The sequence below is a fragment of the Rhizobium sp. Root708 genome (assembly GCF_001429725.1).
In the GTDB taxonomy this organism is placed as follows: Bacteria; Pseudomonadota; Alphaproteobacteria; order Rhizobiales; family Rhizobiaceae; genus Rhizobium.
Window position 1 is genome coordinate 227,457 of the sequence record NZ_LMHV01000034.1, and the last position, 56,153, is coordinate 283,609.

52 protein-coding genes and 3 tRNA genes (1 of these 55 only partly in view) are annotated in these 56,153 nt (G+C 59.5%); 29 read left to right on the forward strand and 26 right to left on the reverse strand.

Going from position 1 to position 56,153, the window contains the following annotated elements; all coding sequences use genetic code 11:
- The 9 genes from tatC to ASE04_RS18145 all read right to left on the reverse strand — a co-directional run.
- Nucleotides 1-434, reverse strand: the 5' portion of a protein-coding gene (tatC, locus tag ASE04_RS18105) for a twin-arginine translocase subunit TatC (protein ID WP_056819886.1). The gene continues 394 nt to the left of window position 1, outside the view; 434 of the gene's 828 nt are visible here — the first part of the coding sequence; it begins with the start codon at nucleotides 432-434; its stop codon lies off the left edge, out of view.
- Complete coding sequence (gene tatB, locus ASE04_RS18110) at nucleotides 431-1,078, reverse strand: Sec-independent protein translocase protein TatB (RefSeq protein ID WP_056819889.1); 648 nt, start codon at nucleotides 1,076-1,078, stop codon at nucleotides 431-433. Before tatB ends, tatC begins: the two co-directional genes overlap by 4 nt.
- 48 nt (nucleotides 1,079-1,126) lie before the next feature.
- A complete protein-coding gene (locus tag ASE04_RS18115) occupies nucleotides 1,127-1,321 on the reverse strand; it encodes a twin-arginine translocase TatA/TatE family subunit (RefSeq protein ID WP_056819891.1) in 195 nt (64 codons plus the stop codon).
- A gap of 186 nt (nucleotides 1,322-1,507) precedes the next feature.
- The gene (gene scpB / locus ASE04_RS18120; RefSeq protein WP_156408832.1) at nucleotides 1,508-2,230 is read right to left on the reverse strand and encodes an SMC-Scp complex subunit ScpB; all 723 of its coding nucleotides are present in this window, start codon (nucleotides 2,228-2,230) and stop codon (nucleotides 1,508-1,510) included.
- Nucleotides 2,227-3,087 carry a segregation and condensation protein A gene (locus tag ASE04_RS18125; RefSeq protein ID WP_056819894.1) on the reverse strand — a complete coding sequence of 287 codons (861 nt, stop codon included), beginning with the start codon at nucleotides 3,085-3,087 and terminating at the stop codon, nucleotides 2,227-2,229. The genes scpB and ASE04_RS18125 overlap by 4 nt, the downstream gene beginning before the upstream one ends.
- An 18-nt stretch (nucleotides 3,088-3,105) precedes the next feature.
- On the reverse strand, nucleotides 3,106-4,119 hold the full coding sequence (gene nagZ / locus ASE04_RS18130) for a beta-N-acetylhexosaminidase (RefSeq protein ID WP_056820445.1): 1,014 nt from the start codon (nucleotides 4,117-4,119) through the stop codon (nucleotides 3,106-3,108).
- Nucleotides 4,120-4,231: 112 nt separating this feature from the next.
- On the reverse strand, nucleotides 4,232-7,144 hold the full coding sequence (locus ASE04_RS18135) for an SPOR domain-containing protein (RefSeq protein WP_056819897.1): 2,913 nt from the start codon (nucleotides 7,142-7,144) through the stop codon (nucleotides 4,232-4,234).
- Nucleotides 7,145-7,204: 60 nt separating this feature from the next.
- On the reverse strand, nucleotides 7,205-8,962 hold the full coding sequence (gene argS / locus ASE04_RS18140; RefSeq protein ID WP_056819900.1) for an arginine--tRNA ligase: 1,758 nt from the start codon (nucleotides 8,960-8,962) through the stop codon (nucleotides 7,205-7,207).
- A 64-nt stretch (nucleotides 8,963-9,026) separates the two neighbouring features.
- Nucleotides 9,027-10,244 (reverse strand): deoxyguanosinetriphosphate triphosphohydrolase, encoded by a 1,218-nt coding sequence (locus ASE04_RS18145; protein WP_056819903.1) that lies wholly within the window; start codon nucleotides 10,242-10,244, stop codon nucleotides 9,027-9,029.
- Between the two features lie 219 nt (nucleotides 10,245-10,463).
- Between ASE04_RS18145 and erpA the strand changes: the two genes are divergently transcribed.
- Together erpA and xth are read left to right on the forward strand one after the other, a co-directional pair.
- Nucleotides 10,464-10,796, forward strand: a complete 333-nt coding sequence (gene erpA, locus ASE04_RS18150) for an iron-sulfur cluster insertion protein ErpA (protein WP_056819907.1) — start codon at nucleotides 10,464-10,466, stop codon at nucleotides 10,794-10,796.
- 116 nt (nucleotides 10,797-10,912) lie between these two features.
- Nucleotides 10,913-11,704 carry an exodeoxyribonuclease III gene (gene xth, locus ASE04_RS18155; protein WP_056819910.1) on the forward strand — a complete coding sequence of 264 codons (792 nt, stop codon included), beginning with the start codon at nucleotides 10,913-10,915 and terminating at the stop codon, nucleotides 11,702-11,704.
- Nucleotides 11,705-11,758: 54 nt separating this feature from the next.
- On the opposite strand, the gene exoR is transcribed toward xth, so the two are convergent.
- From exoR to ASE04_RS18180, 5 genes are all read right to left on the reverse strand, one after another.
- Complete coding sequence (exoR, locus tag ASE04_RS18160) at nucleotides 11,759-12,562, reverse strand: exopolysaccharide production regulator ExoR (protein WP_056819913.1); 804 nt, start codon at nucleotides 12,560-12,562, stop codon at nucleotides 11,759-11,761.
- Between the two features lie 720 nt (nucleotides 12,563-13,282).
- Complete coding sequence (locus ASE04_RS18165) at nucleotides 13,283-14,473, reverse strand: OmpP1/FadL family transporter (RefSeq protein ID WP_056819916.1); 1,191 nt, start codon at nucleotides 14,471-14,473, stop codon at nucleotides 13,283-13,285.
- 404 nt (nucleotides 14,474-14,877) lie between these two features.
- Nucleotides 14,878-17,721, reverse strand: coding sequence for a valine--tRNA ligase (locus ASE04_RS18170; RefSeq protein ID WP_056819918.1), 2,844 nt, complete (start codon nucleotides 17,719-17,721; stop codon nucleotides 14,878-14,880).
- Between the two features lie 118 nt (nucleotides 17,722-17,839).
- Nucleotides 17,840-18,718: a PopZ family protein gene (locus tag ASE04_RS18175; protein WP_056819921.1), complete on the reverse strand. Its 879-nt coding sequence runs from the start codon at nucleotides 18,716-18,718 to the stop codon at nucleotides 17,840-17,842.
- 206 nt (nucleotides 18,719-18,924) lie between these two features.
- Nucleotides 18,925-19,587: a protein-L-isoaspartate O-methyltransferase family protein gene (locus ASE04_RS18180; RefSeq protein ID WP_056819924.1), complete on the reverse strand. Its 663-nt coding sequence runs from the start codon at nucleotides 19,585-19,587 to the stop codon at nucleotides 18,925-18,927.
- Nucleotides 19,588-19,980: 393 nt separating this feature from the next.
- Here ASE04_RS18180 and ASE04_RS31225 point away from each other — a divergent pair, with 393 nt between their 5' ends.
- Nucleotides 19,981-20,127 (forward strand): hypothetical protein, encoded by a 147-nt coding sequence (locus ASE04_RS31225; protein WP_194273762.1) that lies wholly within the window; start codon nucleotides 19,981-19,983, stop codon nucleotides 20,125-20,127.
- A gap of 171 nt (nucleotides 20,128-20,298) precedes the next feature.
- Nucleotides 20,299-20,372, forward strand: a tRNA-Cys gene (locus ASE04_RS18185).
- Between the two features lie 239 nt (nucleotides 20,373-20,611).
- Here ASE04_RS18185 and ASE04_RS18190 read toward each other — a convergent pair.
- Together ASE04_RS18190 and ASE04_RS18195 are read right to left on the reverse strand one after the other, a co-directional pair.
- The gene (locus tag ASE04_RS18190) at nucleotides 20,612-20,983 is read right to left on the reverse strand and encodes a tudor domain-containing protein (RefSeq protein ID WP_244490452.1); all 372 of its coding nucleotides are present in this window, start codon (nucleotides 20,981-20,983) and stop codon (nucleotides 20,612-20,614) included.
- 563 nt (nucleotides 20,984-21,546) lie between these two features.
- Complete coding sequence (locus tag ASE04_RS18195) at nucleotides 21,547-22,008, reverse strand: BA14K family protein (protein ID WP_056819926.1); 462 nt, start codon at nucleotides 22,006-22,008, stop codon at nucleotides 21,547-21,549.
- A gap of 199 nt (nucleotides 22,009-22,207) precedes the next feature.
- Between ASE04_RS18195 and ASE04_RS18200 the strand changes: the two genes are divergently transcribed.
- Nucleotides 22,208-22,849, forward strand: coding sequence for a DUF47 domain-containing protein (locus ASE04_RS18200; RefSeq protein WP_056819931.1), 642 nt, complete (start codon nucleotides 22,208-22,210; stop codon nucleotides 22,847-22,849).
- Nucleotides 22,849-23,853: an inorganic phosphate transporter gene (locus tag ASE04_RS18205; RefSeq protein ID WP_056819934.1), complete on the forward strand. Its 1,005-nt coding sequence runs from the start codon at nucleotides 22,849-22,851 to the stop codon at nucleotides 23,851-23,853. The genes ASE04_RS18200 and ASE04_RS18205 overlap by 1 nt, the downstream gene beginning before the upstream one ends.
- On the opposite strand, the gene ASE04_RS31705 is transcribed toward ASE04_RS18205, so the two are convergent.
- Nucleotides 23,815-24,150, reverse strand: coding sequence for a hypothetical protein (locus tag ASE04_RS31705; RefSeq protein WP_082597398.1), 336 nt, complete (start codon nucleotides 24,148-24,150; stop codon nucleotides 23,815-23,817). The genes ASE04_RS18205 and ASE04_RS31705 overlap by 39 nt on opposite strands.
- A gap of 117 nt (nucleotides 24,151-24,267) precedes the next feature.
- Here ASE04_RS31705 and ASE04_RS18215 point away from each other — a divergent pair.
- Nucleotides 24,268-24,342, forward strand: a tRNA-Asn gene (locus tag ASE04_RS18215).
- A gap of 78 nt (nucleotides 24,343-24,420) precedes the next feature.
- On the opposite strand, the gene ASE04_RS18220 is transcribed toward ASE04_RS18215, so the two are convergent.
- Nucleotides 24,421-24,846 (reverse strand): hypothetical protein, encoded by a 426-nt coding sequence (locus ASE04_RS18220; protein ID WP_056819939.1) that lies wholly within the window; start codon nucleotides 24,844-24,846, stop codon nucleotides 24,421-24,423.
- 219 nt (nucleotides 24,847-25,065) lie between these two features.
- Here ASE04_RS18220 and ASE04_RS18225 point away from each other — a divergent pair, with 219 nt between their 5' ends.
- The 4 genes from ASE04_RS18225 (at nucleotide 25,066) to ASE04_RS18240 (ending at nucleotide 30,077) form a co-directional block, all read left to right on the forward strand.
- Nucleotides 25,066-26,511, forward strand: coding sequence for a cryptochrome/photolyase family protein (locus tag ASE04_RS18225; RefSeq protein WP_056819942.1), 1,446 nt, complete (start codon nucleotides 25,066-25,068; stop codon nucleotides 26,509-26,511).
- Entirely contained in the window at nucleotides 26,508-27,839 is a 1,332-nt protein-coding gene (locus ASE04_RS18230; RefSeq protein WP_056819945.1) for an NAD(P)/FAD-dependent oxidoreductase, read from the forward strand. Before ASE04_RS18225 ends, ASE04_RS18230 begins: the two co-directional genes overlap by 4 nt.
- Complete coding sequence (locus ASE04_RS18235; RefSeq protein ID WP_056819948.1) at nucleotides 27,836-28,678, forward strand: DUF1365 domain-containing protein; 843 nt, start codon at nucleotides 27,836-27,838, stop codon at nucleotides 28,676-28,678. The genes ASE04_RS18230 and ASE04_RS18235 overlap by 4 nt, the downstream gene beginning before the upstream one ends.
- Nucleotides 28,679-28,823: 145 nt before the next feature.
- Nucleotides 28,824-30,077, forward strand: a complete 1,254-nt coding sequence (locus ASE04_RS18240) for an SAM-dependent methyltransferase (protein ID WP_056819951.1) — start codon at nucleotides 28,824-28,826, stop codon at nucleotides 30,075-30,077.
- Nucleotides 30,078-30,159: 82 nt separating this feature from the next.
- On the opposite strand, the gene ASE04_RS18245 is transcribed toward ASE04_RS18240, so the two are convergent.
- Nucleotides 30,160-30,993, reverse strand: coding sequence for an SDR family NAD(P)-dependent oxidoreductase (locus ASE04_RS18245; protein ID WP_056819958.1), 834 nt, complete (start codon nucleotides 30,991-30,993; stop codon nucleotides 30,160-30,162).
- 98 nt (nucleotides 30,994-31,091) lie between these two features.
- Nucleotides 31,092-31,733 (reverse strand): ChrR family anti-sigma-E factor, encoded by a 642-nt coding sequence (locus tag ASE04_RS18250; protein ID WP_056819962.1) that lies wholly within the window; start codon nucleotides 31,731-31,733, stop codon nucleotides 31,092-31,094.
- A gap of 232 nt (nucleotides 31,734-31,965) precedes the next feature.
- On the opposite strand from ASE04_RS18250, the gene ASE04_RS18255 reads away from it, so the two are divergent.
- The 5 genes from ASE04_RS18255 (at nucleotide 31,966) to ASE04_RS18275 (ending at nucleotide 35,739) form a co-directional block, all read left to right on the forward strand.
- Nucleotides 31,966-33,003 (forward strand): cysteine synthase A, encoded by a 1,038-nt coding sequence (locus ASE04_RS18255; RefSeq protein WP_056820452.1) that lies wholly within the window; start codon nucleotides 31,966-31,968, stop codon nucleotides 33,001-33,003.
- Between the two features lie 6 nt (nucleotides 33,004-33,009).
- Nucleotides 33,010-33,747, forward strand: a complete 738-nt coding sequence (locus ASE04_RS18260) for an alanyl-tRNA editing protein (RefSeq protein ID WP_056819968.1) — start codon at nucleotides 33,010-33,012, stop codon at nucleotides 33,745-33,747.
- Nucleotides 33,748-33,761: 14 nt separating this feature from the next.
- Nucleotides 33,762-34,631, forward strand: a complete 870-nt coding sequence (gene sseA, locus ASE04_RS18265) for a 3-mercaptopyruvate sulfurtransferase (RefSeq protein WP_056819973.1) — start codon at nucleotides 33,762-33,764, stop codon at nucleotides 34,629-34,631.
- Between the two features lie 5 nt (nucleotides 34,632-34,636).
- Nucleotides 34,637-35,197 (forward strand): GNAT family N-acetyltransferase, encoded by a 561-nt coding sequence (locus tag ASE04_RS18270; RefSeq protein WP_056820455.1) that lies wholly within the window; start codon nucleotides 34,637-34,639, stop codon nucleotides 35,195-35,197.
- A gap of 71 nt (nucleotides 35,198-35,268) precedes the next feature.
- A complete protein-coding gene (locus ASE04_RS18275) occupies nucleotides 35,269-35,739 on the forward strand; it encodes a DUF1203 domain-containing protein (RefSeq protein WP_056819976.1) in 471 nt (156 codons plus the stop codon).
- A gap of 49 nt (nucleotides 35,740-35,788) precedes the next feature.
- Here the strand turns inward: ASE04_RS18275 and ald are convergent, their stop codons facing one another.
- Nucleotides 35,789-36,907, reverse strand: coding sequence for an alanine dehydrogenase (gene ald / locus ASE04_RS18280; RefSeq protein ID WP_056819980.1), 1,119 nt, complete (start codon nucleotides 36,905-36,907; stop codon nucleotides 35,789-35,791).
- 154 nt (nucleotides 36,908-37,061) lie between these two features.
- Between ald and ASE04_RS18285 the strand changes: the two genes are divergently transcribed.
- The 4 genes from ASE04_RS18285 to ASE04_RS18300 all read left to right on the forward strand — a co-directional run bounded on the left by ASE04_RS18285 (nucleotide 37,062) and on the right by ASE04_RS18300 (nucleotide 40,966).
- On the forward strand, nucleotides 37,062-37,523 hold the full coding sequence (locus ASE04_RS18285) for an Lrp/AsnC family transcriptional regulator (RefSeq protein ID WP_056819983.1): 462 nt from the start codon (nucleotides 37,062-37,064) through the stop codon (nucleotides 37,521-37,523).
- Nucleotides 37,524-37,582: 59 nt separating this feature from the next.
- Nucleotides 37,583-38,464 carry a DMT family transporter gene (locus ASE04_RS18290; RefSeq protein ID WP_056819986.1) on the forward strand — a complete coding sequence of 294 codons (882 nt, stop codon included), beginning with the start codon at nucleotides 37,583-37,585 and terminating at the stop codon, nucleotides 38,462-38,464.
- A gap of 92 nt (nucleotides 38,465-38,556) precedes the next feature.
- Nucleotides 38,557-38,889 carry a PilZ domain-containing protein gene (locus ASE04_RS18295; RefSeq protein WP_056819989.1) on the forward strand — a complete coding sequence of 111 codons (333 nt, stop codon included), beginning with the start codon at nucleotides 38,557-38,559 and terminating at the stop codon, nucleotides 38,887-38,889.
- 88 nt (nucleotides 38,890-38,977) lie between these two features.
- Nucleotides 38,978-40,966 (forward strand): bifunctional 2',3'-cyclic-nucleotide 2'-phosphodiesterase/3'-nucleotidase, encoded by a 1,989-nt coding sequence (locus ASE04_RS18300; protein WP_056819991.1) that lies wholly within the window; start codon nucleotides 38,978-38,980, stop codon nucleotides 40,964-40,966.
- Nucleotides 40,967-40,996: 30 nt separating this feature from the next.
- Here ASE04_RS18300 and ASE04_RS18305 read toward each other — a convergent pair whose 3' ends face one another.
- On the reverse strand, nucleotides 40,997-41,965 hold the full coding sequence (locus ASE04_RS18305) for a LysR family transcriptional regulator (protein WP_056820457.1): 969 nt from the start codon (nucleotides 41,963-41,965) through the stop codon (nucleotides 40,997-40,999).
- Between the two features lie 138 nt (nucleotides 41,966-42,103).
- Between ASE04_RS18305 and ASE04_RS18310 the strand changes: the two genes are divergently transcribed.
- Nucleotides 42,104-42,718: an FMN-dependent NADH-azoreductase gene (locus ASE04_RS18310; protein WP_056819993.1), complete on the forward strand. Its 615-nt coding sequence runs from the start codon at nucleotides 42,104-42,106 to the stop codon at nucleotides 42,716-42,718.
- A 68-nt stretch (nucleotides 42,719-42,786) separates the two neighbouring features.
- On the opposite strand, the gene ASE04_RS18315 is transcribed toward ASE04_RS18310, so the two are convergent.
- The 3 genes from ASE04_RS18315 to ilvA all read right to left on the reverse strand — a co-directional run bounded on the left by ASE04_RS18315 (nucleotide 42,787) and on the right by ilvA (nucleotide 45,910).
- Nucleotides 42,787-44,058 (reverse strand): GGDEF domain-containing protein, encoded by a 1,272-nt coding sequence (locus ASE04_RS18315; protein WP_056819997.1) that lies wholly within the window; start codon nucleotides 44,056-44,058, stop codon nucleotides 42,787-42,789.
- Between the two features lie 235 nt (nucleotides 44,059-44,293).
- Entirely contained in the window at nucleotides 44,294-44,623 is a 330-nt protein-coding gene (locus ASE04_RS18320) for an HlyU family transcriptional regulator (RefSeq protein ID WP_056820000.1), read from the reverse strand.
- A 36-nt stretch (nucleotides 44,624-44,659) separates the two neighbouring features.
- On the reverse strand, nucleotides 44,660-45,910 hold the full coding sequence (gene ilvA, locus ASE04_RS18325; protein WP_056820003.1) for a threonine ammonia-lyase: 1,251 nt from the start codon (nucleotides 45,908-45,910) through the stop codon (nucleotides 44,660-44,662).
- 177 nt (nucleotides 45,911-46,087) lie between these two features.
- Between ilvA and ASE04_RS18330 the strand changes: the two genes are divergently transcribed.
- Nucleotides 46,088-46,480: an antibiotic resistance protein VanZ gene (locus tag ASE04_RS18330; protein ID WP_056820007.1), complete on the forward strand. Its 393-nt coding sequence runs from the start codon at nucleotides 46,088-46,090 to the stop codon at nucleotides 46,478-46,480.
- Nucleotides 46,481-46,510: 30 nt separating this feature from the next.
- A tRNA-Leu gene (locus ASE04_RS18335) sits at nucleotides 46,511-46,596 on the forward strand.
- Between the two features lie 372 nt (nucleotides 46,597-46,968).
- On the opposite strand, the gene wrbA is transcribed toward ASE04_RS18335, so the two are convergent.
- A complete protein-coding gene (gene wrbA / locus ASE04_RS18340; RefSeq protein WP_056820460.1) occupies nucleotides 46,969-47,565 on the reverse strand; it encodes an NAD(P)H:quinone oxidoreductase type IV in 597 nt (198 codons plus the stop codon).
- A 293-nt stretch (nucleotides 47,566-47,858) separates the two neighbouring features.
- On the opposite strand from wrbA, the gene ASE04_RS18345 reads away from it, so the two are divergent.
- The 6 genes from ASE04_RS18345 to ASE04_RS18370 all read left to right on the forward strand — a co-directional run bounded on the left by ASE04_RS18345 (nucleotide 47,859) and on the right by ASE04_RS18370 (nucleotide 55,854).
- On the forward strand, nucleotides 47,859-48,632 hold the full coding sequence (locus ASE04_RS18345) for a competence/damage-inducible protein A (RefSeq protein ID WP_056820010.1): 774 nt from the start codon (nucleotides 47,859-47,861) through the stop codon (nucleotides 48,630-48,632).
- 97 nt (nucleotides 48,633-48,729) lie between these two features.
- Nucleotides 48,730-49,572 carry a universal stress protein gene (locus ASE04_RS18350; RefSeq protein ID WP_056820014.1) on the forward strand — a complete coding sequence of 281 codons (843 nt, stop codon included), beginning with the start codon at nucleotides 48,730-48,732 and terminating at the stop codon, nucleotides 49,570-49,572.
- Between the two features lie 185 nt (nucleotides 49,573-49,757).
- On the forward strand, nucleotides 49,758-50,255 hold the full coding sequence (gene gpt, locus ASE04_RS18355; RefSeq protein ID WP_056820017.1) for a xanthine phosphoribosyltransferase: 498 nt from the start codon (nucleotides 49,758-49,760) through the stop codon (nucleotides 50,253-50,255).
- Nucleotides 50,256-50,433: 178 nt separating this feature from the next.
- Nucleotides 50,434-51,015, forward strand: a complete 582-nt coding sequence (locus ASE04_RS18360) for a hypothetical protein (RefSeq protein ID WP_056820020.1) — start codon at nucleotides 50,434-50,436, stop codon at nucleotides 51,013-51,015.
- Between the two features lie 585 nt (nucleotides 51,016-51,600).
- Nucleotides 51,601-55,422 carry a vitamin B12-dependent ribonucleotide reductase gene (locus ASE04_RS18365; RefSeq protein WP_056820023.1) on the forward strand — a complete coding sequence of 1,274 codons (3,822 nt, stop codon included), beginning with the start codon at nucleotides 51,601-51,603 and terminating at the stop codon, nucleotides 55,420-55,422.
- Nucleotides 55,423-55,671: 249 nt separating this feature from the next.
- On the forward strand, nucleotides 55,672-55,854 hold the full coding sequence (locus ASE04_RS18370; RefSeq protein WP_056820028.1) for a YegP family protein: 183 nt from the start codon (nucleotides 55,672-55,674) through the stop codon (nucleotides 55,852-55,854).
- The last annotated feature ends 299 nt before the right edge of the window (nucleotides 55,855-56,153 follow it).

The following is a 56,153-nucleotide window of genomic DNA, read 5'->3' on the forward strand; positions in this document are numbered from 1 at the left end:
AACCACATGACCATCGGAGTGAAGAAGAAATAGACGAGTGCCGCGCCCATCAGGAACAGGATCGGAGAGGCGATCAGGAACGGCAGGAAGGCCGAACGTTCGTTCTTGTAGAGGCCGGGGGCCACGAACTTGTAGATCTGCGCGGCGATGATCGGAAAGGCGATCACGAGACCGCCGAACATCGCCACCTTCACCTGCGTGAAGAAGAACTCCTGCGGGGCCGTGTAGATCAGCTGCGCCTTGGAGACATCGAGATGCGCCCACTGGACGGCCCATTTGTAGGGGAAGACCAGCGCATTGAAGAGATGCTTGGCAAAAATGAAACAGACGATGAAGGCGGCAAAGAAGGCGCCGATCGACCACATGAGCCGCGTGCGCAGCTCCATCAGATGTTCGATCAACGGCTGCGGCTTGTCTTCGATCTCACCGCTCATGCCTCATCCTTCTTCTTTTTGGCTGTCGCCTTCTTTGGAGCGACTGCGGCATCGGTTTCCACGACGGAAGGCTTCTTCGCTGCCGTCTTGGCTGGTGCCCGCTTCTTCGTTCCCCCTGGAGCGACCGCTATGGCAGCAACCGCGTCAGATTTCTCCGCAGCCTTGGCACGCGGCTTGCGCACGGCTTTCGGCTTTGCGGCCTGAGGCTCGGCGCCCGGCAATGCGGCGGCCGCCATTGGCTGCGGCGTCGGTTGCGACATTTCTGGCGGCGTGGCCGGCAGGCTTACTGCGGGCTCGGGCGCCGCCATTGCCGTCGCTGGAACTTCCGTCTTGTTGTCGACTGTGGTCGCCTTCTGGAGGTCGGCCCTGATCTCATTTCCCATCTGCCGAAGAGGGTTCATGGCCTCCCGCAACGAGTTCACGGGATTGAGCTTCTGCGCATCGCTCAGAGTCTGGCGCACTTCGTCCAGATCGGCCTCGCGCAGCGCTTCATCGAACTGCGCGCGAAAGTCGCCTGCGACCTTTCTTGCACGCTGCGTCATCTTGCCGAACGCACGAAGCATCGGCGGCAGATCCTTTGGACCAACCACAACAATCAAAACGACCGCGATGACGAGCAGCTCGGTCCAGCCTATATCGAACATTCAAGGCTCCTGGGCGGGAAACGCGGGGGCTGCGTTTGCCCGGACGTGTTACTTGGTTTCGTCGGCCTTGTGATCGACGGTCTTGCTCGTGGCTTCGGGCGCGTCCTCGTCGTTCATGCCCTTCTTGAAACTCTTGATGCCCTTGGCGACGTCACCCATCAATTCCGGGATCTTGCCGCGACCGAACAACAACAGCACGATGACCAGAACGATCAACCAGTGCCACATGCTAAAAGAACCCATTACGCTAACTCCCTGTTGCGATGTCAGTCTGATGTAAGAATTCGCGACACCAAATCCAACATCAAATTCCCCGTAGATCGAAGCTTAATGTCACGGCTTTGCCCTTGGTGACAAGCCGTTTGAACTTCGAAAAATTGTGATCGACATTGTTTTCGCTACCGATGGCAAAACAAAGACCTGACGCAGCTATTCTTCAGGCCCTCCTTTGGGGGCCAGAAGGCCGAGTTCTTCGAGATCCAGCTGCGTGATTGGGTCCTCATCCTCGGTCAATTCATCGTTCATCGTCGGTGACGGAATGTTGAAGTTCGCCGGAATACGTCCGGACAGTAGACCCGCGCCCTTCAATTCTTCGATACCGGGGAGATCGCGCAATTCCTCGAGGCCGAAATGGTCGAGAAAATCCCGCGTCGTACCGAGCGTGACCGGTCGGCCCGGTGTGCGCCGACGCCCGCGAAACCGCACCCAGCCGGCCTCCATCAGCACATCCAGCGTACCGCGCGATGTCTGCACGCCTCTGATGTCCTCGATCTCGGCGCGCGTCACCGGCTGGTGATAGGCGATGATCGCAAGCACTTCGAGTGCTGCGCGCGACAGCTTCTTGGCTTCCGTTTCGTCGCGACGGATGAAGAAGGAGAGGTCCGCCGCGGTCCTGAACGCCCAGGCGTCGTCGACCTGCACCAGATTGACGCCGCGATGCGCATACTGATCCTTCAGGCGCAGCATGATGGAGTGGACGTCAACCTCGGCCGGCAGCCGCTCGGAAATGAAAGCCTCGGAGACCGGTTGCGCCGACGCAAAGACAAGCGCTTCCGCGATACGTTCCGCCTCGGCGGCTGTTTCTACTGCGTCCTCCGGCTGGCGGTCGTCGTCATTGCCGAGGTAATCGTCGTCATGCTGCACTTGGCTCAAGCCTGCTGCTCCTGTTCCACGACATGAAGTGTCGCATGCTTCGGCCCGCGACGCATGTAAATCGGCTGGAACGCCCCTTCCTGCCGTATCTCGAGCTTGCCTTCACGAACGAGCTCCAGCGAAGCGGCGAAGGCGCTGGCAATCGCCGTGACGCGATCCTCGGGCGAAGCCATGTAGCGCAGCAGGTGCTGTTCGAGCGACGTCCAATCGACGACCTCGCCGATCAGGCGTGTCAGCAGCTCACGCGCGTCCGTCAGCGACCAGACATTCCGGCGCTCGATTGTCACCTGGGTTACCGATTGCCGCTGGCGTAGCGTTGCGTAGGCAGTCAGCAACTCGTAGAGACTTGCGTCATAGGCGGACCGCTGGCGATCCGGGATGTGCTCCGGTGCACCGCGGGCAAAGACATCCCGTCCGAGCCGATTGCGATTGACGAGGCCACTGGCCGCTTCGCGCATGGCCTCGAGGCGTTTCAGCCGGAATGCCAGCGTCGCTGCCATCTCCTCGCCGGAAGGACCGTCGTCTTTCGCCTGCTGCGGAATGAGGAGGCGCGATTTGAGGTATGCGAGCCATGCGGCCATGACGAGATAGTCGGCGGCGAGCTCTATCCTGATACGGCGGGCCGACTCGACGAACTGTAGATACTGCTCAGCAAGGGCAAGCACGGAAATCCGCGACAGATCGACCTTCTGATTGCGGGCAAGATAAAGCAGAAGGTCAAGCGGACCTTCGAAGCCGGCGACGTCGATCAACAGCGCCGGATCGGTGCTGGCACGATCGGTCTCGCCATCCTGCCACAGCTTGTCCATCGGTGCGGAGGACTTCTGCCCGCGCTCTGTGTCCCTTGCCGTGCTCACATCGCGTTCCTTCCGTGGTCAGACCGATGCAAACAAAGCATCGAACTCCGCCCGGATCGCTGTCTCGTCCGAGCTATCGGCTTGCGGAAAGCCAGCTTCCACGCGTCTGGCGCGTTCGAGCGGGCGGCCCTGCAGCGGCGGCACATTGGCAACCACCTGCTGCATCTCATCCATATGCCCGTTGCAATGCAGCACAATATCGCATCCGCCTGCAATGATATTCGCAGCGCGCTCGCCAATCGTCCCGGCAAGAGCGTTCATCGAGGTATCGTCGGAAAGCAGCAGACCATCAAAACCGATCTGCTCGCGGATGATGCCGTCAATGACCTTTCGGGAGGTCGTCGCCGGATTATCCGGATCGATTGCCGAAAAGACGACATGGCAGGTCATCGCCATAAGTTCGTCCTTCATCTGGATGAAGGGCGGGAAATCATGCGCTTCCAGTTCGTGGCGGGATACATCGACGACCGGCAGCTCGTGGTGCGAGTCGGCAAAGCCGCGGCCGTGGCCGGGCATATGCTTCATGACCGGCAGCACGCCGCCGGCCTTCAGGCCTTCCGCAGCCGCCCGGCCCATCGCTGCAACGGTGACAGGATCGCCGCCATAGGCACGGTTACCGATCACGTTGCTGCTTCCCTCCACGGGTACGTCGAGAACCGGCAGGCAATCGACGTTGATGCCGAGCTTCGAAAGGTCGAACGCGTGAAGCCGCGACATCAGCCACGCCGCGCGAAGCCCGGTTGTCTTATCCTGGCGGTAGAGGTCGCCGAGCTGCTGGCCTGAGGGATAGTGCTGCAGGATCGGTGGCCTGATGCGCTGGACGCGCCCGCCTTCTTGGTCGATGAGCACCGGCGCATGCCAGCCGACGCTGTCGCGCATCTCGGCGACGAGATCGCTGATCTGCTGCGCTTCGGAGATATTGCGCCCGAAAAGAATGAAGCCCCAAGGGCGCTCGGCCTGATAGAAAGCCTTTTCTTCGGCGGTGAGGGAGTGGCCGCTAGAGCCCAGGATCATTGCTTTTGATTCGGTCATACCCGAATCATAATGGCGGCTGGCGGAATTACGAGCGACGTCAACCGACATTCACATAATAAAGCGGCGGGATCTCTCCCGCCGCTCATCAATCCAAAATGACTGGACCTCGTTACTTCGAGATCAGGCACGAACCGCCGGCTGCGCGATATTTTTCGCAGATCGCGGCCGCTTCGTCCTTGGAGCCGGCCGGGATACGCAAGCGATAGAACGTGCCCTTCCCTGCAATCTCGGCCTTCCGGACTTCATAGTTCCGGCCGTTCAGGACACCCGGGAACTTCTTCGACAGGCTCGCAAAGGTCTTCTTTGCCTCGGCTTCAGACGGAAGCGATGCAATCTGGACCCCATAACCACCGGCAACAGCCGCTGTCGGCTGCGGTGCTGCGGGCGGAACCGCGGCGACTTCCTTCGGCGCGGCTGGCGCTTCCGCAACCGGTGCCGGCGTTGCCGGTGCCTGAGCCACTGGAGCCTTCGCCGCTGGGCGACCGGCAGGAACGGGCGCCGTGTCCGACTTCGTGCTCGTTACCGTCCGTACCGGCGGCTCGACGCTTTCAGGCGTCGCGGCGGCTGCCTTGGCAAGAACATTCTCGGAGGTCTGCGCCGGAGACGGCTTTGCATTCTCGACCGGCGTGGAGCGAATATCGGCGGTAGCGACCTGACCAGATGCCGGCACGGCACCTGCTGGATCTGTACCGGGTGTGATCTTCTGCGTCTGCACCGAGGTCGGCTTCGGCAGAGCTGCCTGAGCCGGCTCCGGCGCGGCCTCTTCGCGTGCCACCAGCGTGCCGTCGGGCTTGACGATCATGGTACGAACCTTGCGAGCGGAGACCGCAGGGTTCTGACCAGACTGGCCCGCGTCATCGTCAGCTGCCGTTTCCGCGGCATCGTGATTTGGCAGCAGGCGCGGATCCTGGGTATCACCAACAGGCGTTGCCATCGACGGCAGCGGCGTATCGCTGTCGTTGTCCTCAGGCATCGTTTCCGGCGTCAGCGTCCGCTGTACGACGTCCACAGGCTGCTCGTCGCTCGAGACCAGAGCCTTTTGCTTCGGCGCCTCGGCGGCTGCGCCACCAACGCTGTCGTAGACGGCCTTGTCCTGGTTAGGAACGGTCTTCCCGCCGGGGTTCTCGGGAACCACCTTGACCGGATCCTTGTCAGCCGTGATGACCCGCGGCTCGCCGGAGACGATTCCAAGGCCGCCATCGCGAGCCAGGAACGAATAGCCGGCATAGGCGGCACCGCCGAAGACTACGATAACCGCTGCGGCGGCCAACATACGCTTCATCGACCGAGCGCGGTTCATATCCTCCGCATCGCTGGCGGACTGGATCTGAACCTCGGAGATGCTCTCGCGACGCTGCTGAACAGGCTCGTTCACGCTCCGGCGGAAGTCTTCCTCAAGCGCACGCTCAAACTCGTCAAACGTCTGCTGCTGAAGCGGCTGCTTCGAAGCGGCGGCTGCCGGAGCGGCGATCGGCGCACGCGTCCGCCAATCTTCGGCCATGGGCTTCGCAACGGTCTCCACCGCTTTGGCGGGCGTCAGCAGATTTGCGATTTCCGCATCGACGTCGAAATCGAAGTCCGATGTCGTAACGACTGGTTGGTGCTGCTCAACCGGCGGCAACGCCGGCACGTGCATCTCCTCCACAGTCTCGGGATGGTATTCAGCATCCGAAATCATGGAAAGATCGAAAGGCAGCTCATCAGCGGCATCAGCGCCATAAGCAACGATCGGTGCGGCCACGGGCGCGGGCGCGGCAACCGGTGCCGGCGCGGCAACAACCTGCTCGCGGTAAACCGGCGCGGCCGTCTGCGCTACGGGCACAAACGCCATCGGTGCGGGAGCCGGACGCTGAGCAACGGCAGCGGGCGCCGCCGGCCGTGGCTCTTCGACTTCGCGAGCAACCGTCGGCTCAACGAAATCCAGGTCGGCAAGCTCGAGCTCGATGCCTTCGAGATCAAGCTCGAAATCGTGCCCGGCAAACGGATCTTCCGCTTCAGCTTCCGTTCGTGCAGCGGGCTTCAGTTCCGGCGCGCGCTCAGGTATTGCCGCTACAGCGGCTGGCTCCGGAATGTGAATAGGCGAAGGCTCGGCCGCAGGTGCCGCAGCCTGGCGTTCCGGCACGGGATAGCTCGAAACGTCGGCGAGAAGATCGTCGATGTCGAAGGTGATATCGTCGAACTCGGGAGGCGCAGCTTCGGTCAAGGCAGCGTCGGCGTGAACCTCACCTTCCTTGGCTGCAGCGGCAAGATCGAAAGCCGAGTGATCGACCTCGATCGGCTCGATAGCAGCGACAACCTGTTCTTCTGGCTGAAACTCGACCTGCTCGTGGCGATCGATCTCGGCCGGGAAGCCTGCTGCGGCAACCGGGAATTCGGCAATAGGGAATTCTGCGACCGGCTCAACAGCGACGGCGACGGGCTCCATCACGGGGGCTGGCGTCGGGGCGACAACGGGGGCCACCGGCTGGTCGCGGCGTGCCGTATGAAAATTCGCAAGCGGCAAACGGATGCTGGCAGCCGACCACTGAGGCGCCTTCTGCGGCTGCACGGGGGCAGATGCCGGCGTTGCGCCGATCGACATCTCGAGTTCTTCGATCAGATCGCGAGCACCGTTCGAAACAGGCTCGACCGGACGAGGAACCGCCCAATCCGTAGAGGAAAGAAGCGGATGGACAGGTTGCGCCTCGACGGGCTGCGTGAACTCGACTTCCTGCTGAACATCCCATTGCGGGACAGACGGCTCTTCGTAAGCCGGCTCATCGATAGCAGCGACGGACTCTTCGAAAGCGGCGATCGGCTGCTCGATTGCTTCAGGCGAGTGTGGCGCATCGTAGCGTTCGAACTCGCGAAGCAGCTCGTCTTCAAGATTGAAAGCCGGCTCCTGACGAGGAACGTCAGGAACCGTGTTTGCGGCTACGCGAGGCTCAAAACCAACGATACGAGCGAGTTCCGCCAAGGGATCGTCGTCGGCAAAGAGATCCGTATTGTTACGCGCATCATACGCCCGCTGTTTGTCTGCCATACTCATCCCACTCGCAAATGCAAAGGTTTAGTGCCAGCGTAATGTGGGTAAATGGTGACGCTACCGCATCTCTTCCGGCGCAGCAGTCCCTGCAATAGCAAGTCCCGACTTCAAAACCGACGCAACGGCGTACACCAGCCCTAGTCTGGCTATACTCGATTCTCGGCTCTTATCGTTAATAAATCGTAAGTCTACTTGATCCTTGCCTTTATTCCAATGCGCATGGAAAGCACTGGCGAGATCATAGAGGTAGAATACAACGCGATGCGGCTCCTGCGACTGGGCCGCGGCTTCGACCAGTCTCGGGAACTCCGCGACCTTCGCAACCAGCTGTAATTCCGCGGAATCCTTAATTCCTGCGACGGCCTGAGCAAGCACCGACGGAGACACGTCGAGGTCAGGAAACGCCTCCTTTGCCTGCCGGAAGACCGACATGCAACGAGCATGCGCATACTGCACGTAGAAGACCGGATTATCCTTGGACTGCTCCGTTACTTTCGCAAAATCGAAGTCCAACGGCTCCGAACTCTTGCGATAGAGCATCATGAAACGCACCGAATCGCGTCCCACTTCCTCAACGACGTCACGCAGCGTGACGAAGTCGCCGGAACGCTTCGACATCTTTACCGGCTCACCGTCGCGGAACAGCTTGACTAGCTGGCAAAGCAGAACCGTCAGCTTGGCCTTACCTTCGGAGACACCGCGTGCGACGGCCTCGAGCCGCTTCACATAGCCGCCGTGGTCCGCTCCGAGCACATAGATCATCTCGTTGAAGCCGCGGTCGAACTTGTTCTTGAAGTAGGCAACGTCAGCCGCGAAATAGGTGTAGGAACCGTCAGACTTGATCAGCGGGCGATCCATGTCGTCGCCAACCTCGGTCGAACGGAACAAGGTCTGCTCGCGATCTTCCCAATCTTCCGGCAACTGCCCCTTCGGCGGCGGCAAGGTTCCCTTGTAGACATGCCCCTTGAAGGTCAGGTCGTTGATTGCGGTCCGGATCGCCGCCGCGCCATTGGCATGCAGCGTGCGCTCGGAGAAGAACACGTCGTGATGAACGTTGAGAGCGGCAAGATCCTCGCGGATCATGACCATCATGGCGTCGATGGTGCGATCCTTGACGATCGGCATCCACTCTTCTTCCGGCATGTTGTGCAACCTGACGCCGTAGTCGCTGGCCAGTGACTCGCCGACAGGGACGAGATAGTCGCCGGGATAAAGGCCAGATGGAATCTCACCGATCTTTTCGCCAAGCGCTTCGCGGTAACGCAAGAATACGGACCGCGCCAGGACGTCGATCTGCGAGCCGGCATCGTTGATGTAGTATTCCTTGACGACGTCGAAGCCGGCAAAGGTCAGAAGATTTGCCAGCGCGTCGCCGACAACGGCGCCGCGGCAATGGCCGACGTGCATCGGACCTGTCGGGTTTGCGGATACATATTCCACGTTGACGCGGCTACCGGTCCCGAGGGACGACCGGCCGTAGTCCGTGCCGGCCTCGATCATCGAGGCAAGCAGGCGCTGCCAATATCCGACTGAGAGCTTCAGGTTGATGAAGCCTGGTCCCGCGACCGAGACTTCGGCGATGTCAGCATCTTCCTTCAGCTTGGCCGTGATGATTTCCGCCAATGCACGCGGGTTCGTGCCGAGCGGCTTGGCAAGCACCATGGCGGCGTTCGTCGCAACTTCACCGTGGCTCGCGTCGCGTGGAGGCTCGATCGCAATGCGCCCGAAGTCCAGCTCGGATCGCTTTTCCTTGACCAGATCGATCTGTTCAAGGGCGGTTTTAATCCTGGCTTCGAAATCGGTAAAAAGGTTCATTGCACTCTTCCATGCATAGGCTGTGCCAACAGGCATTCGCTCGGTCTTTCCGGGCGACCGCTGCCTATCGCAAATCCGGAGTGCGGTCAAACAATCGCCTGTGGGCACTGATGGCGTAGGTATCCGTCATCCCGGCAAGATAATCGCCAACGTGCCTCGCCTTTGCGGCTTCCGCAAGACCGGCGATATGATCGACCCAATAGTGGCTCTGCATCTCCTTCGGGTTCGCCATATAGGCTCCGAAGAGATCCGTTACGATCTGCGCCGCACCGGCGCGAATGCGCATGATCTCGGGGTGGCGATAGATCCGCTTGAACAGCATTGCCTTGATCTGCCTGTCGGTTTCAGCCATTGCCTCGGAGAAGGTAGCGATCACCCGATCCGCCTGGCGGATGTCATCGGCGCTGCCGGGCTTCAGGAGAGAAAGGCGCTCCTGGGCAACGGAGATGACGTCCTCGACCATGCGCGTTATCTGCCGGCGCATGATCTCGTGGGTGAAGCGGCTCGGCTCCAGATTGCGATAGCGCGCCCTCACCTCGGCCATCAGTCCGGCAAGAAACGGGATCTCTTCCAGCATGTCGAATGTCAGGTAGCCCGAGCGGAGCCCATCGTCGATATCGTGAGTGTTGTAGGCAATGTCATCGGCGATTGCCGCAGTCTGTGCCTCCAGGCTCGCAAAGGTGGCAAGCTCGAGGTCGTGTATTTCGCAGTAATCGAGGATTGGTTGCGGAACGGGGCCGCGCGTGCCCGCCCCTTCCTTGGTCAACAGCGGACCATTGTGCTTCACGAGACCTTCCAGGCTTTCCCACGTCAGATTGATGCCATCGAAGTCGGCGTAGCGGCGCTCCAGCTTGGTCACGATGCGCAGCGACTGTGCATTGTGATCGAAGCCGCCATAAGGCAGCAGAGCCTCGTGAAGGGCGTCCTCGCCAGTGTGACCGAACGGCGTGTGACCGAAATCATGAACCAGCGCCACCCCTTCGGCGAGATCCTCGTCGAGCTTCAGCGCCCGCGCCAGGGCACGGGCGATCTGCGCGACCTCGATCGTATGCGTCAGGCGCGTCCGGTAATGGTCACCGTCCTGCGCGATGAAGACCTGCGTCTTGTGCTTGAGGCGGCGAAAGGCCGTGGTGTGGACGATGCGGTCGCGGTCGCGCTGAAAATCAGAGCGTGTCGGGCTGGAGTTCTCCGGATAGAGCCGTCCGCGGCTCTTCCAGGGATCCGCCGCAAAGATCGCTCTCTCGCTGTTGCCGAAACCTAAGGCACCTCTGTCAATCGTCATTCTACACCATGAATTGCAGCCATGCGGCGCCTGCCCATTGACGCCGCTTTCCGCTCTTCATACCTATAGAGAGCGTAAACGGCAAAGCAGCCCTTTCGAAGCTGCATATCAACGGATGGCCGTTCAGCAACGCTGGACATAAAATCTTTTGAAATCAGCATTTTACGCAGACGGCTATCAAGCCATTCTCTCCGGATCTTGACCCCGGCAGGAGCTGACATGACAGATACAAGTGTAACCCTTTCGGACGCCGCAGCAAAGCGAATCGCGGCAATCGTCGGTACGGAACCAGGCAAGAATGCGCTGCGTGTTTCGGTCGAAGGCGGTGGCTGTTCGGGTTTTTCCTACAAGTTCGACCTCACTGGCGACGCCACCGACGACGACGTCATCGTTGAAAAGAACGATGCCAAGGTGCTGATAGACAGCATGTCGCTGGTCTACATGGCCGGCTCGGAAATCGACTTCGTCGACAATCTGCTTGGACAGTCCTTCCAGATCAAAAATCCGAACGCCGTCGCAAGCTGCGGCTGCGGCACGAGCTTCTCGATCTGATTTCCTTTCTCCGATGTGCATTGAGCGGACAAGGATTGTCTTTGCCCGCCCTGGAGGCTTGTCGCTGACGTGCCTCGCGCGCTAGAAGGTCAGCATTGCAGCGGAGCGGATTGCCCATGAAAATTGCGACCTGGAACATCAATGGCGTCAAGGCGCGCATCGACAATCTGACGCAATGGTTGAAGGATTCCGATCCCGACATCGCCTGCCTGCAGGAAATCAAGACGGTCGACGAGGGATTTCCGCGGCTCGAAATCGAATCCATGGGCTATCATGTCGAGACGCACGGCCAGAAAGGCTTCAACGGCGTCGCTATCCTTTCGAAATCGAAGCCGGACGAGGTTACCCGCGGACTGCCGGGCGATCCGCTGGACGAACAGTCACGCTTCCTCGAAGCCGTATTCTCGCTGCCCGGCAACCGCGTTGCCCGGATCTGCTGCCTCTATCTGCCGAACGGCAATCCGATCGGCACGGAAAAGTACAGCTACAAGCTGGCGTGGATGGAACGGCTGCAGAAGTTTGCCGCACAGCGGCTCAGCTATGAAGAAGTCCTCATTCTGGCCGGCGACTACAATGTCATCCCCGAGCCGCACGATTGCTTCGACCCCAGAGTGTGGGAGAACGACGCACTGTTTTTGCCGCAGACGCGCGAAGCGTTCCGTCGATTTGAAGGGCTGGGTTTGACGGACGCGATCCGGGCGACGACCGATGCCGCGCCGCTCTATTCGTTCTGGGATTATCAGGCCGGCGCCTGGCAGAAGAACAATGGCATTCGGATCGATCATCTGATGCTGTCGCCTGAAGCAGCGGACCGCATGACATCAGCCGGCATTGAAAAGCATGTTCGCGCTTGGGAGAAGCCATCAGACCACGTGCCTGTCGTGGCCTATTTCGACTTTGCTGCCTGACTGGTGCGGGACCGACCAGCTCGGTGTGCCGAGGACAGGCGGTTCTAGGCAGGATTAGTCCGTGTTGGTCGTCGCGATCTTATGCGACAGCGAGATCGCCGTGCGGCGATCGTTTTCACTTGCCACCGAGAATGCCTGCTCCTGCAGGGATTCCATCCAGTTGCAATCCTTCGGCTTGCAGCGATCGAGCGCTGCCGTCATCAGGGCCAGGCCATTGGCAGTCTGGCCTTCCTGGAACAGGATGTTGCCGAAGACGGCCATGGCACCCGGGTGACCGCTCTTGCGGGCCTGGTTGAGCCATTTCTTTGCCTGCTGCGAACTGGTGCTGCCGCCCTCGCCCGAAAGCATCATCTGAGCGAGCTGGAACTGCGCTTCGGGCACACCGAAGGTGGATGCGACCTGGAAGTAGAGTTGGCGTGCCTGCGAGAGGTCCGTCTTGATCGGGCTGCCGGGAATGCCGTGCTTGTAGTAATTGGCAAGCGACAGGAGCGCATTGACGAAGAAACCAGTATCCTCGGAGCCCGGCTCCACACCCTGCTGTGCTATTTCGCTGTAGATCTTGAAGGCTTCGAAATCGTTCTGGGTGACGCCATCGCCATCGGCATACATGTTGGCGAGTGCCCAACGCGAACCGGTGTGGCCCTTTTCCGCGGCGTACTTGTAAGCTTCGACGGCTTCTTCCTTCTGGCCATTCTTGTAAGCCTTGAAGCCGAACTTGAAGAGATCGAAAGGACCGGACTCCTTCGAGACACCCGACTTTATGTCGAATGCGTTAGCCGGACATGCCATCGCCGCACAACAAGCGAGGGAAAGTCCTACGAGCATCGCTCTGAAAGGTCTGAACTCGGACGTCAGCATTTCACTCGGTTTCTTTCGTTTCCCTTGCGCTGAGCGGCCGACATTCGATGCCGCCGCCCAACGGGCGCAAATGCTTCGGCGAGCGATCCCGCGGTGAGCTCTAAAACTCCCTTGCCCGCGTCGCATCCAGCCATCCGCCCACATTTCAGGGCGGTCATGCCTTGCACATCGACCTCAGCTGCCCGATCAGCGGCGCCGCTTGCCATCGATGGCACAAACCTCATTTTTGCGACGCCTGCGAGAGGCCTTTCGCTATCCAAGCATAGGTAGTCACTAATTGTGACCAAACCTGAGCCGGCGTTACCAGATGCCGTTTCCGGCGCCCGCGACGCGCAAAGCAGAGAGGGAAAAGAACGGTTGTGGAGTGCTGAACCTGGGCGAAGTCTTCCGGCTGAATCGGCATGTAGCAAAGGCAAAGAGGTCCTCGCAGCGTCGCCGCTGTCACCCTTTCCGCCACGCCTGCCTGCACTCAATGAAAAACGACCCATATTACTCTTTACGCGCACCCTACGCCTGTCATTCCCTCGCCCGACTTTACCGCTGCGCTTCGTTTGTGGCGGGAAATGGACAATTTGCCGTGAACCGTATCTTACGCGAATGGCGGTAAAAAACTGTTGCTGAATCGTCACAAAACGACACGCCGGGCCAGCATACTTAACGGTCTGTACATAACGAAAAGCCCGGCTCTAGGCCGGGCTTCTAATACTGATCTTCTGATGATCAGAACTTAATCTTGATGCTGGTCGAGATAGCGGCAACTAGATCGTTGCCAAAGGAGTAAGTGACGTCATCGCCGTAGGTAATACCATCCTTCACGATCGTTCCGGACTCGCCGCTCGTCATCACGCCCAGAGCGCCGGCTAGCCGCCACTCGACATTTTCGACGGGGCTGTAGGCCGCGCCGACACCGACCATCCAGGTGTCGGTCTGCGAACCATAGCCATCGCTGGTACCACGGTCCCAGGTGAGGCTCAAAGCGCCGCTCCACTGATCGTTGAACTTGTGACCAACGCCGCCGGTGACAGTCCAGCCGTCGCGGTAGCCGAGATCCAGCGATGCCAGACCGCCGCTCGGGCAGGCACCTGTCGTCGGGCAGAATGGGACCGACTGCAGAACGCTCCAATTTGTCCATTTCACCGAGCCGAACGCCAGCCAGTCCGGAGCAATACCCGTCTGCGCCTTCAACTCGAGCGAGTCAGGCGCCTCCGCCGAACCGGCCACCGGGACAATCGTGCCACCAACATTTCGCAGATCCACCGTTCCGGTCAGGTCGTCGTATTTGACCCTGCTGTTGTAGACGAGGCTGGCCCGGAGAGCGTACTCCGGAATCTCGTAAGCAATGCCGGCGCGCCAACCCCAGGCGTTATCTTGGAGGTCGAGGCGACCGATGCTCGCGGGAGACGGCGTAATCAAGCGCTCCTTGAAGCCTTCCACTTCTTGATAGAAGGTGCCCCCGATCAGGCGAAGCTCGCCTTGGCCCACGTCAAACTTATAGGAGCAGGTCGCTCCGTAGTTGTGAGTTGTGATCTTGGTCTCGACATTGGCCTGCGCGCCTACCCAGGCAGTGCCCGGATTGATGTGCGCACCGAAGGGCTCGGAATAGTCAACCAAGCAGTCAACGTCGCCGAAGCCGCCTTTGAAACCCAGATACGGAACAGCGTAATTTTCTGTTTCATCCGCCGATGTGGACCCAGCAGGAGTTCCGTTTGAGGGGTCGACATCCCTCGCACTCTTCAGCTTGCGCTGAGGCATGACATAGATGCCACCGGCCTGCACAGAAAACTGCGACGCGTCGAACAACTGGTCGATATTATAGCCACTGCGATCTAGACCACCCGCAAGGGATGGCTGAGCCAGTGATGAAAGCAATGCAAGCGAGACCGCGCCTACTGAGACTACACGAGATGCCAAGGTGTCTCCCCCACTCAGGCAATTTACAATGGTGCGACTGTGAAGACGATCCCCGCAAATGGCAACTTGGTGAGACCATGTGATTGAAAAGTGAGCTAATGGATCATTTACGTAAGTGATTGACGGGCACGTCAAAATTTTTCGGTTTTAGAATATTTTTCCTCAACTTAGGTCTCGATCTCATTCCTGAGCACAATCGTTCCCTCTGCAAAGACTTCTGTAACCCTTAGACAACACTTTTTCTTTTCAAAAAAGGAACGGGGAAAACTCAAGAAAACCAAGCAAAACGATCCCTAATGCGTCTCCTGAGGACCGTTTCAGTGGGAATCCCAGTTCCGCAGCAACAAAAAGGGCGCCTGATTCTCATCAGGCGCCCTGAAATTTTATACTACCAAGCGTTGATTTTATGCCGCTTCGGCTACACGCGAGAGTGCAGTTCGAAGGCTTGCGATCTGACCCTGCAGTTCTTCCAGCCGCTCACGTTCGGCAGCGACGACCTCAGGGTTGGCATTGGCGACAAACTTCTCGTTCGACAGCTTTCCGTTGATGCGCGCAATCTCGCCATCGGCCTTGGAGATCGCCTTCTCGAGGCGAGCTTTCTCCGCAGTGAGATCGATCAGCGTGCCGAGCGGCAGGCAAACCGTGGCTTCCGCGACAACGATCTGAGCGGCTCCCTTGGGCGCCTCGTCAGCGAGCGAGATACCATCGACACGCGCCAGCCGCTTGATGGCCGCGTCGTGGCGAACGAGACGTTCGCGCGTCAGGCTGTTTGCGCTGACGACCACCAGCGGCGCAACCGCTGATGGCGGCACGTTCATCTCGGCACGAACAGAACGGATGCCGGAAACGAGGTCGACCAGCCAGTTGATTTCGTCCGCTGCGGCGTCGTCGGCATAGGAGGGCGCCGGCCATTCCGCATGGCAAACCATTGTATCGCGTTCGATACCCTCACCCGCCGTATGCGCCCAGAGTTCTTCCGTCATGAACGGCATGAACGGATGCAGGAGCTTGTAGATCTCCTCGAGGATATAGGCGGCGCATGCCTGCGCCTCCTTCTTGGCGCCCTCGTCCGTGCCGCTGAAGACCGGCTTCAGGAGCTCGAGGTACCAATCGCAAACCTGGTTCCAGACGAAGCGGTACAGGGCACTGGCCGCATCGTTGAAACGATAGGATTCCAGAGCTTCCGTAACGTCACGTTCCGTACGGGCAAGTTCCGTCAGAATCCAGCGGTTGATCGTCAACTCAGCGGCTTCGGGCACGAAATGCGGATCGCTCTTGGCGCCGTTCATCTCCGCAAAGCGCGTTGCGTTCCAGAGCTTGGTGCCGAAGTTGCGGTAACCGGCGATGCGAGCCGGATCCAGCTTCACGTCGCGGCCCTGAGCGGCCATGATCGCCAGCGTGAAACGCAGTGCGTCCGCACCATACTCGTCGATCAATTCCAAGGGGTCGATGACGTTGCCCTTGGACTTCGACATCTTCTGGCCGTTCTTGTCGCGAACCAGCGCGTGAACGTAGACAGTGTTGAATGGCTCGACCGGAACGCCATCCTCATCCTTCATGAAGTGTAGGCCCATCATCATCATGCGGGCGACCCAGAAGAAGATGATGTCGAATCCGGTGACCAGAACGTTGGTCGGATAATAACGCGCCAGTTCGGGCGTCTTGTCCGGCCAGCCGAGCGTGGAGAACGGCCAGAGCGCCGATGAGAACCACGTATCGAGAACGTCCTCGTCACGCGTCAGGATTTCGCCGGGCTTGAAGTTCTCCAGCAGATCCTCGACGTAGGCCTTCATCGGGCCTTCGTGCGAGAGATAGTGCTGGATCGCCGCCTGCAGGGCTTCCTCTTCGGTCTTTTCGACGAAGACCTGCCCGTCCGGGCCGTACCAGGCCGGGATCTGATGGCCCCACCAGAGCTGGCGGGAGACACACCAGGGCTGAATGTTTTCCATCCACTCGTAATAGGTCTTGTCCCAGCTGCGCGGAACGAGCTTGGTGCGGCCTTCGCGAACGGAGGCGATCGCCGGCTCGGCGAGCGTCTTGGCGTCGACGTACCACTGCTCGGTGAGGCGTGGCTCGATCGGAACGCCGCCACGGTCGCCGTGCGGAACCATGTGCTTGTGCGGCTCGATCTTGTCGAGCAGGCTCGCCTCTTCGAAGATGCGGACAATGATCTTGCGCGCCTCGAAGCGATCCTTTCCTTCGAGTTCGTCCCATGCGCCATGCAGGGCAGCGGCGTCAGGAATGCCCTCGAGGAAGTCCTCGTTGTCCTTGATCGTGATGCGGCCATCGACGGTGAGAATATTGACGACGCGCAGACCTGTGCGCTTGCCGACGTCGAAGTCGTTGAAATCGTGCGCCGGCGTCATCTTGACGGCGCCGGTGCCGGCGGTCGGATCCGGATATTCGTCGGCAACGATCGGAATACGGCGGCCAACGATCGGCAGGATGACGTGCTTGCCGACCAGCGGCGCGTATCGCTCGTCCTTCGGATTGACGGCAACGCCGGTATCGCCAAGCATGGTTTCCGGGCGGGTGGTCGCAACGACGATGTAGTCGCGCGTTTCCCATTCGGTCGCCTTGCCTTCGTCGTCGAAAGCGATCGGGTGCTGATAGGTGACGCCCGGCTCCAGAGGATAGCGGAGATACCAAAGGTTACCGTTGACCTCGTGCTGCTCAACCTCGATGTCGGAGATCGCGGTCAGAAGCTTCGGGTCCCAATTGACCAGGCGCTTATCGCGATAGATTAGACCTTCCTTGTAAAGCGTTACAAAGACTTCAAGAACGGCGGCGGAAAGGCCCTCGTCCATGGTGAAGCGCTCGCGCGACCAATCGCAGGAAGCGCCGAGACGCTTCAACTGGTTGAAGATGAGGCCGCCCGATTCAGCCTTCCATTCCCAGACCTTTTCGATGAAGGCTTCGCGACCCATGTCGCGACGGCCCGGCAGTTGCTGTTCCATCAGCTTGCGCTCGACAACCATCTGGGTAGCGATCCCGGCGTGGTCCATGCCCGGCTGCCAAAGCACGTCCTTGCCGCGCATGCGCTCGAAGCGAACCATGACGTCCTGCAGCGTATTGTTCAACGCATGACCCATGTGCAGCGAGCCGGTGACGTTCGGCGGCGGGATCACGATGGTGAAGGTCTCGGCGCCCGGCTTGGCATTGGCGCCCGCACGGAAGGCGTCCGCCTCATCCCATTTTGCAGCGATTTTCGGTTCAACGGCAGCGGAATCGTAGGTCTTGTCGAGCATTTGGGGACCAAAATCTGGAGGGACTTAGATGCGGGTTGTAAATAGGATGGCTACGGGCAAGTCAATAAAAAAGCCGCCCCGGGGACCGGAGCGGCTTTTTGAGACAAGGCGTTTCCAATCAGCGGCGCGGGCCGCGTGCCACACGTTCGATCTCTTCGCGCACGAGGCGCTCGACGAGCGTCGGCAGGTTGTCGTCCAGCCAGTCGCGCAACATCGGCCGCAGCATGTCTTCCGCGATCTCGTCGAGCGAGCGACGCTCGACACCGTCGATAGCGGCAGCAAGCTCCTCGAACGAGCGGCTGATCTGGAGCCCCGTGTCAGGCGACATCAAGGATTGCTGCGCGGAAAAGGCGACCTGCGGCAGAAGTTCGTTCGACAAGGCGGAAGCGATGGCATCGACAACCGGCTCCGCGACGGGCGCTGCAGGCGCAACCTCGACAGGCGGCCAGGATGCGGCGGCGGGCGCGATATCCTCGTAGGTTGGAACAGGCTGTTCCGAAACGGCCTGTGGAGCAGGCGCGGCGATCGGAGCGGGCGTTACGAACGGTATCGGTTCGACGACCGGCCGCTGCAATTCGACTGGCGGCTGCGGAGCTTCAAACATATGGGTCGGGATTTCCGCCTGGCGGAATGCCGGAGGTGCTTCTCGCAGCTGGGCGGTATTTCGTTCGGACGCGGCGCGGACCCGTGCGGCTACATCGGCAAGCGACATGGCACGTTCAGGCTCGTCCACCAGGGGAGCCGAGCCCGCGGAATTGGCGGCAACGAAGCGGGGATCAGGCTGTGACACCGGCTCGGGAAACTCGACAGCGGCGTAGGCCTGGTCGACCGTCAGGTGAATATCGGAGGAGCGGTCGTCTTCCTCGGCGGCATAAACCGGCGGCAAGGCGTTCGATAGCGCCCTGCCCGCACCTGGCTCATTGCTCTCGATGATCTGTCGGATCGACGCGAGAATTTCTTCCATCGACGGTTCACGCGCTACGCTTGGCTGAGCCATATTTATCCTCGTTATCAAGCAAACGACCGGATTGCGTGGATGGGCATCCGAATCACCCAGACTTTAGGATAGCGAAACGAGGAAAAAAATCAGCGCGAATCAAATGACTGCCGCCATGCACAGCTTTCTCGAAGGCTGTCGAGGACGGTCCGGAAACAAAAACGGGCGCCACCGGCGCCCGCAAAACGGCAAGAATGCAGCCGTTATCAGAATACGAATTCGCGCGCCTTGGCAAAGCCCGGCAATGGCTTCACGGAGGCGTTGAAATAGACGTTCTCCGAGATTGCCCCGCGCTCGCTTGAGAACACCGCAGCGCGTGCGGACCCTCCCTGGCCCTGCACCGTCACCAGACGTCCGCCATCCCGCAGCTGCGACAACAGCGCTGGCGGAACTTCCTCGACGGCGCCATTGACGAAAATCAGATCGTAAGGGGCGCCGGTCGTGTTGCCTGCGTTCAGTGCGCCGGTGGCGACCGAGACGTTCGGGTAGCTGGAAAGGTTTGCCTTCGCAGCGGCGGCAAGCTCTTCGTTCTGCTCCAGGGCGACAACCGAGCCCGCGAGCATGGAAAGGATCGCGGACAGATAACCGGTACCACAGCCAACCTCCAGAACGACGTCGTCCTTTCTGATCTCGGCGAGCTGAAGAAGCTTCGCCAGCGGCGACGGCTGCATCAGATAACGCGCCAGCTGTCCGTCCGCAGCAGGACAGATCTCGACGTCGCTATCCACGTAGGCGAGCGTCTTGGACTTTTCCGGGACGAACGCTTCGCGCGGGACGGTCGCAAATGCCGTCAGCACGGAATGCGAGGTGACGTCCGTCGTGCGGACCTGATTGTCGACCATGTTGGCGCGCGCTGTATCGAAATTCATATTGTCCTCTCGCTTATCGAAAGCGTTCTGTCTGCTCGTCTCTTAATCTCGGAAAACCCGCCTTTCAAGGCTTGGCGACCATCCACGACAAGAATTAGGGGATCGCATGGCAAGCATACGGCGTCGAGCCAATCGTTCGTGGCATATAGCAACGCGCTGTGATATTATTGCAACCGGAGGAAAAGGAGGAAATATCATGGCTGCGATCGCGGAACTGTTCTCGCTGTTCGATTTTCTCATCGTAACGGCGCTTGTCGGTATTTTCTGCTGCGGGTTGCTGGATAGAGAAACACGATAAGCGGGCGCACAGGACAACTGAAACGGGAACGTTCAGGTAACTGTCAGCTTCGGAGTGAATTATAGCCATTCCTAAAACGCACCAAACGGGCTGGAATGGTGAATAAATCTACTGCGATCGGCGGACTGTTCGTCTGCACATTCCTTGTCATCATTCTCCTGATTCCCCTTGTCGCCGCGACAGCGCCGCATGTCACCACCAACGGCATTTCACCTATGCCGTCACTGCAGCGTATCGACTGATTGGAAGCGACTTTCCGCCGCTGACGTCGCTTGGCGCGGCACATATCGCTCGCGGGATCGCTCTCCGCCTGACGCATTCAAAATGAGCGAGTTTTTCCACCAAGCCTCTTGCGCTCGATTTCTATTCATTCTAAATGCCGCCCAACGCTTCGGTTGCTCCGAGCGTTGTGAGGCCTCGTGGCGGAGTGGTGACGCAGAGGACTGCAAATCCTTGCACCCCGGTTCAATTCCGGGCGAGGCCTCCAAACATTTTCCACTGACTGAGACAGTGATTTGTAGCGCTAGGCGGGTGGCCGAATGCGCAGACCTTCTTGCATTCTCACTGCAGCACGTTTCCCTTGATTTCCAATGAATCCTTGGCTGCCATGCGACATGGAATGCAACATACGACGCGTCCAGTCCCCATCCCGAGTGTAGCGCAAAAATGAAAACGCCCGCCTCTGTGAACAGGGCGGGCATGGCTATATTCAGATTGGTAGCAAGCTTACTTCGTGCGGCAACGACCGGTCTTGGTGGTTTCCTTGTCGCCGTCGTCGTAGGCGATGCCGATTTTCTCGCCAGCAAGGGACGCAATTGTGCCCGGATACCAGTCACCGGCGTTCTTGAAGTTGCACTCGACCTTCATGCCGATCATCCAGTCGTATGGACGAACCTGGCTGGTGTTTACAGTTTCACGGTCACCATCGTCATAGCGAATGGTAACCTCTCCGCCACCAACCTTCTCCGCAACGCCCGGGAACCAGTATCCTGCGCCCTTGTAGTTTCCTAAAACCCAATCACCTGCCGTCTGAGCGCTGGCGAACCCGCCGCTCACGGCGAGCATGCATCCCGCAATAATCATCTTGCGCTTGATCAAAAAACTGTCTCCCAGTAGCCAGCCCGCAATTGGGCCTGTGAGCAGAATTATGATCGGGCACTTAATGGCGGATGAACGCGAGAAGCCATAGAACATCCGACCGCGCGCCATTTTTGGGGCAGTCTATCGTTTGGTTGCAGGCTGCGGAATTGAATCGGATATTTCGCGGTTATGAGCCCCTCGCTGTGGGTTTTAGTGGGTGATCAAGTCCACGTAGTCGTCCTGGATCTCTCCGATCCGCTCGCCCCTCTCGTCCACCGGTCGCCAACCATTTGGTTGCGCCTCCACGTCCTAACGTGCGAGACCAGCGGGCAGTCCATACGCACCATGAAGTGAGAAATGTCGTGAAAACTGGAGATACGCCCGAACCGGGCCGGGCAACGCGGATCATTATTCTGATCGCTATGGTTCTCTCTGCCGTGACCGCGGTTGGCGGCTTTATCGCGGTTTACCGGGCTACGTTTGTCACCCTGTGAGTGGGGTAACGGCATCTGATCCAGGCATCAGATGGAAGCAAAAGCGGCCGCGTAAATCCCGCGACCGCTCACTTGGTCCCACTCCGTTCACTGTGCGATGCACTGACGGCGGGGGCCGTAATATGGCTGGTATGTGTTGTCGTAGGCGCGGTACGAACGATAACGGCTGTAGCACCAGTCGGCGTGCGATCCGGTTGCCCGGGCCCGCGGCTGTTGCGACGAGATGATACCGCCGATGATAGCACCGGCAGCAAGGCCGCCGATCAGCGCGCCAGCGCCATTGTCGTGGTCGTCGTAGTAGCGCCGACCATAGTAACGGTCACCATAGTACCGATTTCCGTAGTAGCGGTCGCGATTATAACGGTTGCCATTTCTATAGCCGCCGCAGCGGTAGATTTCGCAACGCGAACGATGGCTGTTGGCTCCGGAATCGCCAAAGCTGCCTCTGCTCTGTGCAGAAGACGGATCGCGAGAATTTTCGGCCAAACTAGGCGTAAAGCTCGCGAGACCTGTCGCGATCGCCAGAAAAATCGTCGCCAGACGTTTCATTTCGTACCTCTCAAACCGCAATCGGCCCATCATGCATGCAGGAATAACGCGCTGATCTGCCGCAGGTTCCTGTCGCAAAAAGCGTTTCGCGCCTTTGGACAAGGCAAGAAAGAATCGGACAACTCCATTTGTGACACTTTTATTGCAGCGCTTGCTATTTTATGACGAGCTTCGAAAAAGTTCTCAACGGATGGATTGAATGCTCAGCTGGTTTCGCAAACTTCTGCCTCGGGAAGACCGATTCTTCGACCTCTTTGCCCAGCACTCGCGCACCATTGTCGGTGCTGCGGAGGCTTTGAACGAACTGCTTGCGGGCAAAGACACCGATCGCCACTGCGAGCGTATCGTCGCGTTGGAGAACGAAGCCGACGACATCACCCGCGAAGTGCTGCTCGCGGTGCGCCGCAGCTTCATAACGCCATTCGACCGCGTTGATATCAAGGATCTGATCCAGTCGATGGATGACGCGATCGACATGATGCACAAGACGGTGAAAACCATCCGCTTGTTCGAGCAGAAGGAATTCGATCCCCGCATGCAGGAGATGGGAACCGCGATCGTCCAGGCGGCGCATCTCGTGGCCGAAGCCATCCCGCTTCTCAACCGGATCAACGCCAATGCGCCTCGCCTGATGGCAATCGCCGAGGAAGTGACGCGCGTCGAGGGACGGTCCGATGATCTGCACGATCGCGGGCTGAAGGACCTGTTTCTCCGTCACGGAGCATCGAACCCAATGGCCTATATCATCGGCAGCGAAATCTATGGCGAACTTGAGAAGGTCGTCGATCGCTTCGAGGACGTTGCAAACGAAATCAGCGGCATCGTGATCGAGAACGTCTGATGGACGCCACCCTCGCCTTCCCATTGCTCGCGGCGCTGATTGCGATCGCGCTGTTCTTCGATTTCCTCAACGGCCTGCATGACGCGGCGAATTCGATCGCAACGATCGTGTCGACGCGCGTGCTGCGGCCGCAATATGCGGTCGCCTGGGCCGCCTTCTTCAACTTCATTGCCTTCCTGTTCTTCGGCCTGCACGTCGCCGAGACGCTCGGCACCGGCATCATCGATCCCGCCATCGTTTCGCCGATGGTGATCTTTGCCGCGCTAATGGGCGCGATCATCTGGAACATCGTCACCTGGGTGCTCGGCATCCCGTCAAGCTCCTCCCACGCGCTGGTGGGTGGTTTGGTCGGCGCCGGTCTCGCAAAGGTCGGTTGGAGCTCCATCGTCTGGAGCGGGCTTCTGAAGACGGCCGGGGCGATCGTGATGTCGCCGATGATCGGCTTTCTTCTGGCACTCTTCCTGGTGCTCGTCGTCTCGTGGCTGTTCGTGCGACAGACGCCTTTTGCGGTCGACCGAACGTTCCGCGTACTGCAATTCGCGTCGGCCTCCCTATATTCGCTTGGTCACGGCGGTAACGACGCGCAGAAGACGATGGGGATCATTGCGATCCTGCTCTACTCGCAGGGTTATCTCGGCGGCAGCTTTCACGTTCCGCTTTGGGTCGTCCTGTCGTGCCAGTCGGCCATGGCGCTCGGCACATTGTTCGGGGGGTGGCGGATCGTTCACACCATGGGCTCCAAGATCACCCGCCTCAATCCCATGCAGGGCTTCTGCGCAGAAACAGGCGGAGCGCTGACGCTCTTTGCCGCCACGTGGCTCGGCATTCCCGTTTCGACGACACATACCATAACCGGTGCGATCGTCGGCGTGGGTGCTGCGCGTCGTGTCTCGGCTGTGCGCTGGGGGCTTGCAGGCAACATTGTCATCGCCTGGGTCATCACATTGCCGGCCGCCGCATTGATCTCAGCGGCGTTCTACTGGGCCGCTGCCCTTTTCAACTAATGAGGGGGCGGGTCTCCGCCTCTTCTGCCACCAGACGGAGAATCGCCGCCGCATTCTCCGCGCCACATGCAGGTCGTGGGACAGGACCAGGACGCCGAGCGGCACCATCCAGAATCCGAGAATCGGCAAAAATCCGAGACAGCCGCCTGCGACAAGCAGCCCGCCGATCGACAATCGCGCCGCGCGCGACTGCGGCAGGGGGATACGGACAGAGCCCATAACGATCTGGCGTGTCGAATGATCAATGCCAAACCGCTTGGATGTCTGTTTTTGCGTGTTGTCGTTGCTGTCAGTCATCCACAGGAGATGGGGATAACCACAATGAATGCAAGGAGATGTCATTTTTTTGAAAAAACCGCTTGGCAAATCGTGCAAGCATTTGTATTAGCCCACTCACACCGCGGCGAGCGGTGATCCCTGGTAGCTCAGCGGTAGAGCATTCGACTGTTAATCGACAGGTCGCCGGTTCGAATCCGGCCCGGGGAGCCAGTTTCAAAGGCCTGCATTGAAAAATGCAGGCCTTTATTTATTTCACGATATCAAGCTCATCCGACGCCATAAGCGGCGCTATTTCTTGCGCTTCAGTTTCGGCGGTGGAGGCGGCGGCGTCAAAGCGCCCTCGGCGAAGCAATAGCCTGCGACCGAGCCTTTGGTCCGGAAGAGGAAGCCCTGCCCCTCCGCGTGCCATCTGCACGTCAGGGAGTTTGCATCCCACGCCGTAACCTTGACGTCGTTGATTCCCTTTCCGGCGTAGTAAGATCCGGGATTGCCTGTCAGCTGCCACCCCGTCGGCGTCTTCACCGTCCATGAGACGGCCGGCGGTCCGCCGTCCGTTTCCTTGATGCCGAAGTCAGGCGTCTGGCATCGTTTGGTGGCGGGATCGCAGGTCAAGGTGGTGGTCGCCGCCTGCGGGGGAGATTCTTTGCCTACTGTGGTGCAACCAGCCAGACCGATTGCCAGAACGCCGCAAACAAACAGAACACGATACGCCATAAATCTACTCCCCCCAACAATATCTGCGCACATGCTACTATAATCACGGCCGCGGCGGCGCTCCTCCGTTCGAGTGATCTGGCTCCTCCAAGAGTACACTTGAAACCTTTTGCGCCTGCGGCGACGCTCGTTTTCGGCTGCCCACACAACTGAAACTTTTGATCCACGAGCATCGTACCTTCGTAACAGACACGAAGCAGCATGACGGGGAACAGGGCATTGGCGGATAACGGAAAAAAACCGGTCATCGTATGGTTTCGCAAGGATTTGCGCCTCGATGACAACCACGCACTGCAGGCGGCCTGCAGCAGCGGCAAGCCAGTCATTGCCGTTTATATCCGTGAGCCCGCCTCGTCAGGCACGGGAGCGCTCGGGGCCGCGCAGGAATGGTGGCTCCATCATGCCCTCGATCAACTGGACAAATCGCTGACGAAGCTCGGCGGGCGGCTTCACCTCGCAACCGGAAGGGCAATCGACGCTCTCTCGGACCTATTGTCGACAAGCCTCGCGGACATGGTCGTCTGGAATCGCCGTTATGATCCGCCCGGCATTGCCATCGACGAACGATTGAAGCGAGAGCTGCAAGAGCGAGGCGTGGAGGCTCGGAGCTTCGCCGGACAGCTGCTCCATGAACCGACAAAGCTTCTCACCGGCAGCGGCACACCCTATCGGGTCTATACGCCCTTCTGGCGGGCGCTCGAGCGCGCGGGCGAGCCGCCTCGCCCGATCGATGCGCCGGACAAGATCCAGTTCGCACCCATTTCAGGTGCCGGTGAAAAGCTTTCATCCTGGAACCTGCTGCCGACCAAGCCAAACTGGGCGCGGGAGTTTGCCGACATGTGGCACCCCGGCGAGGAGGCTGCGCGGGAACGCCTTCGGGATTTCATCGACGACGGCCTGAAGGGGTATAAGACGGATCGGGATTTTCCGGCGAAGCCATCAACATCGATGCTGTCTCCCTATCTGGCGCTGGGGCTGATCTCCCCGGCAAGGATCTGGGAGGAGACACGAGGAACGCATTTTCCAACCGCCGACATCGTCCATTTCCGCAAGGAACTCGCCTGGCGCGAGTTTTCCTACCATCTGCTCTATCATTTTCCGAAACTGCCCTACGAAAACTGGAACGAGCGGTTCGACGGCTTTGAGTGGTATAACGGGACCTCGCATTTTCATGCCTGGACGACCGGCATGACCGGCTATCCAATCGTCGATGCCGGCATGCGCCAGCTCTGGCGCCACGGCTTCATGCACAATCGAGTGCGGATGGTGGTCGCGTCGTTTCTCATCAAGGATCTGCTGATCGATTGGCGACGTGGCGAAAAGTGGTTTCGCGACACCCTCATCGATGCCGATCCCGCAAGCAATGCCGCGAGCTGGCAGTGGGTCGCCGGGTCCGGCGCTGACGCTTCCCCGTTCTTTCGTGTTTTCAATCCAGTGCTTCAGGGCGAGAAGTTCGATCCGGATGGGGATTACGTTCGGGAGTTCGTGCCGGAGATCGCGGCACTCGGAGACAAGTACATTCATCGCCCATTCGACGCTCCGGCGAATGTGCTGGAGAAAGCCGGCGTCGAGCTTGGCAAGACCTACCCCAAACCCATCGTCGACCATGCTGTTGCCCGCGACAGGGCCCTGAAAGCATACAGCGCCGTAAAGGATGCAGCATGAACGCGCATTTTCCGCAGACCCCGCGCAAGCTCAAGGTGGCGATCATCGGCTCCGGCATTTCAGGAGCCTCGGCAGCCTTTGCCCTCAATCCGCTACACGACGTCACGCTCTACGAAAAGGCGGAACGGACTGGCGGACATACGGCAACCGTGGATATAGACTATGACGGCGTCGAGATTTCCGTCGACACCGGCTTCATCGTCTATAACGAGCCGAGTTATCCCAATCTGACAGCGCTGTTCCGGGAACTGGGCGTCGCGACACATGCGAGCGACATGAGCTTTTCGCTGTCCCTCGACCACGGCAAGCTCGAATGGGCCGGCGGCGGCCTTTCCTCGGTATTCGCTCAGACCCGAAATCTGCTGAGCCCGTCCTTTCTGCTGATGATCCGGGAAATTCTACGCTTCAACCGCACATGCCTGCGGGACCGCGATGCCGGGCACCTGGCCGCCCGCTCAATCGGCGACTATCTCGATTGGCGCGGCTTTTCGCCCGGCTTCACCAACAATTATCTGGTGCCGATGGCCGCGGCGATCTGGTCGACACCGGCCACCAAAATGCTGCAGTTTCCCGCCGAACACTTCGTGAATTTCTTCGACAATCATCGGCTGATCTATTCCCGGCAGCATCAATGGCGAACCGTGACCGGCGGCAGCCGTAATTATCTCGACAAGCTGCTGCGACCGCTCGGGGATCGCGTAAAGACGGGGCTTGGCGTCAGAAGTGTCGTGCGTGACGAGACGGGGGTGACTGTCATCGACGATACCGGGGCCGAGGCGCGCTTCGACAAGGTGATTTTCGCCACGCACAGCGACCAGACGCTGCGGATGCTGACGCACCCCACGGGCCAGGAAGCGAGAATTCTGGCAGCCGTCCCCTACCAGCCAAATCGCGTCGTTCTTCACCGCGACGAGAAGCTCATGCCGACCCGGCGTAAGGTTTGGGCATCGTGGAACTATCTTCGCTCGAGCCATGCCGACGGCAATGCAGCGGTTGCGGTGACCTACTGGATGAACAGGCTGCAGGGGATCGACAACCGTTTTCCGCTGTTCGTGACACTCAATCCCGACCGCGAGCCGGATAGAAGCAAGGTCTTCGCCGAGTTCTCCTACGAGCATCCTCAGTTTTCAGCCGAAAGCGTGGCCGCACAGAATGCCCTCCAGGCAATCCAGGGGCAGAGCAACAGCTATTTTGCCGGCGCGTGGACCGGCTACGGCTTCCATGAAGACGGCCTCGTATCGGGCCTTGCAGCCGCTGAGGCGCTGGGCGCCGATCTACCTTGGCGACAACATCGCTCCCTCAAGCAAGATACGGATAGGGCAGCATGAGGAACCGAGGCCGAAGACAAGGTGTCGGTATGATCGCCAACGGCCCTCCGCCGGCGGCTGCGGCCACCCTCTATGTCGGCGATGTCATGCATCAGCGGATGAAGCCCTTCGGCCACCGTTTTCGTTACCGGGTGTTCTCCCTGGCAATCGACCTCGATCGCCTCGACGAGGCGGACCGCAGTTCCGTCCTTTTTTCGGTGAACCGACCGAACCTCGTCTCGTTCCGCGAGTGCGACCACTCCGATAGCCGGACGACGCGTGCTCATGCCGACGAGTTGCTTGCGCACGCGGGCATCCGGGCCACTCGCATCATCCTTGTCTGCTACCCGCGAATATTCGGCTACGTCTTCAACCCGCTGTCGGTCTACTACGCCTACGACGACGCTGGGCAGGTCAGCGCGCTCATCTACGAAGTCCGGAACACCTTTGGCGAGCGCCACAGCTACGTTTGCCCTGTTGATCGCGGGCAGGCATCCGATGCAGGCATTCGGCAGGTGTGCGACAAGCTGTTTCACGTCTCGCCATTCATTGAGATGGACATGCGCTATCACTTCCGAATGCTGCCGCCCGGGAGAGAAATTCGCTGGCGGATACTGGAGACCGACAAGCACGGTCCATTGCTCGCCGCCACATTCGCAGGGCAGCAAGCATCGCTGACGACAGCCGCACTGGCCGGACTACTGCTCCGGCTGCCCTTCCTCACCGCCAAGATCGTGGGCGGAATTCACTGGGAGGCGCTGAAGCTCTGGCTGAAGGGCGCGCGATATATCCGCCGTCCCGCCCCTCCGCCACCTCACAGTGTCGTCCTGTCCGAACAGATACCGGACGCGGCAGAATGAGGATGACGAAGCCGAACGCGAGCTCTCGCAAAGAAACGATTTTCGTTTTTCGAAAACCTGCGATAGCGTCTGACACAATCGCCGGGGGGTGGAACATCACGAACAATAACGTCCTTAACCGGCAGCGACGCCGGAGGAACAGTCCATGACGAATTTGGAAACGGTTGACGGTACGCCCGTTACGCTTCTGAGCAGGGAGAATATTGCCGCTATCGCCAAAAATGTGCCGTGGCGCGCGCGCATGGTGCTGCGTGCCTTGCTCAGCATGCGGAGCGGATCTCTGACGCTTACCCTTCCAGACGGCCGGACCATCCTCGCCAAGGGTGCTTCTCCCGGCACCGACGCCCTGCTTCGCTTGAAAAACTGGAACATCGCCTATCGGTCGCTCGCCACAGGAACCATCGGGGTCGCCGAGACCTACATGGATGGTGACTGGGACAGCCCCGATATCGCTGCATTCCTAGAGTTGTTCCTCGTAAACACCGAGGCAGCGAAGACTTACGCCGGCGGCCAGGGCAGCGTCATGCGTCTTGTCGAGCGCGTCAGGCATTGGATGAACGCCAATACGCGTGCCGGCTCGCGCCGGAACATCGCCGCCCACTACGATCTCGGCAACGATTTCTACAGTCAATGGCTCGATCCGACGATGACGTATTCGTCGGCGCTCTATTCGACGGGTGCCAACGACCTGCAATCCGCCCAGCACGCCAAATACCATGCATTGGCCGAGGCGACCGGCATCAGGCCGGGCGACCATGTGCTTGAGATCGGATGCGGCTGGGGCGGTTTCGCCGAGTTCGCCGCAAGCCAGCTCGACTGCCGCGTGACCGGATTGACCATCAGCAAGGAACAATTGGCCTTTGCGCAACAACGCATCCAGAAGGCCGGTCTTGCCGATCGCGCCGATTTCCGGTTACAGGACTATCGTGACGAAACCGGGCAATACGACCGCATCGTTTCGATCGAGATGTTCGAAGCCGTCGGAGAGAAGTACTGGCCGGCCTATTTCTCGAAACTGCGGCAATGCCTGAAACCCGGCGGTAAGGCCGGTCTCCAGATCATAACCATTCGCCCGGAAGCTTTCGAAGAATACCGCAGCAATCCCGATTTCATCCAAAGGTACGTCTTTCCGGGCGGAATGCTACCGACGCGCGATCATCTCGCGGATCTGGGAAATAAAGTAAACTTGTCACTGGTCAGAGACTTCGGTTTCGGGTTAGACTACGCTCGTACGCTCGCCGAGTGGCGCGAGCGGTTTTGGTCCGTTTGGGAGCGCATTCGCCCGATGGGCTTTGACGAGCGGTTCAAACGGCTCTGGGAATTCTACTTGTTCTATTGCGAAGCCGGCTTCCGCGCCCGAAACATAGACGTCCGCCAGGTCGTCTTTTCGCGGAGCTGACGAGAGTGGGTGGCGGACAGATCGGGCAGCTGACCTCCTGTCCGTTCCGCCACCTGCCTCGTCAATGGTGTCGAGCCGCCAATTATTCAGCAGGGTGCGGTGTCACCGGTCGGCGACGGCCTTCAAGCGGGCGTTCACGCCAGCCTGTCGCGCGATTGATCAGCCGGAAATAGAGATTGTAAGGCACCAGCTTCAGAAGCTTGAGCGTGTAGGTAAATCGCTTCGGGAAGGTGATTTCGAAGCGCTTGGACTTCAGCCCGGCGGAGATTTCTGCGGCAGCCTCTTCCGCCGATATCAACGACGGCATCGGGAATTCATTCTTGCGGGTCGCCGGCGTGTCCACGAAACCCGGTGTCACGACCTGAATGCGGATTCCCATTTTATCGAGATCGAATTTCAGGCTTTCTGCCATGTTGATGAGAGCCGCTTTCGTCGCTCCATAGGCTGCGCTGGTCGGCAGGCCGCCATATCCGGTGGCGGATGAAACGATTGCGATCTGCCCCTGTCCCTTCGCCTTCATGTGGCGAACGGTGGGGATCAAGCAATTGACGACGCCCTGGACATTTACGGCAAAGCTCTGCTCGAAATCATCGCGCTTCAGTTCCTCGGCGTGGACGGGGAGATAGACGCCGGCGTTGAAAATCGCCAGCGCGAGCGTACCGTGCTCATACTCGATCGACGCAAGCACGTGCTCCATATCCTCGGGATCGGTCACGTCGCCGTCGAGGACCACGATGCTGCCCGCAAGACCGTTCGCCTGGGCTTGCAGTTCGGCAAGTTTTTCATGGTCACGGGCTGTCACCGCAACCCTGTAACCCTCTGCCGCCAACTGCAAAGCCAGCGCCCGCCCGATCCCGGAGCTTGCGCCGGATATCCAGACAATTCCGTCTTCAGGGTGGGCAATAAAATCGTGCATGGCGCAATTCCTCCGGCTTTCGCATCAACGTCGAAATTCATCCGGAAGTTCCTCGCTGCCTCCGGGGATATGCTCCTATCACGCTATTGTGGCTGCTTTCAGCCGATCAGATCGCCAAGGATCTGTCGGAACGATCCCGTCAGTTTGATCGGAGCGTCGAGCACCGAGAGAGCGATGCAGGGACGGTCTTTTTCGGCGACAGGCCGATGATCGACGGTTTCATCCGCAACGGAAATATCGCCGGGACCAAAGCGTCCTCGGGCATCGCAAAAAGCGCCGTCAAGAATAAGCGTCAGCTCCATGCCTTTGTGGGTGTGGGCCGGAAGTGAACGGCCCGGCCGGATCCACATCAGGCTGAACTCGAAACCACTGACATCGATCGAATACTCCTTGAAACCGGGAAGCTTCGTCCGCCAGGGAACACCGTCCACGTCAAAGCCGACGAAGCGTCGCAACGAAGCCGGAAAGACACCTGGGGAACCAGAAGCCGGTGTCAGCGCCTGCGAGGGCGGAGGCGAGCTAAAGATCGAGGATAAGCGAGTGTCGCGACTATCGATGACGGCAAGCTCGATGTCCTCGAGCGCCTCCCCGGCCAGACATTCCAGGTCCCGGACCAGTGCATGGTTGTCGGATTTGATCTCCAGATGACATTCGACAAGTACACGCACCGGCTCCGGGAGGGAGCCGGCTACATAATGCGCCATCAATGCATCGACCGTGTCGATATTTTGAGAAACCATGACGGTTTTCGGTCGTGTCCGCTTTCGTGATTGCTTTGTCGTCGTCCATACGATGAAAGTCAATCGCTGGATCAGCGTGGCTTAAGAGTACCGGCCGGTTCTAGGTTTACTTGCAGCCGGAGGTGTATTTTTGTCGTCGCACGCGGAGGCATGGAATAGCATTTCTTGCCAACCCAGCCTTGTGAAGGGAAAAGACCGTTCTTAAACTAAGCGTTTGAAAGAGGCAGATTCCATGACCGTGCACCCCTCAGTTCTTCAAGCTATCGGCAACACTCCTCTGATCAAACTGAAGGGAGCCTCAGACGCAACCGGCTGCACGATCCTCGGCAAGGCGGAGTTTCTGAACCCGGGCCAGTCCGTTAAAGATCGCGCGGCGCTCTACATCATTCGCGACGCGGAGCGCAAAGGGCTGCTGAAGCCTGGCGGCGTGATCGTCGAGGGCACGGCCGGCAATACCGGCATCGGACTGACGCTGGTCGCGAAGGCGCTCGGCTACCGCACCGTCATCGTGATCCCGGAAACCCAAAGCCAGGAAAAGAAGGACGCCTTGAAACTGCTTGGTGCTGAGCTGGTCGAGGTTCCGGCGGTTCCCTACAGGAATCCGAACAACTACGTGAAGGTCTCCGGCCGCCTGGCCGAACAGCTCGCCAAAACCGAGCCCAACGGCGCGATCTGGGCCAATCAGTTCGACAACGTCGCCAACCGGCAGGCCCACATCGAAACGACGGCGAAAGAGATCTGGAACGATACCGACGGGAAGGTTGACGGATTTATCTGCTCTGTCGGCTCCGGCGGTACGCTTGCCGGCGTTGCTGCCGGCCTGAAGGCCTTCAACAAGGACATCAAGATCGGCATTGCGGATCCGGATGGTGCGGCCCTTTACGAATTCTACAAGAGCGGCGAACTGAAATCGTCAGGTTCCTCCATCACCGAAGGCATCGGCCAGGGCCGCATCACGGCCAACCTCGAAGGTTTCGTTCCGGATTTCGCCTACAATATCTCGGACGCCGAAGCCTTGCCGTTCGTGTTCGATCTCGTCGAAAACGAAGGCCTGTGCCTGGGTGGTTCCACGGCGATCAACATCGCCGGAGCGGTCCGCCTCGCCAAGGATCTAGGCTCTGGCCATACCGTCGTGACGATCCTCTGCGATTATGGCAACCGTTACCAGTCGAAGCTCTTCAACCCTGACTTCCTGACGTCGAAGGGCCTGCCGCTGCCGGCGTGGCTGACATCGACGTCAGATATCAAGATCCCATACGGACCAGCGTGAGACCACATGCCAGTCAATGCCCTCTATCGTGACGATTTCTATCTCTCGACATGCGAAGCGGTGGTCACCGCGATCCATGACGATGGGGGCATCGAACTGGACCAGACATGCTTCTACGCGACCTCGGGCGGTCAGCCCGGAGATACCGGCTTTCTGGAGCGCGCCGATGGAAGCAAGATAACGCTCGGCCTAACGAAACACGGGTCCAGCAAGGATATCGTCATCCATGTGCCGGTCGAAGGCGAAGCAGCGCCTGCGATCGGTGAGAAGCTGGTCCTGCATGTCGATTGGCCTCGGCGCTACAAGCTGATGCGGATGCACACCGCCTGCCATCTCCTCTCGGTCGTTTGCCCGTTCCCGATCACCGGTGCGGCCGTCGGCGAAGACGAGAGTCGCGTCGATTTCGACATGACCGACACGATAGACAAGGACGAGGTCACGGCGAAGCTGATGGAGTTGGTTGCCCAGAACCATCCGGTCTATTTGCAGTGGATCACGGATGAGGAACTCGCTGCGAACCCCGGTATCGTGAAATCGAAGAACGTCCGTCCACCGATCGGTCTTGGACGCGTGAGCCTCGTCTGCATCGGAGAAGACTCGGCAATTGACAGCCAGCCCTGCGGCGGCACACATGTTTCGGAAACGCAGGAAGTCGGGCAGATTCACATCGCCAAGATCGAGAAGAAGGGCAAGGAAAACCGCCGCTTCCGAATCCGTTTCGGCGTGCCCGGCGACGAAGCCTGATACAAGGAAAGATTATGAGCGAAGAGAAGAGCCGTTTCGTCGTTTCTGCCGACTGGCTGCAGGCCGAACTTGGGAAGCCGGATTTGCGGGTGCTGGACGCGTCCTTCTATCTCCCGGCCCACAATCGCGATGCCAATGCGGAGTACGCGGCAGGACACATCCCCGGCGCGATCCGCTTTGATCAGGACAAGATCGCCGACCATTCCGTTCCTCTCCCTCACACAATCCCCTCGCCCGAGGAATTCGCCGCCGAAGTCGGGAAGCTTGGTATCGACGAGAACGATCGGATCGTCGTCTATGACGGGATCGGCATGTTCGCGTCGCCACGCGTGTGGTGGCTTTTTCGCGTGATGGGCGCGAGGAACGTCTTCGTGCTCGATGGGGGTCTCGACGGCTGGAAGGCCGAGGGTAGGCCGCTCGAGAGCGCTGTTCCGCAGTACGCGGCGAAGGTGTTTCATTCGCGCTACGATGCCGGCCGCGTCGTCCACCTCGATGCGATGCAGGCAATCGTATCCGACGGATCCCTGCAGATCGCCGATGCGCGGAGCGCGGGGCGCTTTGCCGCGACGGAGCCGGAACCGCGTGCCGGGATGCGATCGGGCCACATGCCCGGCGCTCGCAACCTCCCGTCCGGCGTCTTTGCCAGCAAGGGCTACTTCAAGTCCCTGCCGGACCTCAAGAAGACGATCGAGGACGCCGGTGTCGACCTTTCGAAGCCGGTGGTGACATCATGCGGCTCCGGGATAACCGCGGCGATCATCACGCTGGCGCTGGAATCGCTTGGTCACACCGATAACAAGCTCTACGACGGATCGTGGAGCGAATGGGGCTCGCGCGACGACACGCCTGTCGTAACCGGCCCCCCTACACCGTCCAAGGCTTGATCGACATGGCCAAGCCTCCCGTGTCCCTCAACGCCCACATCACGCACCTGGAAATGACGGCTGCTCCAAAGACCAGTCTGCCGGTGCCTGTCAACATTCAGACGGCGATCATGCGCGCGCCGTCCATTCCGCTGCCCTTCTATCGTTATCTCTACCGGCAGGTCGGCGCGCGGTGGCAGTGGGTCGAGCGACTGCGGATGACCGATGAGGAACTTGCGGCGGTACTGCACGACAAGCGCAACACCATCTCCGTTCTCTATGTCAACGGAGCGCCGGCCGGCTTCTACGAGTACGTGACCCGTGATGACGACACGATCGAGCTCAGCCATTTCGGACTGATCGAACATGCGCTTGGTCTGGGGATCGGAAAATGGTTCCTGCTGCAAGCGCTCTACGCGATATGGTCGCAGAATCCGCTGCGCGTGCTGACGACCACCAACAGTCTCGACCACCCGCGAGCGCTGCAGCTCTATCAGATGTTCGGCTTTTCGCCGGTTTCGACCGGTACTGCCGTCGTTCGCCCGCTGAGCGACAAGGAACTGCTGGAACTCTTCAAGAAGAGCTGACGCCCGCAAGTATCGGGTGGTTTTCGACAGTCGCCAATGGAACCATGACAGACCTCAAAAGGAGTTCTGTCATGTCGACCATTCACTTCTCTGCCATGCCATCAAGAGATGCCGAGCACATCTGGAGCGGCGGGAAGGACGCTTACGGCAATCCGCCGGAGACTATGGTCTCCGATGGGCCGGGCCATCCCTGCCGCCACTGCCTGCGGAACATCGACGCGTCCGAAGAGCTTCTGGTGTTCGCATACCGGCCGTTTCCTGACCTTCAACCCTATGCGGAGACCGGCCCGGTCTTCATGCACAAGCGGCCCTGCGCGCGATACGCCGCTGAGGAAATTCAACCACCCGTCCTCGGCGCCAGCCCGGATTTCATCGTCCGCGGCTACGGCGCCAACGACCGGATCGTCTATGGTACGGGTTCGGTTACGCCTATCGCGGATATCGAGCGCTATGCCGGGGAGTTGCTGGGACGGCCCGAGATTGCCTACGTCCACGTCCGATCGGCGCGCAACAACTGCTACCAATGCCGGATCGACAGATAGACGGAAGCCGGCCGCTTTCGCGACCGGCTTCCGTACATACCAGACAGGGCTACGCGACGTTGAGGGCGCTTTCCGGGGCGAACGGCTCGTAGCCGAGCGCTTCGGCAACCGGCTTGTTCGTCACGCGGCCCTTGTGAATATTCAGCCCGTTTCTGAGGTGCTTGTCTTCGGCAATCGCACGCAGACCACGGTCGGCGAGCGCAAGGCCGTAAACCAGCGTCGCATTGTTAAGCGCATGCGCCGATGTCACGGGCACGGCACCTGGCATGTTGGCGACGCAATAGTGGACGACGCCATCGACCTCGTAGGTGGGATCGGAGTGCGTCGTCGCATGTGATGTCTCGAAGCAGCCGCCTTGGTCGATCGCGACGTCGACGATAACGGAGCCCTTCTTCATTCCCGAGAGCATCTCGCGCGTGACCAGCTTCGGCGCCTGAGCACCCGGGACCAGAACCGCACCGATCACCAGATCCGCCGAGAACACCTCGTCCTCCAGTGCCTGGATGCTGGAATAACGGGTGTGTACGCGGCCGGAGAAAATGTCGTCGAGTTGACGCAGACGCGGCAGTGATTTGTCGAGGATGCAAACGTCGGCGCCAAGACCGGCCGCCATTCTTGCCGCATGCAGCCCGACGACGCCGCCGCCGATCACGGCAACCTTTGCCGGCAGGACACCGGGGACGCCGCCGAGCAGAATGCCGAGGCCGCCATTTGCCTTCTGCAGCGCCGTTGCGCCTGCCTGGATTGCAAGACGACCAGCGACCTCGGACATCGGCGCGAGCAGCGGCAGCCCGCCGCGCTCATCGGTCACCGTTTCGTAGGCCACCGCCGTCGCACCGGATGCCAGCAGTCCCTTCGTTTGCTCCGGATCCGGCGCAAGGTGGAGATAGGTGTAGAGGATCTGGCCTTCACGCAACTGCGCCCATTCGACAGGCTGAGGTTCCTTCACCTTTACGATCATGTCGCACTTGGCGAAAATGTCCTTGGCCGAGGCGACGATCTTCGCACCTGCGGCAGCATAGGCTGCATCATCCGCTCCGATCCCTGCCCCCGCTTTTGTCTCGACCCATACCTCATGACCATGCGCGATATATTCGCGCACAGACGCCGGCGTCAGACCGACGCGATACTCATGGTTCTTGATTTCCTTCGGGCAACCGACACGCATGGGCGTTCCTCTCATTTTCTTCCGCTGGGCGGATTATGTTTTGCAGAGAAATCTAAACACCAACCTCGTGCAAGGTCCTTGCAAAGAGGAATTGCAAAGCATGAGATTTTCGATGATTGTTGCGAAAATTGCCTGAAAATCGAAAGTTCTTCGAATGTCAGACTTGGATAGCATCGATCTTGCGATTCTGAAGACGCTCCAATCCGACGCGCGCATCACCAACTCGGACCTTGCCGCGAAAGTCGGACTGTCGGCATCGGCCTGTTCGCGGCGGCTCGACATTCTGGAAAGACAGGGTGTCGTGCGCGGCTATCATGCGCATGTGTCGCACAAGGCGCTCGACTACAAGATGATCGCGATCGTGCACATTTCGCTGTCCGGGCAGTTTGCTAAGACACTTTCGGAGTTCGAGGCCGCGGTGAAGCGGTGCCCCAACGTTCTCGTCTGTTATCTGATGTCCGGCGAATACGACTACATCCTTCGCGTCGCCGCACGCGATCTCGAGGATTACGAGCGCATTCACCGCGACTGGCTCTCGGCGCTTCCGCATGTCGTGAAGATCAACTCAAGCTTCGCGCTCAGGGAGATCATCGACCGCCCGAATGTCGGGCTTTGATGTCGCTGCCGAAGCCTTGAAAGATGGCAGCACGCCTTTCACCACGATAAGACCCGATCATGAAATCGAAGACGCACGGCTACATTTTCGCCCTTCTGGCAATCACCATCTTTTCGATCCAGGACGGCATCTCGAAGCACCTCGGGAGCGCCTACCCGCCTGTCTTCGTGACGATGGTGCGCTATTGGGCTTTCGCGCTCTTCACGATCGTTCTGGCGTCGAAAATGCGCGGCGGTTTGAGGGCAACGGCCAGAACAAAGCGCCCTCTTCTTCAGATCACCCGCGGCATCCTGCTCGCGGCGCAGGTGGTTGTCGTCGTCAGCTGCTTCGCCGTCATCGGGCTGGCGCATTCGCAGGCGATCTTCTCGGCAACGCCGATCCTGATCGCCCTGCTTTCCATGCCGATCCTCGGCGAGCGCGTCGGATGGCGCCGCTGGACGGCGATCATCGCGGGGCTGATCGGGGTCCTGCTGATCCTGAAGCCCGACGGCGGCTTCTTCGCTACCAAGCTGCTTTTGGCGATCTTCTCCTGCTTTCTCTTCGCGTTCTACGTGATCGCCACCCGGCTCGTCAGCAGGGAGGATTCCGCGATGACGAGCTTTTTCTACACGGGCGTCGTCGGCGGCGTCGCAATGACGTTGATCGGTCCCTTCTACTGGACATGGATGTCGCCATCGGACTGGATCTGGATGCTTCTGGTCTGCATGACGAGCATTTCGAGCCACTACCTCCTGATCCGGGCCTACGACATGCTCGACGCGGCGGCCATTCAGCCGATTACCTACCTGCAGCTCGTCTACGCATCCGTGATCGGCGTCACGATCTATGGCGAGAGCCTCAGCCTGAACACGATCGCCGGCTCGCTCATCGTCGTCGCATCCGGTATTTTCACCATCTGGAGGGAGCATGTCGTCGCGCGCCGGCAGGCGCTTGAGCGGTAAACACGTTCCACGCAATTTTAAGGAAGCGCATAAAGGGGCATCAATCAGTCATTGCTATTATGCCCTCATCGTATCGTTTGGGGAGCAAGCTGATGAACAACCTCAATATCATAACGCGCAAGGCGGAGCGAAAGATCTGCCGCATCTTCGGCAAGGTACGCTATCTCAACAAGGAAGTGGACGCGCGGATCGTCAATCTGTCCACCAGCGGTATCGCCCTAGAGGTACGATCGCCGCTGCACGCATCGTCTGGGAGCCGTGTGCAGATCGTGGCCGACGACCTCGGCGCGCTGCAGGGGATCATCCGCTGGAACCACAATGGCCGGCTCGGAATTCAGTTCGATCCGAACTCCAATTCCCGCGCCCAGGTTTCCTCCTATTTCCGGTTTTTCCATCGCGACGTCAAACCCGTCCTGATGCGGTAACGCATGTCATATTAAGGGTTTACTCCGCCGCAAATGTACCTAGTCTCGCCTGCGGGCCGGGCGACGCGTCATTTTCGAAGGAGCTTTCATGTCATCTCGTTTTGAATTGCCGCCGATGAGCAGACGTTCTCTGCTGACCGGCATGGCCGCCACGTCCGCTCTTGTATTGCTGCATCCTTTCGCGGCGCGCGCCAGTGCCAACCAGGCGCATCTGCGGCTGATGGAAACGACTGATATCCATGTCAACGTTTTTCCCTACGACTACTATGCCGACAAGCCCAATGACACGATGGGTCTGGCGCGAACGGCAACGATCATTGACGGCATCCGTGCCGAGGCTTCCAACTCCCTGCTGATCGACAACGGCGACCTGTTGCAGGGCAACCCGATGGGCGACTACATGGCCTATCAGCACGGCATGAAGGATGGCGACGTCCATCCCGTCATCAAGGCCATGAATACCCTCGACTACACCGTCGGGACCTTGGGAAACCACGAGTTCAACTACGGCCTGGACTTCATGTTCAAGGTGGTGAAGGGCGCGAATTTCCCGTTCGTATGCGCCAACCTGACCAAGGGCCAGCTCGCCGCCGATCCGAAGAAGGACGATCTCTTCTTCAAGCCATACGTCATCGTCGAGAAGATGATCAAGGATGGCAGTGGTAGCGAGAGCTTCGTGAAGATCGGCTTCATCGGCTTCGTGCCGCCGCAGATCATGTTGTGGGACATCAAGAACCTGGAAGGCAAGGCACAGACGCGCGACATCGTCGAAGCGGCAAAAGCATGGGTGCCGGTCATGAAGGAAGAAGGCGCCGACATCGTGGTGGCGCTTTCGCACTCCGGTATCGATGGGGCGGCATTCTCCGAGAAGATGGAAAATGCGTCGCTTCACCTTGCGGCAGTCGACGGCATCGACGCGATCTTTACCGGGCACCAGCATCTCGTCTTCCCCGGCCCAAAGACCTGGGATGGCATCCCGAACGCCGATCCCGTCAAAGGCACGCTGCATGGGAAGCCGGCGGTGATGGCCGGTTTCTGGGGATCGCATCTCGGCCTGATCGACCTTCTACTGGAGAAAGACGGCAAGAGCTGGAAGATCGTAGACTTCACCTCGGAAGCCCGTCCGATCTATCACCGCGACGACAGCAAGAAGGTGGTTCCGAACGTCGGTGATCAGAAGCGCATCATCGAAGCCGCCAAGGCCGAGCACGAGGCGACCCTTGCCTATGTCCGCACGCCCGTCGGCAAAACGTCGGCGCCGCTCTATTCCTATTTCGCGCTGGTCGCGGACGACCCATCCGTTCAGATCGTCTCGCAGGCACAGACCTGGTATATCAAGCAGATGCTGGCGGATACCGAATTCAAGGATCTGCCGGTCCTCTCGGCAGCAGCCCCCTTCAAGGCTGGCGGGCGTGGCGGAGCCGACTACTATACGGATGTTCCGGCCGGTGACATCGCCATCAAGAACGTGGCCGACATCTACCTTTATCCCAACACGGTTCAGGCAGTCGTCATTACCGGCGAACAGGTCCACAACTGGCTGGAAATGTCGGCCGGGATGTTCAATCAGATCGCCGTGGGTAGCAAGGACGCCGAGCTGCTGAACGCCGATTTTCCGTCGTACAATTTCGACGTTGTCGACGGCGTGACCTACGAGATCGACCTCTCCCAGCCGCGCAAATACGATAACGACGGAAAGGCAATCAATCCGACCTCAAGCCGCATCCAGAACCTGCAATTTAGTGGAAAGCCGATCGACCCGAAGCAGAAGTTCGTCGTGGTGACAAACAACTACCGTGCTGGCGGCGGTGGCAAGTTCCCCGATATCGCCGCCGACAAGGTCGTCTTCCAGGCGCCGGATACGAACCGGGACGTCATCGTTCGCTACATCCACGACCGAGGGACAATCAACCCCTCGGCCGACGGCAACTGGGTATTCAAGCCGCTTGCGGCCACGACCGCGACCTTCCAAAGCGGCCCGAAGGCGAAGCAGTTCATGGCCGAGGTCAAGGGTGCGAAGATCGTAGATGCGGGCGACGGCGCCGATGGCTTCGCGAAGTTCAGGCTCGTCCTCTGAGGAAAAACGGCGGGGCTAGCGCGCCCCGCCTCATTCCGCGGCCAGAGGCACATCCGGCGAACGAATTTCGCTCAATGCAGCGTGAAAATCCGCGTGACTCGGGCATGCCGTAAGGCGCGTTCGAAACGCATCGATCATCCAGCTCGCGGCAGGCCCGGGCGGGCTTGCGACCCTTCGCATCGCGTAGATCGGGTACTCGCCCTGCTCATAGGCTTGCAGATCGAGATGCACGAGGGCGCCGCTCATCAGGTCGTCGCGGATGATCGAAGCGGGCAGACCTCCCCAGCCAAGACCGCCACGAATCAATGCGTGCTTGCTGGCAATGTCGCTGACGCGCCACGTCTTGTAGGACAGCACATTGAAGTCCCTGCCCTTCGTCAGGCCGGACGCATCGGTGACGACAAGCTGAACCTCCTCGCGAACGTCAGCCAGGCTGAGCGGTCTGCCGATATTCGCCAGCGGATGCGTGCTTGCCGCCACCGGCATCATGAAGGAATGGCCGATCCGTTCGACTGTCAGCGAATCGTCCTGCTTCAGCACCGCGCCGCCGATCCCGATCGACGCCTTGCCCGTCAGGACGGCATCCATGACCATGCCGAGCTCACCGGCATTCAGGTTGAGGGATACGGTGGGGAAACGTTCCCGAAACTCGCGCAGGACATCCACAATGGCTCTCGACGGCACCATGACGCTTATCGCGACCGATACCTCCGCCTCCAACCCTTCCTTCAGGCTCTTGACGCGGGCGCGCATCACCTGCAGGTCGGTCAACAGCCGGCGCGCATCCTCCAGCATTGCCTTTCCGGCTTCAGTCAGCTTTGGCTGGCGCGCGCCGGAACGCTCGAAGAGCGGCATTTCAAGCTGCGCCTCGAGATTGGCGATCGTGTAGCTGACCACGGACTGCGCACGGTTCAGCGCACGCGACGCCGCAGAAAAGCTGCCCGTCTCGGCAACGGTCAGAAATACCTGCAGCTGGTCCAATGTGGGGTTCGGAAGCATACCCATCCAATCCATCGATAATCTTAATCGACATTATCCCAGTTTTTTAGATAGGCCGCCAGACATATTTCTCCTGTCGAACCGGTGTCCGACGACTTCCAAGCGGGCCCCGAAGCCAAGACGAGAGGAATATCAATCATGTCTTCCATTCTGCTTCTGACCTCCAGCCCGCGCGCCGAGTCTCTTTCCACGACCATCGCCGCTGACCTCGCAACCAAGCTCCAGACCCAGCGCGCCGGCACCGTTGTCGTGCGCCGCGACCTGGCTGCCAAGCCCCTGCCGCACATCGACGATCTGTTCACCGCAGCCATCCGCAAGCCGGCCGACCAGCGCACCGCGCAGGAAGCCGAAGCCGTAAAGACCTCCGATGAACTGGTCGACGAACTGCTCGCAGCAGACACGATCGTCATCGGCACCGGCCTCATCAACTTCAACATCTATTCTTCGCTGAAGACCTGGATCGACAACGTCGCCCGCGCCGGCCGTACCTTCCAGTACACCGAAAGCGGCCCGGTTGGCCTTGCCACCGGCAAGAAGGTTTATGTTGTTCTGGCATCCGGCGGCGTCTATTCGCAGGGTCCGGCCGCAGGCATGAACCACGCTGTTCCGTACCTGAAGTCCGTTCTCGGCTTCCTCGGCATCACCGACATCGAAACCATCTACGTCGAAGGCCTGGCATTCGGTCCCGAGGCTGCTGAGAAGGCTATCGGCGCAGCCAAGGCGCGCGCTGAAGAAATCGCGTTGGCCGCCTAAGGCATCATCGCTGATCATGTTCAGGCGGTCGGTTTCACCGGCCGCCTTTTCTTTTGTCCGGTTGAATCTCAGCCGGTCTGGTCGAGACCGACGCGACCGACCACGCAGTTTCTGCCATTGCGCTTGGCGAGGTAGAGGCGTTCATCGGCGGCGGAAAGCACGCTGGTGAAACTAGCGCCGTCGGCGACCGCCGTCGCGACGCCGACGCTGACCGTGACCTGCCGCCCATCAGGCGTGCTGACGCTGTTTGCGATCGTCCACCGCAGCCGCTCGGCAAGGCGAAGCCCTTCGCCATGATCGGTGTTCGGGCAGATCGCCACGAACTCCTCACCGCCGAAGCGGAACATGCGATCGTTGGCCCTGAGGATGCTGCCGAGGCGCCCGGCAATGGCCTTCAGCACCTCATCCCCCTGCAGATGGCCAAACTGGTCGTTGACGTCCTTGAAGTGATCCGCGTCGAGGATGATGACGGTCACATCCTGCCCCTGCCGCAAGGCTTCCTTGATCATCGCAGGCGCTTCCAGCTCCAGCCTTGTGCGATCGTAGAGGCCGGTCAGGACATCCCGGCCGGTACGGCTCAGGAGGTCGTTATAACGTTCGCGGAATGTCAGGTCGCCGAAGATGTCACCGATCGGTCGCGAATTGAACGCGAGCACGGAGTGCCGGCGGATTCCGTGCTCGTAGATCGCAAACATCGCCGTATAGAGGCAGACGGAGAACATCTTCGCCTTCCATCCGCCCCAGAAGGCCGCGGCCGGTACATCGAAGAAATAGTGAACAGCGCCGAAAAAGCCTATCTGGTCGAAGGTTAGAAGCGCAAAGCCGCACAGCATGAAGCGCAGAACGACTCTATGCCTGAGATAGCGCCCCAAGCGCTCGTAGAGCAGAATGATCCCGATCGAATCGAGATAGAGGAGCGCGGTGCCCCACAGCATCAGGCCGCCCATTTCCTTCAGGAAATCGAAGTTGGCACCCTGCCCCGCAGACAACTCTCCGGGCGAATGCAGCTGAAGCAGCCATGCGATGCTGACCGTCAGGAGGTTGCCGATGAACAATCCGTAGATTGGCTGGCGAACGATCGCCGCATCCTCCTGCAGGTAAAGCATCAGGATCATCATGAGCTTTCCGGCAAAGAAGACGGAGGAGCCGGGCGACACCGTGCCGAACGGCAGCGGCACATAGAAAACCGCCGCGAGATAGGTTTCCATGAAATGCATGACGCCGAGCGCTGTCAGGAACATGCCTAGGCCCAGGCGGTAACGGAAATGCAGCAGCGTCACCATCAGCGTGAAATAGCCGATGGCCTCGACCACAAAGAGAAGGAGATTTACGTTTTCCATTGGTCGGCCCGGCCACCAGCGTTCAGTCGAAGCCGGCGAAGTGCGGCTCTCAACTCAAGGCAATCGTTTGCCACCAGCCGATCGGCCGAACGAAAAACAGTCGAAGTTTCAACGGGCTTAAACACAAAAGTATCCTGCAAAACCTGCAGGCGATATCATTCGCTTCAATACTTTAACAATGGATGAGCAAAAGCGCGTGCGGTGCTCGCCAGTGGTCGATTTCCGGCGAAAACGATCAGACCTGTCGCACCTTCGCACCATCGCTGAACAGCGAGGGGCCGTTCTGATCGATGATCTGCTGGGCCTTCCGCACCGTGCACTCGATGGCGTCGTCGGAGGACGAGAACATGTCGGCGCGGATGAAATTGCGCACGAGCAACTCGTCTCCGACCGTCTTCTCGATACGTCCGGCCAGGCGATACTGCCCGCCTTCCTTCTGCGGCTCGGCATAGATGGTGCAATCACCATAAAGCTGCGGCTCGGAGGCAACGGCTGCACCGCCGCCGCCGGTCGGTTTCGCGTTGCCGGAAAACATGGAAAAAATGCTGGAAAATATAGAAGCCATGTCCCGCCTTTATCATGCTGCCCGGCAACGGAAAAGTTAAATAATCAGGTTCGCCAGTATCTCGTTTTCGGTGATGTCTTCGAAGCCGATCGCGGCGTTTTCGAAATTTGCCACGAGCTGGGCGAAGTTCTCAGGCGCCTTGGTCTCGATGCCGATCAGGACGGAACCGAAGTTGCGGGCCGTCTTTTTCAGGTATTCGAAACGCGCGATATCGTCGTCCGGCCCCAGGAGATTGAGGAAGTCGCGCAGCGCGCCCGGGCGCTGCGGCATACGCAGGATGAAGTATTTCTTGAGGCCCGCGTAGCGCATCGCACGCTCCTTCACGTCAGGCAGGCGCTCGAAGTCGAAATTGCCACCCGACACGATCGCGACAATTCTTTTGCCCCGGATCGCTTCCGGGGCCAGCGACGCCACGGCCGTCAGCGACAGCGCACCGGCAGGCTCTAGCACGACACCCTCGACATTCAGCATTTCGCTGATCGTCACGCAGATCGCGTTCTCCGGCATGAGAAGGACCTGCTCGGACGAGAACCCTTTCAGGGCTTCGAAATTCAGATCGCCGATCCGGCCGACTGCGGCGCCATCGACGAAATTGTCGACTTTCGGCAGCGTCACGACCTGCCCGGCTTCGATGCTTCGCTTGAGGCTCGGAGCGCCGGCGGGCTCGGTTAAGATGAAGCCTTCCCTGGGAACGATGTCCTTCAGATATCCGCTGACGCCGGCAGCGAGACCGCCGCCGCCGACCGGCATGACGACGAGGTCGGGAACTGCTCCTTCAGGCAGTTGCTGCATGATCTCAGCCGCAACCGTTGCCTGCCCCTCGATGATGTCGACATGGTCAAACGGAGGCACCATGACGCCATCGATCGCTTCGACATGGTCTCGCGCGGCCTTGTAGCACTGATCGAAGAAGTCGCCGGTCAGCTTGATCGTGATGAACTCGCCGCCGAAAATCCGGGTCTTGTCAATCTTCTGCTGCGGGGTCGTGACCGGCATGAAGACTACGCCTGGAACGCCGAAGTGGCGGCAAACAAAGGCAAAGCCCTGGGCGTGGTTGCCGGCGGAGGCGCATACGAACGTCTTGTCAGCAGCTCCGGTGACGAGTGCCTTGCGGAAGAAATTGAAGGCACCGCGGATCTTGTAGGACCGAACGGGCGAAAGATCCTCGCGCTTCAGCCAAATCTCCGCACCGTATCTGGAAGAAAGGTGCTCATTGAGCTGCAGCGGCGTAGCCGGAAAGAGGCTCCGCATTGCTTCTTCGGCGCGTTCGACATCCTGTGTGGTCACGGTCCCGATCCCTTGCTGTTTCGGCCCCCGCTATGGCACAGGCATAACAGCGAAAGAAGCCCATTTTCCGCTCGAATTGACTTCTATTGCAGAAGTCATGAAGCGAGGCCAAAAAAGAGCGTGTGATAACGAAATTGTGCACTGCACGAAAATTTCGAGATCGATAATATAGGCGTGATGATCATCAACAAATTTGCCAAACCAGTCGCCTGGTGCCTGTTGGGCGGGATAATTTTCGTGACCGTTTCGCCGATCGGGTTGCGACCGCACACGATCACGACGGTCAATATCGACCGAGCGCTGGCCTACCTTCTGGTGGGCCTGGTTTTCGCGGTGGCATATCCCAAGCAATGGATGCGCATCGCACTGCTCCTCATCGTCGGCGCAGTGGCTATCGAATACATGCAGTACTTGTCACCGACCCGTCATGCGCGCCTTCATGACGCGGCGATAAAGGCCGTGGGCGCGTCCTTCGGCGTTATGGCCGGCTGTCTCTTCAACAGATTTCGCCCTGACGTCGCTGAAGGCCGGACATCCTCCTCGATGGTTACCTCCGACGCACTTGACTGAATCGCGTTAGTCGTTGAAGGAGAAAGCCACGCGGGCGTGGCGAAACTGGTAGACGCAAGAGACTTAAAATCTCTCGGCCTTTGGCTGTGCGGGTTCGATCCCCGCCGCCCGCACCAGAATTGTACTGCAATCGATCCGAAACAATACCCGACGGATCCGGCTTCATCACAAGACGCTTTATCACCACGTTAGAATGTGTTTTTATGCGCCCGCGAGGGAAATGCGGCGATAGCGTGTAGTTTGTAAGCTTGTCTTGTGGGAGTAAGGCGATGGTTTACGATTGGGATGGCGCTCGGACACGGCGCCTAAAGCTATTTCGAGCAGGCACGACATTTCTGATTGCCGCAGCGGTCGTCGGCGCGACACTTCTCTTATATACCGCAAAACTGCATGGATTGTACGGATAGCGCGCCTATGCGCTTCGTGGTCGTTTCATAAAAAAGCGCGCCCGAACTCGGACGCGCTCTTCATTGTGAACGGGGTCGCTGTTAGGCGAGCTTTGCGGCGATTTTCGCGACGTGAGCGCCCTGATATTTCGCTGCTTCCAGCTCGATAGCGGAAGGCTGGCGTGAGCCGTCGCCGTTGGTGATCGTCGACGCGCCGTAGGGCGAGCCGCCCTTTACTTCTTCCGTTCCCATCTGGCCCTGGAAGGCATAGGGAAGACCGACCACGACCATGCCCTGGTGCAGGAAGGTCGGGATGAAGCCGAGGATGGTGGATTCCTGGCCGCCATGCTGCGTAGCCGAGGAGGTGAAGGCCGAGCCGACCTTGCCGACGAGCTTGCCGTTGAACCAAAGGCCGCCCGTCTGGTCCCAGAAATTGCGCATCTGCGAAGCGACGGTGCCGAAGCGGGTGCCGGCGCCAACGATGATAGCGTCATAGTCGGCGAGTTCGTCCGGCGTCGCTACCGGAGCGGCCTGGTCCATCTTGAAATGGGATGACTTGGCAACGTCTTCCGGAACGAGCTCGGGCACGCGCTTGACGGTGACGTCGGCGCCAGCGGACTTCGCACCTTCTGCAACGGCATAGGCCATCGTCTCGATGTGACCATAGGACGAATAGTAGAGAACCAGAACTTTAGCCATTTTCGCAATTTCCTTCTTTGGCGGTACCGACGGTGCCGGATCAGGCGCGCCGAACAGAACCCGTTTGATAAACTGTTGGATCATGGACGATGCCTCACAACGCTTTGTTGCGTTCGAAGCAATAGCTAACGCAGCCCTCGATGGGTCGCCAGCCGCAGGCAGGGAAACTCAGTGTTCAATCATAGTGGACGACATCAGGCTTGCATTCACATTTTCGCGAAAAAACGCAAAGGCTTCCTGTACCGCCTATTTGCTATAAGTTCATAACAACGCATCGAATACGAGACCTTTTCATGACTCAGGAAATTGTAACGGCTGCCATGCTCGCCATCGGCGATGAGCTCCTTTCCGGCCGCACCAAGGATAAGAATATCGGCCACCTGGCGGATATGCTGCTTCTGGCGGGCATCGACCTGAAAGAGGTCCGCATCGTCGGCGACGAGGAGGATGCGATCGTCGAGCCGCTAAATGCGCTCCGCGCGAAGTACGACTATGTCTTCACATCAGGCGGGATCGGTCCGACGCATGACGATATCACGGCCGACGCGGTTTCGAAGGCATTCGGCGTCGCCTGCGACTACGACGACAAGGCGATGGCACTGCTCGGTGACATGTACAAACGTCGCGAACTGGAATTTACCGAGGCACGCAAGCGCATGGCGCGGATGCCCGTCGGCGCTCAACACATCCCCAATCCGGTTTCGACAGCGCCGGGCTTTGTCATCGGCAATGTGCATGTGATGGCAGGCGTGCCGCAGGTCTTTCAGGCAATGGTCGACGCCGTCATCCCGACCTTGCGAACAGGAACGCCGGTTCTTTCCCTCGCCATATCCTGCCCCTTCGGCGAAGGCGACATCGGCACGCCGCTCGCAGCAATTCAAAAAGCTCATCCCGAAACCAGCATCGGGTCCTATCCGCGCTATGTCGGCCAGAAGTTTTCGACCGAGATCGTCGTTCGCGGCCGCGCGCAGGACGTCATCGACGCCGCCGGCGCCGATGTCCGGGCAATGATCGAAGACATCCAGAAAGCGAAGGAAATTCAAGAAAACCATTCGGCCGAGGCGTAGATTTACAGCCGATCAGCCCCACATGATTTAAGTCAAGGAAACGATCACCTTCAAGACGCATTGATTGCACAAAGACCTTTTCGCGCAGGAGAACCTGATGTCCTATAAAACGATCCTTGCCATTCTCGACACGGCCGACAATTGCGCAGCGGTTGCCGATTTCGCTTTCGCGATTGCCGCAGCAAACAACGCTCATGTCATAGGTTTGCACGCCGAAACGGTGGCTGTCGTGCCCCTCGTCGCGCCGATGGAAATTCCCGATCCGGTCGCGGTGCAGGCTCTACAGGACATGGCGCACTCCGAAACGGTCAACATCGAACGTATCGTGCAGCAGAAAGCGCAAGCGACAGGCGTATCTTTCGAATGGCGCAGCTACGCCTCCTCAACGGGATATGGAATCGGACCGCTCATCGAAAGCGCTCACAGCGCCGATCTCATCATTGCCTCGCAGGCGGATCCTTCAAGGCCGTCGGACAGTCATGTCGACGTGGACAGCTTTCTGCTTGAGAGCGGCCGGCCGGTGCTGATGATCCCGTTCATCATACGGCAGCCCAAGCCGATCAAGCGCGTCCTCATTGCCTGGAACGGCTCGAAGGAAGCGGCGCGCGCTGCGTTCGATGCCCTGCCCTTCCTCAAGGCCGCCGATGAAGTCGAGGTTCTATCCGTCGACCCCGTCGACAATGCCCTGCAGTCGGCGGCGGTCGCCGGAGCCGATATCGCCGCGACGCTCGCGCGCCACGGCATCCGGGTCACGCTGTCCACCGCGACCAGCACGGACAAGCACGCCGCCACCGTCATCGAGAACAGGCTTTCCGACAGCAGCATCGATCTTCTGGTCATGGGTGCCTACACGCATTCGCGGCTTTGGCAGATGATTTTTGGCGGAACGACGCGCACGTTGCTGCAGTCGATGACCGCGCTGACATTGCTGTCACGGTGATAGACGCTGCGAAGGGCTTGCCTTTTGCTGCCAAATTCCGCTAATTGCGACGACCGACGATAGCTCCGGCTTCGGTTCCATCGCGCAGTTTCGACTGCGCGATTTGCGTTTGACCGAATGACGCAGCCAAAGAGCGTCGGTCGCCGATGTCAGGCGCTCAATTCTTCATGCCTCGGAGCACGCTCATGTCCCTTCCCGATAAAGCCTTTCCCGTATCCTGGGATCAGTTCCATCGCGACGCTCGCGCGCTTGCGTGGCGTCTTGCCGGGCTCAACCGCGAATTCAAGGCGATCGTTTGCATCACCCGCGGCGGTCTCGTGCCTGCGGCGATCATCTCGCGCGAACTGAACATCCGCCTCATCGAGACGGTGTGCATCGCCTCCTACCACGACTATGTGAACCAGGGCGACATGCTGCTGTTGAAAGGGATCGCGCCGGAACTCCTCGCCAATGGCGGCGAAGGCGTTCTTGTCGTCGACGACCTAACGGACACCGGCAAGACCGCTTCGGAAGTGCGTGGCATGCTGCCGAAGGCCCACTTCGGCTGCGTCTACGCAAAGCCGCAGGGCGTTCCGATGATCGACACCTTCGTCACAGAGGTCAGCCAGGATACCTGGATCTACTTCCCCTGGGATATGGGCTTTACCTACCAGGAGCCGATCGCCAAGGGCGGTCGCGAATAAATACCCCGCAAGAGCACGAAACCAAGGACGACAACCTTAAATTGTTCCAATCTTTGTTTACCAACATCGCGATTTCGACTGTGCGCCGTCCCCCGCAGGCTTTATCATAAGCCATACAGACGGAAAGCAAGGGCGCTTTCCTTGGGGGCACGGTCGCTAGCGCGATGCTGAAACAAATATGATGGGTTGGCGATTGGCCGGCTTCGTTGCCGTTCTTGGGCTCTGTATGCACGGCCTGCCCGTGGCCGCGGAGCCCGCCTACGTTTCGGTCGTGCGCGAATTCGTCGAGAAGCGGGTGAAGCCGGTCATACTCGTTCCTCTCGTGCGCAAGGCGATCGAGGACCAGAACGCCAAGTTCGGCGATATCAGCGACATGGACGTCCGGGTGCTGGACAACACGTACCGGTCGGAAATCCAAAACGGCGAATGGCAGATGGTGAAGCGGCTCTTGGAAAAGCCGGTATCGCGCTATCTCAAATCCAAGCAGAATGATTCGCAGGGCACCATTGTCGAAATCTTTGTCACCGACCGGCATGGCCTGAACGTCGGCCAGAGCGTGCCGACAACCGACTACTGGCAGGGCGACGAAGACAAGTTCTTGAAAACCTTCGCCAAAGGCACCGACGCGACATTCATCGATCGCGCCGAACGGGACGATACGACCCAGCTTCTGGAGACGCAGGCGAGCTTCGTGATCCACGACGAGAGCGGTGAGGCCATCGGCATCGCGACGGTCACGATCGCCATCGACGCGCTGTAATTTCCGAAACGAATCGGCATGCCGATTTGCGTTGGAAATGCCATCAGCAAATCTGCGGTTTGCTGCAATTTTGTGATTTTCTCGGATTTCCGGTGCAGTCTTGGCAGCAAGCCCTTGAAATACAAGCGTGACTTTCTTTTCCCCATTCTCCACAGGGCGATCCACAATATCTTGTGGTGAACACTTCGTTAAAAACCACCCCTTGACGGAATCGCACTATTTCAAGTTAATGGAGGTCTGATGTTGCGGCGGCAGCTGGACCGGAATTAACGAGGCCGGTTCTCATCGAAAATCGAGCGCGGAATCAGGGTGTTGGATCCTTCAACGGATCTCCGCCCAGAGGGGATTTCGCGCGATTTTCGGCCCTCGAAAAACGACATCCGGGGGCTGGCGATAATAAGCTGTTAATACTATATTTAGTGTTTGCAGCCACCATCACCACAATATACAGGAAGAACATCTCCGGATGACACTCCTGTGACGGTACGGAAACGAGAACTGGCTGCGCTCTTTCGGCGTTGCCGGAGGTGGAAACTTGCGCCTGGTCAACGGGGACGGGGCGCGCAAGCTAGAGGTTAAGGCAAAATGCGCATAGAACGCCGTTTTACGAAGGCAGATCAGGGCGCTTACGCGGCTATCGAATTCCGCAAGGCGACCAGCGAGATCAAGAACCCCGATGGTTCGATCGTATTCCGCCTCGAAAACATCGACGTTCCCGCGCAGTTTTCGCAGGTTGCCGCCGACATTCTGGCGCAGAAGTATTTCCGCAAGGCTGGTGTCCCTGCCCGCCTGAAGAAGGTCGAGGAAAATGACGTTCCTTCCTTCCTGTGGCGCTCGGTTGCCGATGAGGCTGCTCTGAAGGAACTTCCGAAGGATCAGCAGTACGGCTCCGAAACCGATGCACGCCAGGTCTTCGACCGTCTTGCCGGCACCTGGACCTACTGGGGCTGGAAGGGCGGCTATTTCTCGTCCGAGGAAGATGCCTCTGCTTTCCGCGACGAGCTTGCCTACATGCTTGCCACGCAGCGCGTTGCCCCGAACTCGCCGCAGTGGTTCAACACCGGCATGCACTGGGCCTACGGCATCGACGGCCCCGGCCAGGGCCACTTCTATGTGGACCCCTTCACCGGCAAGCTGACGAAGTCGAAGTCGGCTTACGAGCATCCGCAGCCGCATGCCTGCTTCATCCAGTCCGTTGAAGACGATCTCGTCAACGAAGGCGGCATCATGGACCTGTGGGTCCGCGAAGCGCGCCTCTTCAAGTACGGCTCCGGCACCGGCTCCAACTTCTCCTATCTCCGTGGCGAAGGCGAAAAGCTTTCCGGCGGCGGCCGTTCCTCCGGCCTGATGAGTTTCCTGAAGATCGGCGACCGGGCGGCTGGCGCCATCAAGTCGGGCGGCACGACGCGCCGTGCGGCGAAGATGGTCGTGGTCGACATCGACCATCCGGATATCGAGGAATACATCAACTGGAAGGTCAAGGAAGAGCAGAAGGTTGCCGCTCTCGTCACCGGCTCCAAGGTCGTTGCCAAGCATCTCAAGGCCATCATGAAGGCCTGCGTCAATTGCGAAGGCGATAACGGCGATTGCTTCGACCCGAACAAGAACCCTGCCCTGAAGCGCGAAATCCGCGCTGCCAAGAAGGATCAGGTTCCTGAGAACTATATCGGCCGCGTCATCCAGTTCGCTCGCCAGGGCTACAAGGACCTCGAGTTCAAGACCTACGACACCGACTGGGATTCGGAAGCCTACCTCACGGTATCCGGCCAGAACTCCAACAACTCGGTTTCGATCAAGGACGACTTCCTGCGCGCGGTCGAAAATGACGGCGACTGGAACCTGACCGCCCGCAAGGACGGCAAGATCATGAAGACGCTGAAGGCACGCGACCTGTGGGAATCGATCTCCTACGCCGCATGGGCATCGGCCGATCCGGGCCTGCACTTCAACACGACGATGAACGATTGGCACACCAGCCCGGCCGCAGGCTCGATCCGCGCCTCCAACCCGTGCTCGGAATACATGTTCCTCGACGACACGGCCTGCAACCTTGCTTCGCTGAACCTGCTGCAGTTCAAGGACGCAGCAACCAAGCGCATCGATATCGCCGACTACGAACATGCGGTCCGCCTGTGGACGGTCGTGCTTGAAGTCTCCGTAATGATGGCGCAGTTCCCGTCGAAGCAGATCGCCGAGCGTTCATACGAATACCGCACGATCGGCCTCGGCTACGCCAACATCGGCGGTCTTCTGATGTCGTCGGGCATTCCCTATGACAGCGACGAAGCCCGCGCCATCGCAGGCTCGCTGACCGCGATCATGACCGGCATCTCCTACGCGACTTCGGCCGAGATCTCCTCCGAACTCGGACCTTTCCCGATGTTCAAGCCGAACCGCGAAGCCATGCTGCGGGTCATTCGCAACCATCGCCGCGCCGCTTATGGCGAGACATCAGGCTATGAAGGCCTGTCTATCAACCCGGTGGCGCTGATCCATTCCGAAAACCCGGACCAGGATCTGGCGGCGCACGCCAAGAGCGCCTGGGACAAGGCTCTCGAACTTGGCGAAAAGCACGGCTACCGCAACGCCCAGGCAACCGTCATCGCGCCGACAGGCACGATCGGCCTTGTCATGGATTGCGACACGACCGGTATCGAGCCTGACTTCGCGCTGGTGAAATTCAAGAAGCTCGCCGGCGGCGGCTACTTCAAGATCATCAACCGCGCCGTTCCGGAAGCCCTGCGCACGCTCGGCTACTCCGAGAGCCAGATCGCCGAGATCGAAGCTTACGCCGTCGGCCACGGAAACCTGAACCAGGCGCCGGCGATCAACCCCGGCTCGCTGAAGGCCAAGGGCTTCACCGACGAGAAGATCGAAGCCGTCAACGGTGCGCTGAAGCAGGCGTTCGACATCAAGTTCGTCTTCAACCAGTGGACGCTCGGCGCCGACTTCCTGAAGGGCACGCTTGGTGTTACCGACGAACAGCTCGGCGACATGAGCTTCAACCTGCTCGACCATGTCGGCTTCGCAAAGAAGGACATCGAGGCTGCCAACGTTCACGTCTGCGGCGCGATGACACTCGAAGGCGCACCATTCCTGAAGAACGAACACCTCGCCGTCTTCGATTGCGCCAACCCTTGCGGCAAGATCGGCAAGCGTTACCTCTCGGTCGACAGCCACATCCGCATGATGGCTGCCGCCCAGCCGTTCATCTCGGGTGCGATCTCCAAGACGATCAACATGCCGAACGACGCAACGGTCGACGATTGCAAGAGCGCCTACATGCTCTCCTGGAAGCTCGGCCTGAAGGCGAACGCTCTCTACCGCGACGGCTCCAAGCTGTCGCAGCCGCTGAACGCCTCGCTGATCGAAGACGAAAGCGATGAGGACGCACTGGACGATCTGCTGCAGCAGCCGGTCGCCGCACAGGCCGTCACCATCACCGAAAAGATCATCGAGCGTGTGGTCGAGCGCGTGACCCGCGAGCGCGAAAAGCTGCCGAACCGCCGCCAGGGCTACACCCAGAAGGCCGCCGTCGGCGGACACAAGGTGTATCTGCGCACCGGCGAATTCGGTGACGGTCGCATCGGCGAAATCTTCATCGACATGCACAAGGAAGGTGCCGCCTTCCGTGCGATGATGAACAACTTCGCCATCGCCATCTCGCTGGGTCTGCAGTACGGCGTGCCGCTCGAAGAATATGTGGAGGCCTTCACCTTCACCAAGTTCGAGCCGGCTGGCATGGTCATCGGCAACGACGCAATCAAGAACGCCACGTCAATCCTCGACTACGTGTTCCGCGAACTGGCCGTCTCCTACCTCGGCCGCCACGATCTGGCGCATGTCGATACGTCGGACTTCTCGAACACGGCTCTCGGCAAGGGCATCCAGGAAGGCAAGACGAACCTCGTCTCGACCGGCTGGACCCGCGGTTACAAGCCGACGATCGTTTCGAACAGCGAACGCCAGGCATCCGGCGAGCCCAAGGGATCGGCAACAGCCGCCCCAGCGCGTGCCTCCTCCGGTGCGACGGTAACGTCCTTCGCAGGCGCTGCCGCCCGCAAGATCGAGCCGACGGTTGCGATCTCCACCTCCGAAATCGTCGCTTTCAAGCGCGATTACGAGGAGCGCGCCAAGGAACTGGCCGAAGAGATCGCAGAGGAAGTGACCGAAGAAGTCACGACCGAAGCGCAGCAGCAGGCAACGGCACTGTTCTCCGACAAGGCCGCGGCTGACGCCGCATCGGCCAAGACGGAGGCCAAGAAGCTCGAAACCGAACGCCGCGCCCGGTCGATCATGCAGGGCTATACCGGCAACATTTGCTCGGAGTGCCAGAACTTCACGATGGTGCGCAACGGCACCTGCGAGAAGTGCGACACATGCGGCGCGACGAGCGGCTGCAGCTGATCAGGCTGGTTAAGGTTGGTTGGGTTGTTGGTTGGTTGGTTGGTCCAGCGGGAAGCGACGGATCAACTAACGCGAAGCTGAAATAGAGAAAGGAGCGGCCGTTTGGCCGCTCCTTTGCATTTTGTCTGCCTCGCATGACCAACACAACCGCCGCTCCCGGTATCGACACCGTGCGTTGCAGCCAGTTCGTGGAGACACGGCTGCGAATCGCTTAGCCAATTCTCTATCCGAACGAAGATGGAGGTGAGCATGGCACGCTGCGTCGCAACTAACGGAGATACGTGGGAAGTCTATAGCGGAACGGATGGCTGGCGCTGGCGGCGCACCGCCTCGAACGGCCGTATCGTCGGAGCATCGTCGCAAGGCTATTCCAACCGCAGCGATTGCATCGACAACGCAAGACGTAACGGCATGAGCTGCAATCCAGCGTGATGCCCAAAGCCTAGTCCGGAGGCTGGCGCGATCGGCGTCAACTCCGGCAGCTTGATAGTGCAGCCACACCGTCCTTCCATAGGTTCGTTGTTTGTGGATCGTTCAGCCGGTGTGACTGGGCGCGACCACGTCGGTGCGGCGGTCTTTTTGTTTGTGCCGTCATTCTCCAAAACGGCATCTTCCCTTCTTGACGATTTGCATCACATTACCGTTGGCCCGAAGCGCCGCTAACGCCACGTCATGATGATGACGTAGGACGGCAGCGCGGGCGAGCTTTGTCCGACCGGGATGCGTAACAA

What these genes read in the sequence shown, in the direction of transcription:
- tatB (WP_056819889.1), bottom strand. Translation starts at nt 1,078, where the DNA reads ATGTTCGATATAGGCTGGACCGAGCTGCTCGTCATCGCGGTCGTTTTG.
- ASE04_RS18115 (WP_056819891.1), bottom strand. Translation starts at nt 1,321, where the DNA reads ATGGGTTCTTTTAGCATGTGGCACTGGTTGATCGTTCTGGTCATCGTG.
- nagZ (WP_056820445.1), bottom strand. Translation starts at nt 4,119, where the DNA reads ATGACCGAATCAAAAGCAATGATCCTGGGCTCTAGCGGCCACTCCCTC.
- ASE04_RS18135 (WP_056819897.1), bottom strand. Translation starts at nt 7,144, where the DNA reads ATGGCAGACAAACAGCGGGCGTATGATGCGCGTAACAATACGGATCTC.
- argS (WP_056819900.1), bottom strand. Translation starts at nt 8,962, where the DNA reads ATGAACCTTTTTACCGATTTCGAAGCCAGGATTAAAACCGCCCTTGAA.
- ASE04_RS18145 (WP_056819903.1), bottom strand. Translation starts at nt 10,244, where the DNA reads ATGACGATTGACAGAGGTGCCTTAGGTTTCGGCAACAGCGAGAGAGCG.
- erpA (WP_056819907.1), top strand. Translation starts at nt 10,464, where the DNA reads ATGACAGATACAAGTGTAACCCTTTCGGACGCCGCAGCAAAGCGAATC.
- xth (WP_056819910.1), top strand. Translation starts at nt 10,913, where the DNA reads ATGAAAATTGCGACCTGGAACATCAATGGCGTCAAGGCGCGCATCGAC.
- exoR (WP_056819913.1), bottom strand. Translation starts at nt 12,562, where the DNA reads ATGCTGACGTCCGAGTTCAGACCTTTCAGAGCGATGCTCGTAGGACTT.
- ASE04_RS18170 (WP_056819918.1), bottom strand. Translation starts at nt 17,721, where the DNA reads ATGCTCGACAAGACCTACGATTCCGCTGCCGTTGAACCGAAAATCGCT.
- ASE04_RS18175 (WP_056819921.1), bottom strand. Translation starts at nt 18,718, where the DNA reads ATGGCTCAGCCAAGCGTAGCGCGTGAACCGTCGATGGAAGAAATTCTC.
- ASE04_RS18180 (WP_056819924.1), bottom strand. Translation starts at nt 19,587, where the DNA reads ATGAATTTCGATACAGCGCGCGCCAACATGGTCGACAATCAGGTCCGC.
- ASE04_RS31225 (WP_194273762.1), top strand. Translation starts at nt 19,981, where the DNA reads ATGGTGAATAAATCTACTGCGATCGGCGGACTGTTCGTCTGCACATTC.
- ASE04_RS18195 (WP_056819926.1), bottom strand. Translation starts at nt 22,008, where the DNA reads ATGAAACGTCTGGCGACGATTTTTCTGGCGATCGCGACAGGTCTCGCG.
- ASE04_RS18200 (WP_056819931.1), top strand. Translation starts at nt 22,208, where the DNA reads ATGCTCAGCTGGTTTCGCAAACTTCTGCCTCGGGAAGACCGATTCTTC.
- ASE04_RS18205 (WP_056819934.1), top strand. Translation starts at nt 22,849, where the DNA reads ATGGACGCCACCCTCGCCTTCCCATTGCTCGCGGCGCTGATTGCGATC.
- ASE04_RS31705 (WP_082597398.1), bottom strand. Translation starts at nt 24,150, where the DNA reads ATGACTGACAGCAACGACAACACGCAAAAACAGACATCCAAGCGGTTT.
- ASE04_RS18220 (WP_056819939.1), bottom strand. Translation starts at nt 24,846, where the DNA reads ATGGCGTATCGTGTTCTGTTTGTTTGCGGCGTTCTGGCAATCGGTCTG.
- ASE04_RS18230 (WP_056819945.1), top strand. Translation starts at nt 26,508, where the DNA reads ATGAACGCGCATTTTCCGCAGACCCCGCGCAAGCTCAAGGTGGCGATC.
- ASE04_RS18235 (WP_056819948.1), top strand. Translation starts at nt 27,836, where the DNA reads ATGAGGAACCGAGGCCGAAGACAAGGTGTCGGTATGATCGCCAACGGC.
- ASE04_RS18240 (WP_056819951.1), top strand. Translation starts at nt 28,824, where the DNA reads ATGACGAATTTGGAAACGGTTGACGGTACGCCCGTTACGCTTCTGAGC.
- ASE04_RS18245 (WP_056819958.1), bottom strand. Translation starts at nt 30,993, where the DNA reads ATGCACGATTTTATTGCCCACCCTGAAGACGGAATTGTCTGGATATCC.
- ASE04_RS18250 (WP_056819962.1), bottom strand. Translation starts at nt 31,733, where the DNA reads ATGGTTTCTCAAAATATCGACACGGTCGATGCATTGATGGCGCATTAT.
- ASE04_RS18255 (WP_056820452.1), top strand. Translation starts at nt 31,966, where the DNA reads ATGACCGTGCACCCCTCAGTTCTTCAAGCTATCGGCAACACTCCTCTG.
- ASE04_RS18260 (WP_056819968.1), top strand. Translation starts at nt 33,010, where the DNA reads ATGCCAGTCAATGCCCTCTATCGTGACGATTTCTATCTCTCGACATGC.
- sseA (WP_056819973.1), top strand. Translation starts at nt 33,762, where the DNA reads ATGAGCGAAGAGAAGAGCCGTTTCGTCGTTTCTGCCGACTGGCTGCAG.
- ASE04_RS18270 (WP_056820455.1), top strand. Translation starts at nt 34,637, where the DNA reads ATGGCCAAGCCTCCCGTGTCCCTCAACGCCCACATCACGCACCTGGAA.
- ASE04_RS18275 (WP_056819976.1), top strand. Translation starts at nt 35,269, where the DNA reads ATGTCGACCATTCACTTCTCTGCCATGCCATCAAGAGATGCCGAGCAC.
- ald (WP_056819980.1), bottom strand. Translation starts at nt 36,907, where the DNA reads ATGCGTGTCGGTTGCCCGAAGGAAATCAAGAACCATGAGTATCGCGTC.
- ASE04_RS18285 (WP_056819983.1), top strand. Translation starts at nt 37,062, where the DNA reads ATGTCAGACTTGGATAGCATCGATCTTGCGATTCTGAAGACGCTCCAA.
- ASE04_RS18290 (WP_056819986.1), top strand. Translation starts at nt 37,583, where the DNA reads ATGAAATCGAAGACGCACGGCTACATTTTCGCCCTTCTGGCAATCACC.
- ASE04_RS18295 (WP_056819989.1), top strand. Translation starts at nt 38,557, where the DNA reads ATGAACAACCTCAATATCATAACGCGCAAGGCGGAGCGAAAGATCTGC.
- ASE04_RS18300 (WP_056819991.1), top strand. Translation starts at nt 38,978, where the DNA reads ATGTCATCTCGTTTTGAATTGCCGCCGATGAGCAGACGTTCTCTGCTG.
- ASE04_RS18305 (WP_056820457.1), bottom strand. Translation starts at nt 41,965, where the DNA reads ATGCTTCCGAACCCCACATTGGACCAGCTGCAGGTATTTCTGACCGTT.
- ASE04_RS18310 (WP_056819993.1), top strand. Translation starts at nt 42,104, where the DNA reads ATGTCTTCCATTCTGCTTCTGACCTCCAGCCCGCGCGCCGAGTCTCTT.
- ASE04_RS18315 (WP_056819997.1), bottom strand. Translation starts at nt 44,058, where the DNA reads ATGGAAAACGTAAATCTCCTTCTCTTTGTGGTCGAGGCCATCGGCTAT.
- ASE04_RS18320 (WP_056820000.1), bottom strand. Translation starts at nt 44,623, where the DNA reads ATGGCTTCTATATTTTCCAGCATTTTTTCCATGTTTTCCGGCAACGCG.
- ASE04_RS18330 (WP_056820007.1), top strand. Translation starts at nt 46,088, where the DNA reads ATGATCATCAACAAATTTGCCAAACCAGTCGCCTGGTGCCTGTTGGGC.
- wrbA (WP_056820460.1), bottom strand. Translation starts at nt 47,565, where the DNA reads ATGGCTAAAGTTCTGGTTCTCTACTATTCGTCCTATGGTCACATCGAG.
- ASE04_RS18345 (WP_056820010.1), top strand. Translation starts at nt 47,859, where the DNA reads ATGACTCAGGAAATTGTAACGGCTGCCATGCTCGCCATCGGCGATGAG.
- ASE04_RS18350 (WP_056820014.1), top strand. Translation starts at nt 48,730, where the DNA reads ATGTCCTATAAAACGATCCTTGCCATTCTCGACACGGCCGACAATTGC.
- gpt (WP_056820017.1), top strand. Translation starts at nt 49,758, where the DNA reads ATGTCCCTTCCCGATAAAGCCTTTCCCGTATCCTGGGATCAGTTCCAT.
- ASE04_RS18360 (WP_056820020.1), top strand. Translation starts at nt 50,434, where the DNA reads ATGATGGGTTGGCGATTGGCCGGCTTCGTTGCCGTTCTTGGGCTCTGT.
- ASE04_RS18365 (WP_056820023.1), top strand. Translation starts at nt 51,601, where the DNA reads ATGCGCATAGAACGCCGTTTTACGAAGGCAGATCAGGGCGCTTACGCG.
- ASE04_RS18370 (WP_056820028.1), top strand. Translation starts at nt 55,672, where the DNA reads ATGGCACGCTGCGTCGCAACTAACGGAGATACGTGGGAAGTCTATAGC.